49 protein-coding genes, 1 pseudogene and 1 riboswitch (2 of these 51 cut by a window edge) are annotated in these 57355 nt (G+C 64.3%); of the genes and pseudogenes, 22 read left to right on the top strand and 28 right to left on the bottom strand.

What is annotated here, in order from left to right; translation table 11 throughout:
• Positions 1-2122, top strand: partial view of a TonB-dependent receptor gene (locus tag BM186_RS12825; RefSeq protein WP_074915711.1) — the 3' portion only. It extends 482 nt beyond the left edge of the window; only the last 2122 of its 2604 coding nucleotides appear in the window; its start codon lies beyond the left edge, outside the window; the stop codon is at positions 2120-2122.
• Between the two features lie 59 nt (positions 2123-2181).
• Here the strand turns inward: BM186_RS12825 and BM186_RS12820 are convergent, their stop codons facing one another.
• Positions 2182-3051, bottom strand: a complete 870-nt coding sequence (locus tag BM186_RS12820; RefSeq protein ID WP_074915709.1) for a LysR family transcriptional regulator — start codon at positions 3049-3051, stop codon at positions 2182-2184.
• A 109-nt stretch (positions 3052-3160) separates the two neighbouring features.
• Between BM186_RS12820 and BM186_RS12815 the strand changes: the two genes are divergently transcribed.
• Positions 3161-3586, top strand: a complete 426-nt coding sequence (locus tag BM186_RS12815) for a VOC family protein (protein WP_074915707.1) — start codon at positions 3161-3163, stop codon at positions 3584-3586.
• Between the two features lie 33 nt (positions 3587-3619).
• On the opposite strand, the gene BM186_RS12810 is transcribed toward BM186_RS12815, so the two are convergent.
• Complete coding sequence (locus BM186_RS12810) at positions 3620-6502, bottom strand: GGDEF and EAL domain-containing protein (RefSeq protein WP_074915705.1); 2883 nt, start codon at positions 6500-6502, stop codon at positions 3620-3622.
• A 291-nt stretch (positions 6503-6793) separates the two neighbouring features.
• On the opposite strand from BM186_RS12810, the gene uvrD reads away from it, so the two are divergent.
• The 5 genes from uvrD (at position 6794) to BM186_RS12785 (ending at position 12976) form a co-directional block, all read left to right on the top strand.
• A complete protein-coding gene (gene uvrD, locus BM186_RS12805; protein ID WP_074915704.1) occupies positions 6794-8977 on the top strand; it encodes a DNA helicase II in 2184 nt (727 codons plus the stop codon).
• 23 nt (positions 8978-9000) lie between these two features.
• A complete protein-coding gene (locus BM186_RS12800; protein WP_074915702.1) occupies positions 9001-10095 on the top strand; it encodes a TRAP transporter substrate-binding protein in 1095 nt (364 codons plus the stop codon).
• A 49-nt stretch (positions 10096-10144) separates the two neighbouring features.
• Complete coding sequence (locus tag BM186_RS12795; RefSeq protein ID WP_074915700.1) at positions 10145-11227, top strand: TRAP transporter substrate-binding protein; 1083 nt, start codon at positions 10145-10147, stop codon at positions 11225-11227.
• A 156-nt stretch (positions 11228-11383) separates the two neighbouring features.
• Complete coding sequence (locus BM186_RS12790; RefSeq protein WP_072425230.1) at positions 11384-11965, top strand: TetR/AcrR family transcriptional regulator; 582 nt, start codon at positions 11384-11386, stop codon at positions 11963-11965.
• Positions 11966-12121: 156 nt separating this feature from the next.
• Entirely contained in the window at positions 12122-12976 is an 855-nt protein-coding gene (locus tag BM186_RS12785) for a Tim44 domain-containing protein (protein WP_074915698.1), read from the top strand.
• A 90-nt stretch (positions 12977-13066) separates the two neighbouring features.
• Here BM186_RS12785 and BM186_RS12780 read toward each other — a convergent pair.
• Positions 13067-13537: pseudogene (locus BM186_RS12780) on the bottom strand (GNAT family N-acetyltransferase).
• Positions 13538-13642: 105 nt separating this feature from the next.
• Between BM186_RS12780 and BM186_RS12775 the strand changes: the two are divergent.
• Complete coding sequence (locus tag BM186_RS12775; RefSeq protein WP_017676192.1) at positions 13643-14050, top strand: SMI1/KNR4 family protein; 408 nt, start codon at positions 13643-13645, stop codon at positions 14048-14050.
• Positions 14051-14155: 105 nt separating this feature from the next.
• Here BM186_RS12775 and BM186_RS12770 read toward each other — a convergent pair whose 3' ends face one another.
• Positions 14156-14809 carry a GntR family transcriptional regulator gene (locus BM186_RS12770; protein ID WP_072425227.1) on the bottom strand — a complete coding sequence of 218 codons (654 nt, stop codon included), beginning with the start codon at positions 14807-14809 and terminating at the stop codon, positions 14156-14158.
• A 247-nt stretch (positions 14810-15056) separates the two neighbouring features.
• On the opposite strand from BM186_RS12770, the gene BM186_RS12765 reads away from it, so the two are divergent.
• The gene (locus tag BM186_RS12765) at positions 15057-16451 is read left to right on the top strand and encodes an aspartate aminotransferase family protein (protein WP_074915696.1); all 1395 of its coding nucleotides are present in this window, start codon (positions 15057-15059) and stop codon (positions 16449-16451) included.
• Positions 16452-16542: 91 nt separating this feature from the next.
• The gene (locus BM186_RS12760; RefSeq protein WP_074915694.1) at positions 16543-17910 is read left to right on the top strand and encodes a glutamine synthetase family protein; all 1368 of its coding nucleotides are present in this window, start codon (positions 16543-16545) and stop codon (positions 17908-17910) included.
• Between the two features lie 44 nt (positions 17911-17954).
• On the opposite strand, the gene BM186_RS12755 is transcribed toward BM186_RS12760, so the two are convergent.
• Both BM186_RS12755 and BM186_RS12750 read right to left on the bottom strand, forming a co-directional pair.
• Positions 17955-19205 (bottom strand): hypothetical protein, encoded by a 1251-nt coding sequence (locus tag BM186_RS12755; RefSeq protein ID WP_074915692.1) that lies wholly within the window; start codon positions 19203-19205, stop codon positions 17955-17957.
• Positions 19202-19912, bottom strand: a complete 711-nt coding sequence (locus BM186_RS12750; RefSeq protein ID WP_074915690.1) for a tetratricopeptide repeat protein — start codon at positions 19910-19912, stop codon at positions 19202-19204. Before BM186_RS12750 ends, BM186_RS12755 begins: the two co-directional genes overlap by 4 nt.
• Positions 19913-20004: 92 nt before the next feature.
• On the opposite strand from BM186_RS12750, the gene BM186_RS12745 reads away from it, so the two are divergent.
• Positions 20005-20496, top strand: coding sequence for an acyl-CoA thioesterase (locus BM186_RS12745; protein ID WP_017676198.1), 492 nt, complete (start codon positions 20005-20007; stop codon positions 20494-20496).
• A 27-nt stretch (positions 20497-20523) separates the two neighbouring features.
• Here BM186_RS12745 and BM186_RS12740 read toward each other — a convergent pair whose 3' ends face one another.
• Positions 20524-21057: a TFIIB-type zinc ribbon-containing protein gene (locus tag BM186_RS12740; protein ID WP_072425222.1), complete on the bottom strand. Its 534-nt coding sequence runs from the start codon at positions 21055-21057 to the stop codon at positions 20524-20526.
• A 122-nt stretch (positions 21058-21179) separates the two neighbouring features.
• On the opposite strand from BM186_RS12740, the gene BM186_RS12735 reads away from it, so the two are divergent.
• Positions 21180-21575, top strand: coding sequence for a DUF3301 domain-containing protein (locus BM186_RS12735; protein WP_072425221.1), 396 nt, complete (start codon positions 21180-21182; stop codon positions 21573-21575).
• 62 nt (positions 21576-21637) lie between these two features.
• Here the strand turns inward: BM186_RS12735 and BM186_RS12730 are convergent, their stop codons facing one another.
• Together BM186_RS12730 and BM186_RS12725 are read right to left on the bottom strand one after the other, a co-directional pair.
• Entirely contained in the window at positions 21638-22516 is an 879-nt protein-coding gene (locus tag BM186_RS12730; RefSeq protein WP_074915688.1) for an alpha/beta fold hydrolase, read from the bottom strand.
• Positions 22517-22553: 37 nt separating this feature from the next.
• Positions 22554-23531 (bottom strand): CobW family GTP-binding protein, encoded by a 978-nt coding sequence (locus BM186_RS12725; protein WP_074915686.1) that lies wholly within the window; start codon positions 23529-23531, stop codon positions 22554-22556.
• Between the two features lie 95 nt (positions 23532-23626).
• Here BM186_RS12725 and BM186_RS12720 point away from each other — a divergent pair, with 95 nt between their 5' ends.
• Positions 23627-23977 carry a hypothetical protein gene (locus tag BM186_RS12720; protein WP_017676203.1) on the top strand — a complete coding sequence of 117 codons (351 nt, stop codon included), beginning with the start codon at positions 23627-23629 and terminating at the stop codon, positions 23975-23977.
• A gap of 260 nt (positions 23978-24237) precedes the next feature.
• Here the strand turns inward: BM186_RS12720 and BM186_RS12715 are convergent, their stop codons facing one another.
• From BM186_RS12715 to dksA, 3 genes are read right to left on the bottom strand one after another with little or no spacing between them, the layout of a single operon-like run.
• Positions 24238-24882 (bottom strand): DUF1826 domain-containing protein, encoded by a 645-nt coding sequence (locus tag BM186_RS12715; protein ID WP_074915684.1) that lies wholly within the window; start codon positions 24880-24882, stop codon positions 24238-24240.
• Complete coding sequence (gene zigA / locus BM186_RS12710; protein WP_074915682.1) at positions 24882-26087, bottom strand: zinc metallochaperone GTPase ZigA; 1206 nt, start codon at positions 26085-26087, stop codon at positions 24882-24884. The genes BM186_RS12715 and zigA overlap by 1 nt, the downstream gene beginning before the upstream one ends.
• A 15-nt stretch (positions 26088-26102) precedes the next feature.
• Entirely contained in the window at positions 26103-26525 is a 423-nt protein-coding gene (gene dksA / locus BM186_RS12705; RefSeq protein ID WP_074915680.1) for an RNA polymerase-binding protein DksA, read from the bottom strand.
• 71 nt (positions 26526-26596) lie between these two features.
• Between dksA and folE2 the strand changes: the two genes are divergently transcribed.
• From folE2 to BM186_RS12675, 6 genes are all read left to right on the top strand, one after another.
• On the top strand, positions 26597-27487 hold the full coding sequence (folE2, locus tag BM186_RS12700; RefSeq protein WP_074915678.1) for a GTP cyclohydrolase FolE2: 891 nt from the start codon (positions 26597-26599) through the stop codon (positions 27485-27487).
• 137 nt (positions 27488-27624) lie between these two features.
• Positions 27625-29544 carry a DUF294 nucleotidyltransferase-like domain-containing protein gene (locus BM186_RS12695; protein WP_074915676.1) on the top strand — a complete coding sequence of 640 codons (1920 nt, stop codon included), beginning with the start codon at positions 27625-27627 and terminating at the stop codon, positions 29542-29544.
• Positions 29541-30248, top strand: a complete 708-nt coding sequence (locus BM186_RS12690; protein ID WP_074915674.1) for a 3'-5' exonuclease — start codon at positions 29541-29543, stop codon at positions 30246-30248. Before BM186_RS12695 ends, BM186_RS12690 begins: the two co-directional genes overlap by 4 nt.
• Before the next feature lie 176 nt (positions 30249-30424).
• Positions 30425-30874, top strand: a complete 450-nt coding sequence (locus BM186_RS12685; RefSeq protein ID WP_074915671.1) for a hypothetical protein — start codon at positions 30425-30427, stop codon at positions 30872-30874.
• 134 nt (positions 30875-31008) lie between these two features.
• Positions 31009-31563, top strand: coding sequence for a DUF3267 domain-containing protein (locus BM186_RS12680; protein ID WP_158234272.1), 555 nt, complete (start codon positions 31009-31011; stop codon positions 31561-31563).
• A gap of 40 nt (positions 31564-31603) precedes the next feature.
• Positions 31604-31765, top strand: coding sequence for a DUF2986 domain-containing protein (locus BM186_RS12675; RefSeq protein WP_074915668.1), 162 nt, complete (start codon positions 31604-31606; stop codon positions 31763-31765).
• Between the two features lie 207 nt (positions 31766-31972).
• Here the strand turns inward: BM186_RS12675 and BM186_RS12670 are convergent, their stop codons facing one another.
• Complete coding sequence (locus BM186_RS12670) at positions 31973-32875, bottom strand: LysR family transcriptional regulator (RefSeq protein WP_074915666.1); 903 nt, start codon at positions 32873-32875, stop codon at positions 31973-31975.
• 183 nt (positions 32876-33058) lie between these two features.
• Here BM186_RS12670 and BM186_RS12665 point away from each other — a divergent pair, with 183 nt between their 5' ends.
• A complete protein-coding gene (locus tag BM186_RS12665) occupies positions 33059-34447 on the top strand; it encodes an L-serine ammonia-lyase (RefSeq protein ID WP_074915663.1) in 1389 nt (462 codons plus the stop codon).
• A 114-nt stretch (positions 34448-34561) separates the two neighbouring features.
• On the opposite strand, the gene BM186_RS12660 is transcribed toward BM186_RS12665, so the two are convergent.
• The gene (locus BM186_RS12660; RefSeq protein WP_072425209.1) at positions 34562-36229 is read right to left on the bottom strand and encodes a BCCT family transporter; all 1668 of its coding nucleotides are present in this window, start codon (positions 36227-36229) and stop codon (positions 34562-34564) included.
• Between the two features lie 285 nt (positions 36230-36514).
• On the opposite strand from BM186_RS12660, the gene cls reads away from it, so the two are divergent.
• Positions 36515-37960 (top strand): cardiolipin synthase, encoded by a 1446-nt coding sequence (gene cls, locus BM186_RS12655; protein WP_074915661.1) that lies wholly within the window; start codon positions 36515-36517, stop codon positions 37958-37960.
• A 58-nt stretch (positions 37961-38018) separates the two neighbouring features.
• Positions 38019-38744, top strand: a complete 726-nt coding sequence (locus BM186_RS12650; RefSeq protein ID WP_074915659.1) for a substrate-binding periplasmic protein — start codon at positions 38019-38021, stop codon at positions 38742-38744.
• Positions 38745-38768: 24 nt separating this feature from the next.
• On the opposite strand, the gene BM186_RS12645 is transcribed toward BM186_RS12650, so the two are convergent.
• The 14 genes from BM186_RS12645 to BM186_RS12580 all read right to left on the bottom strand — a co-directional run.
• On the bottom strand, positions 38769-40859 hold the full coding sequence (locus tag BM186_RS12645) for a TonB-dependent siderophore receptor (protein WP_074915657.1): 2091 nt from the start codon (positions 40857-40859) through the stop codon (positions 38769-38771).
• A gap of 164 nt (positions 40860-41023) precedes the next feature.
• Positions 41024-41539 (bottom strand): DUF3617 domain-containing protein, encoded by a 516-nt coding sequence (locus BM186_RS12640; protein ID WP_074915655.1) that lies wholly within the window; start codon positions 41537-41539, stop codon positions 41024-41026.
• Between the two features lie 141 nt (positions 41540-41680).
• Positions 41681-42088 (bottom strand): DUF1850 domain-containing protein, encoded by a 408-nt coding sequence (locus BM186_RS12635; protein ID WP_074915653.1) that lies wholly within the window; start codon positions 42086-42088, stop codon positions 41681-41683.
• On the bottom strand, positions 42085-44112 hold the full coding sequence (locus BM186_RS12630; protein WP_074915651.1) for a TRAP transporter permease: 2028 nt from the start codon (positions 44110-44112) through the stop codon (positions 42085-42087). Before BM186_RS12630 ends, BM186_RS12635 begins: the two co-directional genes overlap by 4 nt.
• 132 nt (positions 44113-44244) lie before the next feature.
• Complete coding sequence (locus BM186_RS12625) at positions 44245-45198, bottom strand: TAXI family TRAP transporter solute-binding subunit (protein ID WP_072425202.1); 954 nt, start codon at positions 45196-45198, stop codon at positions 44245-44247.
• Between the two features lie 582 nt (positions 45199-45780).
• Positions 45781-47121, bottom strand: coding sequence for a sigma-54-dependent transcriptional regulator (locus tag BM186_RS12620; protein ID WP_074915649.1), 1341 nt, complete (start codon positions 47119-47121; stop codon positions 45781-45783).
• A 310-nt stretch (positions 47122-47431) separates the two neighbouring features.
• Entirely contained in the window at positions 47432-49183 is a 1752-nt protein-coding gene (locus BM186_RS12615; RefSeq protein WP_074915647.1) for a sensor histidine kinase, read from the bottom strand.
• 40 nt (positions 49184-49223) lie between these two features.
• Positions 49224-50408 (bottom strand): C17 cyclopropane fatty acid synthase CfaB, encoded by a 1185-nt coding sequence (gene cfaB, locus BM186_RS12610; RefSeq protein WP_074915646.1) that lies wholly within the window; start codon positions 50406-50408, stop codon positions 49224-49226.
• A gap of 84 nt (positions 50409-50492) precedes the next feature.
• A complete protein-coding gene (locus BM186_RS12605; RefSeq protein WP_074915644.1) occupies positions 50493-51500 on the bottom strand; it encodes a FecCD family ABC transporter permease in 1008 nt (335 codons plus the stop codon).
• Positions 51497-52525, bottom strand: coding sequence for an ABC transporter substrate-binding protein (locus tag BM186_RS12600; RefSeq protein ID WP_083431597.1), 1029 nt, complete (start codon positions 52523-52525; stop codon positions 51497-51499). Before BM186_RS12600 ends, BM186_RS12605 begins: the two co-directional genes overlap by 4 nt.
• On the bottom strand, positions 52525-53295 hold the full coding sequence (locus BM186_RS12595) for an ABC transporter ATP-binding protein (protein ID WP_074915640.1): 771 nt from the start codon (positions 53293-53295) through the stop codon (positions 52525-52527). The genes BM186_RS12600 and BM186_RS12595 overlap by 1 nt, the downstream gene beginning before the upstream one ends.
• The gene (locus BM186_RS12590) at positions 53295-55403 is read right to left on the bottom strand and encodes a TonB-dependent receptor (protein WP_074915638.1); all 2109 of its coding nucleotides are present in this window, start codon (positions 55401-55403) and stop codon (positions 53295-53297) included. Before BM186_RS12590 ends, BM186_RS12595 begins: the two co-directional genes overlap by 1 nt.
• 334 nt (positions 55404-55737) lie before the next feature.
• A riboswitch (cobalamin riboswitch) is annotated at positions 55738-55931 on the bottom strand.
• Between the two features lie 102 nt (positions 55932-56033).
• The gene (locus tag BM186_RS12585; protein WP_074915635.1) at positions 56034-56732 is read right to left on the bottom strand and encodes a (2Fe-2S) ferredoxin domain-containing protein; all 699 of its coding nucleotides are present in this window, start codon (positions 56730-56732) and stop codon (positions 56034-56036) included.
• Positions 56733-56883: 151 nt separating this feature from the next.
• Positions 56884-57355, bottom strand: partial view of a cobalt-precorrin-6A reductase gene (locus BM186_RS12580; protein WP_074915633.1) — the 3' portion only. It continues 248 nt past the right edge of the window; the window shows 472 of its 720 coding nt (coding positions 249-720); its start codon lies beyond the right edge, outside the window; its stop codon occupies positions 56884-56886.

Below are 57355 nucleotides of genomic sequence, written 5' to 3'. Positions count from 1 at the left end.
GCAGAACGTCAATAGCATCAAGGATCTTGTACGCAACGAGCCCGGCGTCTCCGTCGGTGGTGCCGGCCAGCGTGCCGGCATCACTGGCTACAACATTCGTGGTATCGATGGTGACCGCGTGCTGACGCAGGTCGATGGCGTCGAGGTACCGGCCAGCTTCTTCAACGGCCCCTACGCCCAGACCCATCGCAACTATGTCGATCCAGAAATCGTCAAACGCGTGGAGATTCTTCGTGGCCCGGCTTCAGCCCTGTACGGCAGCAGTGCCATTGGCGGCGCAGTAAGCTATTTCACCCTCGATGCCGACGACATCATCAAAGACGGCAAGGATGCAGGCGCACGCCTGAAAACCGGTTACAGCTCGGCCGACGACAGCTGGCTGACCTCGGCCACCGTTGCCGGTCGCCATGAACAGTTCGACGCCCTGCTGCATCTGTCCCAGCGCAACGGCCACGAAACCGAGTCCTACGGCAGCACTGGCGGCACCGGCCTGGGTCGCACCGAGGCCAACCCCGAAGACGTACGCACCACCAACCTGCTGGCCAAGCTCGGCTGGAACTACAACGACAGTGATCGCCTGCAACTGACCTACGAGAAGTACAAGAGCGACCGCGACACCAATCAGCTCAGCGCTGTAGGCGGGCCGTTCAACGCCGGCAGCGGCTTCAACTACTACGAATCGCGCAAGGGCAATGACACCATTACCCGCGAGCGCTTCGGCCTGGAGCACAGCCTGGTTGTGGACAGTTTGCTGGCTGACAAACTGAAGTGGAGCCTGAACTACCAGGTGGCGAAAACCGACCAGAACACAGCTGAGCACTATGTGCCGAAAAGCTTCATGACCGGAGCGGCCACCCGTAACGTCATGCGCTACCGCGACACCACGTACAAAGATCGCCAATGGGTCTTCGATATGCAGCTCGACAAGGCCTTCAGCCTCGGCCAGACCGACCACCTGCTGACCTACGGCACCACCCTCAAGCGCGAAGAAGTCACCGGGCTGCGTACTGGCCAAGGCATCTGCCTGCAGGTGCTGAGCGCCAGCTGCACCAGCGTCGGCGCTATCAGTACCAACACCTCTGACACCCTGACACCGCAGAGCGACTTCCCCGATCCGACCATCAAAACCTACAGCCTCTTCGCTCAGGACGAAATCCGCTGGGACCAGTGGACCTTCCTGCCCGGCCTGCGCTACGACTACACCCGTATGAGGCCGGAGCTGACAGACGAGTTTCTCGCCACGGTCACCAGCAGCGGTGTGACCGAGTACAGCGACGATGAAAAAACCTGGCACCGCGTCTCGCCGAAGCTCGGCATCACCTATGCCTTCGACGATCATTACACCTGGTTCGGCCAGTATGCCGAGGGTTTCCGCACCCCTACGGCCAAGGCACTGTATGGGCGTTTCGAGAACGTCGCCGGCGGCTACACCGTCGAGCCTAATCCGAACCTGGAACCCGAGAAGAGTCGCGGCGTGGAGACAGGCTTGCGCGGCCAGTTCGAGGGCGGCAGCTTCGACATAGCGGTGTTCTACAACCGCTACCGCAACTTCATCGACGAAAACGCCATCACCGCCAACAGCACCGCACTAGCCTTTCAATCGCAGAACATCAGCCATGCCAGCATTCGCGGTGTGGAGGTCAAGGGCCGCTTGAACCTGGACAGCTTCGGCGCTCTTCCAGGTCTCTACACGCAAGGTTCGATTGCCTATGCCCGTGGTCGTAACGACGACACTGGCGAAGCACTCAACAGTGTCAACCCGCTGACTGGCGTATTTGGCCTGGGCTACGAGCAGGAGCGTTTCGGCGGTCTGCTGAACTGGACCCTGGTCAAGCGCAAGACGCGTATCGACGACAGCAGCTTCAACAGACCGGACGGCAGCAGCAGCCAGTTCGCCAGCCCCGGCTTCGGTATCCTCGACCTTACTGGCTACTACAAGGTGACCGACGACCTTACCGTTAACGCCGGCCTGTATAACCTGACCGACAAGAAGTATTGGCTGTGGGATGACGTGCGTGGCTACGACGCCGTTGGCGAAGCAGGTGTGACCAGCCCCGCCAACCTCGACCGCCTGACCCAGCCGGGGCGTAACTTCGCGATCAATCTGGTCTGGGACATCTGAGCCTGCAGCCGGAAGTGACCGCAACCGTCACTTCCGGCGCAGACAGCAGCGCGCCGCCCTTATCCAGGCGCCTCTCTCAACTCAAGACAGTTCAACAAGCAATCCAATGCCGGCTGTCGCTGTGCACGGCGCACCAGGGCGACCAGCTCGCGATGGAAGGTCAGCTCGCCCAGCTCGATCACCCGCAGGCGCGTCGGTCTTTGCAGCCACAGGCCCGCACGCGGTACCAGGGCGACGCCCATGCCGTTTTCCACCAGACGCACGATGGCTTCCAGTTCATCCAGCTCCAGCGCCTCGCGCACGTCCAGGCGTTGCTCACGCAGAAAGCGGGTCACCTGGCGCCCGCCGAACGAAGCGCGGTCGTAGCGCACGAAAGGCTGCTCGGCGAGCAGGCGCAATGGGTCGTCTCCATCCACATGCAGCGGTGCGATCAGCACGAAGGGCTCGCGCGCCAGCGGTACTTCCAGCAACTCCTTGGGCAAGGCAAACGGCGGCTTGATCAACAACGCCAGATCCAGCTCACCCGCATCCAGCTGGCTGAACAGCTGCAAGGACACACCCGGCACCAGCTTCAGTTCGACCCGCGGTGCCAGTTGCCGAAAGCGTGGCAGCGCCTCGGCCAGCAGGCCGGTCTGCAAGGTGGCGATGGCGCCGACGCGCAGCTCGCCCTGCCACTGATCGGCGGCCGGCGGCAGCGCCATCTGCGCGTACAGCGCGAGCATCTGCTCGGCCAGTGGCAGGGCGTGGCGGCCGGCGGCATTGAGCACGGCGGCGCGACCGCTGCGGTCGAACAGGCGCACGCCGAGGTGCTGCTCGAGTACGCGCATCTGCGCACTGACCGCCGACTGGGTCAGCCCCACCTGCTGACCCGCAGCAGCGAAGGTACCCAGGCGAGCGACGGTGATGAAGGTTTTCAGTTCACGCAGCATCGGCGCCTCGAATGATCAAAATTATTTGAGCTTGTTAGCAACAATATTCGCTTTCCCACAATTTCGCTGTTGATAGGCTGGAGCGAAAACTCGACAGAGGTATTACGTGATGGCCCTTGCTCCCTTTCACCTGGCGATTCCCGTCTACGACCTGGCTGCCGCTCGGCATTTCTACGGCGAGGTGTTCGGCTGCGCCGAAGGGCGCAGCAGCGAGCACTGGGTGGACTTCGATTTCTATGGCCATCAATTGGTCATCCACGAAGCGCCGAAGATGGCCTACCAGGAAGCAGCCGTAAGCAACCCGGTGGATGGACACGACGTGCCGGTGCCGCACTTCGGTGTGGTCCTAGGCTGGGCCGACTGGGAAGCGCTGGCCGAGCGCCTGCGCAGCCGCGAGACGCAGTTCGTCATCGAGCCCTACGTGCGCTTCAAGGGCCAAGTCGGCGAGCAGGCGACCATGTTCCTTCTCGATCCCTGTGGCAACGCTCTGGAGTTCAAGGCGTTCAAGGACATCGGCCAGCTGTTCGCCAAGTAAGCGCGCGCTGCCCGGGTAGCGAGCAAGCGCCGCTCAATCCAATGGGTTGTCGAGCTGCGCGCGCAGCAGCTCGGCGAAGGCGCTGGCCTCCACCGGGCGGCTGATCAGATAACCCTGAATCTCGTCGCAGTCCTGGCTCTTGAGAAAGTCCATCTGCGCCTGGGTTTCCACACCTTCAGCCACCACCTTCAACTCCAGGCTGTGGGCCATGGCGATGATCGCGCGGGTGATCGCCGCGTCCTCGCCACCGGGCGAGAGATCACGGATGAAAGTCTGGTCGATCTTCACGTAATGCACCGGGAAACGCTTGAGGTAGCTGAGCGAGGAATAGCCGGTGCCGAAGTCGTCGATAGCCAGTTTGACCCCCAGCTCACGCAACTGACGGAAGGTGACGATGACGCTGTCGACGTTATCCAGCAGTTGGCTTTCGGTCAGCTCCAGCTCCAGGTACTGAGGCGCCAGGCCGGTTTCTTCCAGCACCTGGCGCACCAGGCTGGTGAGGTTGCCCTGGCGCAACTGGTGCACCGAGATATTCACCGACACTCGTATCTGCGCCAGCCCTTCCTGCTGCCATTGGCGCGCCTGACGGCAGGCCTGACGCAGCACGAACTCACCAATCGGCGCGATCAACCCGGTCTCTTCGGCCAGGCCGATGAACTCGCCAGGCGCCACCATGCCTTGCTGCGGATGGCGCCAGCGCACCAGCGCCTCGGCGGCGTTGAGCTGGTCGTCGGCGAGGTTCAGCTTGGGCTGGTAGAACACTTCCAGTTGGCCTTCGTCGATGGCCTTGCGCAGCTGGTTCTCCAGTTGCAGGCGCTCCAGGGTGCAAGCCTGCAGGTTGTCGGTGAAGAACTGGAAGGTGTTACCACCCAGGTGCTTGGCATGCTGCACGGCCATGTTGGCCTGGCTGATCAATGCGCTGATCTCGCGGGCGTAGTCCGGCAGCAGACTGATACCCAGCGAGGCGCTGATCACCAGCTCGTGGCCGCCGACGGTCATCGGCACACGCAACTTGGCCAGCAGCCGACTGGCCACCCGCGCCAGACTGGAGAGGCTGCCGTAGGCGTCGAGGATGATGGCGAACTCGTCGCCCGAGAGCCGTGCGATGCAGTCGGCCTCCGGTACGGCCTGGGTCAGGCGACGACTCATCTGGCGTAGCAACTGGTCCGCCACCTCATGGCCGAGGCTGTCGTTGAGCAGCTTGAAACGGTCCAGGTCGATATGCACCAGGGCGATGCTGCGCCCGCTCTGGCGGGCGCGCTGGCTGGCATCGTGCAGACGCTCCTTGAACAGGCTGCGGTTGGCCAGGCCGGTCAGGTCGTCGTAGTGCGACAGATAGCGCAGGCGCTCCTCGGCCTCGCGCCGCGCACTGAGATCGGCGAAGAAACCGACGATATGATTGGGCCGACCCGTTGCATCGCGCACCAGGTTGAGCTGCAGCCATTGCGGGTAGAGCTCGCCGCTCTTGCGTGTCTCGATCAGCTCGCCCTGCCAGGTGCCGCTGCTGTCCAGCTCCTGGCGGATCATCTGGTATTGCCGGCGCATCTCGCGGCTGCCGATCAGGCTGGTCACCGTGCGCCCGACCACCTCTTCGCGGCTGTAACCGGTCACCGCGCTGAACGCGCGGTTTACTGCCAGCACGCGGTAGTCGGGGTCGAGAATGAAGATGCCTTCACTGGCGGCTTCGAACACCGTCGCCGCCAGGCGCTGCTGTTGCTCCTGCTGACGCCGCGCGCTGACATCGCGCCGCGTGCCGAGCATGCGCCGTACACGGCCGCTGGCATCGCGCTCGACCGCACGGCCGCGGTCCTCGACCCAGACCCAGTGACCATCGACATGGCGCACGCGGTATTCGATCTGATAATCCTCGCTGCGCCCCTTGAGATGCCGGACCAGCGCCCGGCGCAGCCCCGGCAGGTCATCCGGGTGCAGGCGCGGGGTCAGGTCACGCAGCATCACCTGCACCTGGCCCGGTTCCAGACCGAACAGCTCGCGCAGGTGCGAGTGGTGCACCTGATCACTTTCCAGATCCCAGTCCCACAGCCCCAGCTCGCTGGCCTCCAACGCCAGGGCCAGGCGCGCCTGGCTCTTGCCCAGGGCATGGGTCGCTTCGTCCAGCTCCAGGGTACGTTCGGCCACGCGCATTTCCAACTCGCCATGGGCGCCGCGCAATTCGCGCTCGGCACGACGACGCTGCTCCACCTCACGCGCCAGTTCTTCATTGAGCCCTTCGGCACGCTGCTTGGCGTGCTCCAGGTTGCTGATCAGCGCCAGGTTGTGAAACCGCTGCAGCAAGCTGCGCTGCACCAGGCGATTGACCTGCCATGCCACCACCAGCAGGGCGAGCAACAGCATTACGCTGAGCAGCCCCCAACCACGTTGCAGGCCGCTGCCGGAGAGCAGCAGGAAGCCGGCCGACGGCAGCAGGCAGGGCAAGGCGAAGGTGAGGAAGGCTGACAGACTGACGGCATAAGCCACGCTGGCCGAAAGAATCGCTGCGGCAATCAGGCCGTAGACCAGGGCCTGCTGGTAGAACACATCGGTGGGCACCAGCACGATCACGGCGAAGGCGAGGGTCAACCCGGACGCACCAGCACCAAAAAGGAAGATGCGTCGCCAGTAGGGCTCGGCCTGGCGACTCGGCAGCGCCTCGTTGAAGGCATTCACCTGGGTCAGGCGCAACAGCGCCAGCAGCACTACCCAGCCCAGCCAGGCAGCCAGCATCGGTGCGCTCTGCTGACTCCACAGCAACAGGCTGCAGGCCAGGCCGACCAGCAGCATGAGCAACGTGGGCAGGCGCGACCCCTGGAACAACAGGCGGGTACGCTCGACGGCAATATCCGTGGCGAACTGACGTTCAGCCTGATGCGGGTCCAGCGTCACCTCTTGAACTACGGCGCTAGTCGTGGCGGTCATAGGCGATTTTCTTGTAATGGTTGCCTAAGGGTATTGGACGCTTTTTGCGACGCCCCCAACCCTGACGTCGCGGGAGAATACCCGAGACAGACGCTGTGCCCAACAACGATGTGGGCAATTTCACGGCTTGGCGCCCATCTTTTGGCGGGCACCGGCAGAGCGTGATGGCCTTTGGCCGCCTGAGCACGCCCATCTACGCCCTGACCTGCCAGTCGTCGGTTGCGTCAGGCTCGTTTCACCGCGCCTGGCTGACGGTTTGCCCTCCCCTGTCCGGCCCCCTAGAATGCCGCGATGCAAAATGACCTCGATCACAGACTCACTACCCTCAATCCCGCCCAGCACCACGCGGTCACCACGCCGCCTGGTCATCAGCTGGTGCTGGCCGGCGCCGGCTCGGGCAAGACCCGTGTGCTGGTGCACCGCATTGCCTTCCTGATCCAGCGCCTGGACGTGTCGCCGCACAGCATCCTGTCGGTGACCTTCACCAACAAGGCAGCCGCCGAGATGCGCCACCGCATCGAAGACGTGCTGGGCCACGCCCCTGCCGGCATGTGGGTCGGTACCTTCCACGGCCTGGCTCACCGCCTGCTGCGTGCGCACTGGAAAGAAGCCGGACTGGCCGAGAACTTCCAGATTCTCGACTCTGACGATCAGCAACGCCTGATCAAGCGGGTAATCCGCGACCTCGGCCTCGATGAACAACGCTGGCCGGCCAAACAGGCGCAGTGGTTCATCAACGGGCAGAAGGATGAGGGCATCCGCCCGCAAGGCATCCAGGCCAGCGGCGACCTGTTCCTGGCCACCATGCGCAGCATTTATGAAGCCTACGAGGCGGCCTGCGCACGCACCGGCGTCATCGACTTCGCCGAGCTGCTGCTGCGTGCCCTCGATCTGTGGCGCGACAACGCCGGGCTGCTGGAGCACTACCAGCGCCGCTTCCGCCATATCCTAGTCGACGAGTTCCAGGACACCAACGCCGTGCAGTACGCCTGGTTGCGCTTTCTCGCCAAAGGCGGCGAGAGCCTGATGGTGGTGGGTGACGACGATCAGTCGATCTACGGCTGGCGCGGCGCGAAGATCGAGAACATCCAGCAGTTCGACAGCGACTTCGCCGATGCCGAGATCATCCGTCTGGAGCAGAACTATCGCTCCACGGCGAACATCCTCAATGCCGCCAACGCGCTGATCGCCAACAACCAGGGCCGCCTAGGGAAGGAGCTGCGCACCGAAGTCGGCGATGGCGAGCCGCTGGCTCTGTATGCCGCCTTCAACGAGCACGACGAAGCGCGCTACGTGGTGGAAACCATCGAGGACTCCTTGCGCAAGGACGGCCTCAAACGCAGCGAGATCGCCATTCTCTATCGCTCCAACGCCCAGTCGCGGGTGCTGGAAGAGGCGTTGCTGCGCGAGAAGATCCCCTATCGCATCTACGGCGGTCAACGCTTCTTCGAGCGCGCCGAGATCAAGAACGCCATGGCCTACCTGCGCCTGCTCGACGGGCGCGGCAACGATGCGGCGCTGGAGCGCATCATCAACGTGCCGGCGCGTGGCATCGGCGAGAAGACCATCGAGACCATCCGCGAATACGCCCGCGCCCATGACGTGCATATGTGGGAGGCGATTCGCCTGATGCTGACGGTCAAGGCGCTGCCCGCTCGTGCCTCGGGTGCCCTGGCCGGCTTCATCGAACTGATCGACAGCCTGGCCGAGCAGGTCCTGGCCATGCCGCTGCACCAGATGACCCAGGTGGTCATCGAAAAGAGCGGCCTGCTCGCCTATCACGAGGCGGAAAAAGGCGAGAAAGGCCAGGCCCGGGTGGAAAACCTGGAGGAACTGGTCAGTGCCGCACGCACCTTCGAGAACGATGAAGACGACGAGCTGACCCCGCTGCAGGCCTTCCTCACCCATGCCTCGCTGGAGGCCGGGGACACCCAGGCCGCCGAGAACGAAGACAGCATTCAACTGATGACCCTGCACAGTGCCAAGGGCCTGGAATTCCCCCTGGTGTTCCTGGTGGGCATGGAAGAGGGTCTGTTCCCGCACAAGATGAGCCTGGAGGAACCGGGCCGACTGGAAGAAGAACGCCGCCTGGCCTATGTCGGCATTACCCGTGCCATGCAGAAGCTGGTGATCAGCTACGCCGAAACACGGCGTCTCTACGGTAGCGAGACCTATAACAAGGTGTCGCGCTTTGTCCGCGAAATCCCCGCACCGCTGATTCAGGAAGTACGCCTGAGCAACAGCGTCAGCCGCCCGGTGAGCACCAGCTCGATGGGTGGCGGCAGCCTGTTCGCCGGCAGTGCCATACCGCAAACGCCCTTCAACCTGGGCCAGCGCGTACGTCACAGCCTGTTCGGCGAGGGCACCATCCTCAATTTCGAGGGTTCTGGTGCCCAGGCGCGGGTTCAAGTGAATTTCGAAAACGAAGGCAGTAAATGGCTGATGCTGGCGTACGCCAAGCTTGAAGCCTATTAGCACACCGTATCTGGAGATAATCGATGAATCGCCGCAATCTGTTCGGCGCCGCTGTGGCACTGATCGCCGCCATCGGCCTGGTTGGTTGTAAAGAAGAAAAGGCTGCCAGCGAGCAAGCCGCTGCCAAGCCAGCAGAAACCGTCCACTGGAAGATGGTCACTTCGTGGCCGAAAAACTTCCCGGGCCTGGGCACCGCCGCCGAGCGCCTGGCCGAACGCATCAACGCCATGAGCGCCGGACGCCTGACCGTCAAGGTCTACGCTGCCGGTGAGCTGGTGCCGGCGCTGGAAGTGTTCGATGCCGTCTCGCGCGGCACCGCCGAGATGGGTCACGGCACGCCGTATTATTGGAAAGGCAAGGTGCCGGCTGCGCAGTTCTTCAGCAGCGTGCCGTTCGGCCTGTCCACCCTGGAAATGAACGCCTGGCTGAGCAAGGGCGGCGGCCAAGCACTGTGGGACGAAACCTACGCACCGTTCGGCGTGAAGCCACTGTCGGCCGGCAACACCACCATGCAGATGGGTGGCTGGTTCAACAAGGAAATCAACAGCCTGGGCGACATCAAGGGCCTGAAGATCCGCATGCCGGGCCTCGGCGGCGAAGTCTGGAGCAAGCTCGGCGCGATCACCGTCAACCTGCCGGGCGGCGAGATCTTCACCTCCCTGCAGACCGGCGCCATCGATGCCACCGACTGGGTCGGCCCGTACAACGACCTGGCCTTCGGTCTGCACAAGGCAGCCAAGTACTACTACTTCCCAGGCTGGCAGGAGCCGCAGGCCGTGGTCGAATCCATGGTCAACCAGAAGGCCTTCGACGCGCTGCCGGCCGACCTGCAGGCCATCGTCGTCGAAGCCGCGCGCGCCGCGACCCTGGATATGATGGACGACTACGTGTTCAACAACGCCAAGGCGCTGCAAAGCCTGAAGAGCGAGGGCGTGCAGTTCAAGCGTCTGCCGGACGAGGTGCTGCAAGCCATGCGTGAGCAATCCAACGTAGTGCTCGAGTCTTTGGCTGCCGAGAACGACCTCAACGGCCGCATCTGGGCCTCGCAGAAAGCCTTCCTCGAAGAGGCCAGCGCCATGCAGGCGCTGACCGAGAAAGAGCTGTACAACTGGCGTTGAGCCAACTGAACGGGGCTGAAAAGCCCCGTTTTTCTTAGGGATTCTGCCCATGCGCCTTCGCTCTCTGCTCCTCCTACCCCTGCTCGCCCTCGGCCTGATCGGCTGCAAGGACGACTCCGCACCGGCCGACCAGGCCGCAGCCCCCGCCCAGACCTTCCACTGGAAGATGGTCACCACCTGGCCGAAGAACGCACCCGGCACCGGCACCGCAGCCGAACGCCTGGCCGAGCGCGTCAACGCCATGAGCGCCGGGCGCCTGACCATCAAGGTCTATGCCGCTGGCGAGTTGGTGCCGGCACTGGAGGTGTTCGACGCCGTGTCTCGCGGTACGGCGGAACTCGGCCATGGCACACCCTATTACTGGAAGGGCAAGGTACCGGCCGCGCAGTTCTTCGGCGCAGTACCCTTCGGCCTGTCCACCCTGGAAATGAACGCCTGGCTGAACAAGGGCGGCGGCCAGGCACTGTGGGACGAAGCCTATGCGCCGTTCGGCCTCAAGCCGCTGACGGCGGGCAACAGCACCATGCAGATGGGCGGCTGGTTCAACAAGGAAATCAACAGCCTGGCTGACATCAAAGGCCTGAAGATCCGTATGCCGGGCCTCGGCGGCGAAGTCTGGAACCGCCTGGGTGCGACCACCGTGGTGATGCCGGGTGGCGAAATCTTCACCGCCCTGCAGACCGGCGCCATCGACGCCACCGACTGGGTCAGCCCCTACAACGACCTGGCCTTCGGCCTGCAGAAGGCCGCCAGGTATTACTACTACCCGGGCTGGCAGGAGCCGCAGTCGGTGCTCGAGCTGCTGATCAACCAGAAGGCCTTCGATGCGCTACCGGCCGACCTGCAGGCCATCGTCACCGAAGCGGCGCGCGCAGCGACCCAGGACATGATGGACGACTACGTCTACCACAACGCCCTGGCGCTGGACGAGCTGAAGAAGAGCGGCACGCTGCTCAAGCGCTTCCCCGACGAGGTGCTGCAGGCCATGCAAAACGAGAGCGAACAAGTGCTTGGCGAGCTGGCCGCGCAGAGCGAGCTCAACGGCCGCATCTGGGCCTCCATGCAGGCCTTCCAGGCGCTGGCCACCTCGATGCAGGCGCTGTCGGAAAAAGAGCTGTACGACTGGCGCTGAGCACGTCGATTGGCGACGGCGGTGCGCATGGCGCACCCTACCCGTGTCAGCCTCACAACGCAGACGCCACGTAGGGTGCGCCGCGCGCACCGGCCGCTGAAGGCTACGTTTGTCGTTCCAGACGCCAGCTCATGCGCCGGCAGCCATACTTCAGGGATGAAGAAAAAGCCAACCGACCCCGCCCACATCCTCGATACCGCCCTGCAACTGGCCGACGTCTGCGGCTGGGAGCGCCTGCACCTGTTCGACGTCGCCGCCGCGCTCGACATTGGCCTGGACGATATTGCCCGTCACTACCGCGACAAGGACGACCTGGTGGAAGCCTGGTTCGACCGCGCCGACCTGGCCATGCTCGGCCACGCCAGAAATCCCGATCTGCAGGGTCTGAACGCCGAACAACGTCTGGAAAGCTGCCTGCTGGCCTGGCTCGACAGCCTGGCAGCCCATCGCGCGGTGACCGGGCAGATGCTGCTGTACAAGCTCGAACCCGGACATATCCACCTGCAGGTGCTCGGCCTGATGCGCATCAGCCGCACCGTGCAGTGGTGGCGCGAAACCGCTGGCCGGCAAAGTCTGCACCTGCGCCGCATCGCCGAGGAAACCCTGCTCACCGGCGCCTACCTGCGCAGCTTCGTACACTGGCTGCGCCATCCAGAAGAAGATGTAGCAACCTTCCGCGCCTTTCTCCGTGGCCAACTGCGCTGCGGCCCCCTGCCCCTGCTACTGCAACGCCCGTAGGGCATGCCATGCGCAACAGGGGCCGCTTCGCTAGCAAGCCGGGCGCGCACGGCACCGTCTAGCGCAGGCAAAAGCCGGAAACATTCTGTCACTGGTCATGCGCCCCCGTGGCGGGCAAGATGCCGACCAAGCTTTTCCACAAGAGAGAAAACCGTGATGCAGCGTTTCCTCAGTATCGCCATGGTGCTGTGCCTGGCACTGACCTTCAGCTTCGAAGCCCACGCCAAGCGTTTTGGCGGTGGCAAATCCTTCGGCTCTGCGCCCAGCCACCAGACCCGCCAGGCTACGCCACCGGCACAGCCGGCTGCCCAGGCACCCGGTCGTCAACAGCCTGCCGCTGCCGCCAGCGGCGCTTCGCGCTGGCTCGGCCCGCTGGCCGGTCTGGCCGCCGGTGGCCTGCTGGCCTCGATGTTCATGGGTGATGGTTTCGAAGGCCTGCAGATCATGGACATGCTGATCTTCGGCCTGATCGCCTTCCTGCTGTTCCGTTTCCTCGCCGCCCGTCGCGCTCGCCAACAGCCACAAATGGCTGCTGCCGGTGCTCCGTACCAGCGTGAAATGCCGAACGCCGACAACGCGCCGGCCGCTGGCAGCAATATCTTCGGCGGTCGTCTGGCTTCGGCCGCTCCGGTGATCAACGCCCCGGCCTGGTTCAACGAGCAGAGCTTCATTGCCGCCGGTCGTGAGCACTTCATGAACCTGCAGCAGCACTGGGACGCCGACGAGATGGACAAGATTGCCGAGTTCGTCACCCCGCAACTGCTGGAGTTCCTCAAGCGCGAACGCGCCGAGCTGGGTGACGGCTTCCAGTCCACCTACATCGAAGACCTCAACGTGCAACTCGATGGCGTCGACGACAATGCCGAGAAAACCATCGCCACCCTGACCTTCAGCGGTGTGTCGAAGACTTCGCGCTTCGATCAGGGCGAGCCGTTCAGCGAAAGCTGGCGCCTGGAGCGCGCCCAGGGCGACAACCAGCCCTGGCTGATCGCCGGCATTCGCCAGAACTGATCGCTACGACGCACAAAAAACCCGGGCTTGCCCGGGTTTTTTATTTGGGCATTTACCGGTTATCACGGCTGAAGCCGCTCCTACAGCCCATCACGATGGATCGGTAGCAGCCCGGCGCATGCCGATATGCGGGATGTCGTCCTCCAGATACACCTCGCTCACCGCCGCGAAACCGTAACGCCCTTAGTACCCCTGCAGATGCGCCTGCGCCGACAGATAGACCGGCACGCCCGGCCAACGCTGGTGACACTCGAGCAGCGCCTGCTCCATCAGCCGGTGACCCAGCCCGGTGCCGCGCGCCCGCTCGGCGATCACCACCCGACCGATCACCACCTCGCCGTCCATACGCTGCGGATCGAGCAGGCGCAGGTAGCCCACCAGCCCCGACTCGTCACGCGCCAGCAGGTGACAGGTGTCACCGACCAGGTCCTGGCCATCGGTTTCCAGATAGGGACAGTTCTGCTCGACCACGAACACCTGGGTGCGCAGCGCCAGCAGTTCATAGAGGGTGGCGGTATCGAGTTCGCTGTGGTGCAGGCAGTGCCAGGCAAGAGATGACATCAAAGGGCTCCGCAAAAGCGCCAGTATGCCGTGACGTCGACATGTTTTCATTCTGCTGGCCAGCTACTGTATAAAGCCGATCCCCCCTGATGAGGAGCCGACGCCGTGGAAGAAGTCATCGAACAGCTGCGCGAACTCAACGAGCCGGTCCCGGTACCGCTGGAGCTGCCGGAAGAAGAGACCCTGGTGGAGATTCAGGAGCAGATCCTCATTCACTTGCCCTTCGAGCTGCGCGAATACCTGCTCAAGGTCAGTGATGTGGTCTACGGCCGCCTGGAGCCGGTGACCGCCAGTGATCCGCAATCGCACACCTACCTGCCGGAAGTCGCCGCCGAAGCCTGGAGCCTCGGCCTGCCACGCGATCTGGTGCCGCTGTGCCAGGACGGCCGCGACTACTACGCCGTGGACGTGGAAGGTCAGGTCTGGCTGTGGGATGGCGACGAAGGCGAGCTGACCGACGAAAGCTGGGACTCGGTCTGGCACTGGTGCCGCGACGTCTGGCTGGAGAGCTGACGGCAAAGCCTTGTCGCCGCTAAAGCGCCTCCCACCATCTGTGCCCGAGACTCGGCACCGTGGGAGGGGCTTTAGCCACGACCCTCAGGGGAATCGGCACACCACTCACACCTCGCCCTGCTCCAGCGCCAGCAGGTTGAGCAGGAACCGCGCGAAATACAGCAGATCCTGCTCCATGGCCTGACGTGCGCCCTTGGCGTCGCCGGCCTCGATGGCGGCGAAGGCGTCTTCATGAAAGTCGTTGAGCCGTAGCGACAGGTCGGCGCCGGTAAAAAGCCGGTTGAAGAAGGGGCCGATCTGCAGCCATAGCGACTCGATCGAACGCATCAGCACCGGGTTGCCGCAGGCGCCGTACAAGTGCAGGTGAAACTGGCTGTTGGCGTTGAGGTAGTCCTGCACCTGTCGCGTCTCGATGGCCACATCCATGCGTTGCACGCAGTCCCGCAGCAGGGCCAGATCGTCGCGGGTCAGGCTCGGCGTGGCCAACTCCACTGCCAGACCTTCCAGCGCCAGACGCACCTGAAAGATGTTTTCGTAGCGTTCGCGGGTCATCGACGGGACCCGCACCGAGCGCTGCTGCTCGCCCTCCAGCACACCCTCGGCCACCAGCCGCTGCAGGGCCGCGCGAACCGGCATCGGGCTGGTACCCCATTGTGCCGCGAGGTCACGGATCTTCAGCCGCTGGCCAGGTTGAAAGCGCCCCGCCAGCAGGCCCGAGCGGATGTTCTGATACAGCTGTTCCTGCAGATTGTCAGCCATGCGCTACCTCCCTCGGTGGCGCCGGCAGTTGAGCAAGGGTCAGGCTACAGTCACGCATGAAAGGCTCCGGTGGAAAATGTGGCGAGTCTACGTCAGGAACTGATTTTGTGTGAAAAATAGCTCACCACGAAGTATTTTGTGATCACAAATACGCAATTAATGCTGAAAATCCTGACCACAATCAAACCATTTACTATTTTGTGATCACAAAATATCATGCCCGCAGCGTCCAATCGAGGTAAGACCCATGACCACCGCCAGTGGCATCAGCCCAATCGCCGTTGATCGTTTCGTCGCTGCCGAGCGCGAACTGTTCCTGTCCCGCAATCCGAAGTCCGTGGCGCTGGCCGAACGCGCCCGTCACTCGCTGTACGGCGGCGTACCGATGCACTGGATGGCCGATTGGTCGACGCCGGTGCCGCTGTTCGTCGAACGCGCCAAGGGCGCACGTTTCTTCGACGTGGACGGTCATGAGTACATCGACTTCTGCCTGGGCGACACCGGCACCATGTTCGGCCACTCCCCCGACCCGGTCGCTCGCGCCCTCGCCGAGCAGGCGAACAACGGCCTGACCACCATGCTGCCCGGCGAAGACGCCGTGGTCTGCGGCGAGCTGCTGGCCCAGCGCTTCGGCCTGCCCTACTGGCAGGTGACCGCCACCGCCACCGACTCCAACCGCTACGTGCTGCGCTGGGCGCGCGCCATCACTCAGCGCAAGACCCTGCTGGTGTTCGACGGCTGCTACCACGGCACCGTCGACGACGTGATGGTGCGCGAGCGCGATGGCCAGACCGTGCACCGCTCCGGTCTGGTCGGCCAGGCCTACGACCTGACCGAGCACAGCCGCGCCATTCCCTTCAACGACGTCGAAGCGCTGGAAGCCGCATTGGCCCAGGGCGACGTCTGCGCCCTGCTCTGCGAGCCGGCGATGACCAACATCGGCATGGTCCTGCCCGATCCAGGCTTCATGCAGAAGTGCCGCGAGCTGACGCGCCAGTACGGCAGCCTGCTGATCATCGACGAAACCCATACCATCTCCACCGACGTCGGCGGCTGCACGCGGTTGTGGGGCCTCGACCCGGACTTCTTCGTGGTCGGCAAACCCATCGCCGGTGGCGTGCCCTGCGGCATCTTCGGTTGCAGCGCAGCGATGGCCGAAGCCATGACTAAAGCCCGTCAGCGCGCCAGTGAAGAAAGCCACGGTCACGGCCACAGCGGCATGGGCACCACCCTGTCGGCCAACGCTCTGGCCATGCACTGCATGCGTGCCAACCTGGAACAGGTGATGACCCAGGCGGCCTACGACCACATGCTGCCGCTGGCGGCGCGCTTGGCCGAGGGCTTCCGCCAGTTGATCGGCAAGCACGACCTGAACTGGTCGGTGACCGAGCTGGGCGCACGCTGTGAATTCCAGTTCTGCGCCACCCCGCCGCGCACCGGTGCCGAGGCCGAAGCGGCGTTCCATGACCAGCTGCAGATGGCCCTGCACCTGTACCTGATCAACCGCGGCATCCTGATCACGCCGTTTCACAACATGACCCTGTGCTGCCCGAGCACCACCGAGGCTGATGTGGACAAACTGATCGCCATGCTCGATGCGGCCCTCACCGAGCTGCTGGCCATCCCCGGTGCCCGTGAGTGATACCCGTGGGAGGGGCTTCAGCCGCGGTTGTCGCCGCTGAAGCCCCTCCCACAGGATGCACTGCGCCCCACGACCTTCTGCGAGAACCACCATGCAATTCGCCAATCCCCAGGAAGCCCGCGATTTCCTCGCCAAGCACCCCGAGGTGCGCAGCATCGAGCTGATGCTGATCGACGCCAATGGCATCCCGCGCGGCAAGCTGCTGCATCGCGACGAGCTGCTGGCCATGTACGAGAACGGCCGGCCACTGCCCAGCTCCATCCTCTCGCTGACCATTCAGGGCGAGGACGTCGAGGAGAGCGGCCTGGTCTGGGAAGTGGCCGACGCCGACTGCTGGACCTATCCCCTGCCTGGCTCGCTGTGCCTGCAACCCTGGCGCGCAGTGCCCACCGGCCAGGTGCAGGTGAGCATGCACCCGACCCAAGGCCTGCCGGCCACCCCGGGTGATCCGCGCCACGTGCTGGCCCGTACCATCGACGCGCTCAAGGCCGACGGCTATCACCCGGTGATGGCGGTGGAGCTGGAGTTCTACCTGCTGGACAAGACCCGCGACGCCAACGGTCGCCCGCAGCCCGCCGTGCAGATGAATGGCGTACGCCCGCAGGCGCCGCAGGTCTACGGCGTGTACGAGCTGGAGCAGGTGCAGCCGTTTCTCGACGATCTCTACGCCGCCTGCGAAGCCCAGGGCCTGCCGGTACGCACGGCGATTTCCGAATACGCCCCCGGCCAGCTCGAGCTGACCCTGGAACACCGCTTCGACGCCCTGCAGGCGGTGGACGAAGGCGTGCGCTACAAGCGTCTGGTCAAGGGCGTGGCGAACAAGCACGGGCTGCAGGCCTGCTTCATGGCCAAGCCGTTCGGCGACCAGGCCGGTAGCGGCCTGCATATGCACGTGTCGCTGGCCGACGCCGACGGCAACAACTTGATGGGCAGCGAAGACCCGCATGGCACGCCGCTGCTGCGTCATGCCATTGGCGGCATGATGGCCACGCTCGACGACGCCCTGGCGATCTTCTGCCCCAACGCCAACTCCTTCCGCCGCTTCCAGGCCAACAGCTATGCGCCGCTGGCCAAGAGCTGGGGCGTGAACAACCGCACCGTATCCTTCCGCGTGCCGGGCGGGCCGGCCAACAGTCGCCACGTCGAGCACCGCATCTGCGGCGCCGACGCCAATCCCTACCTGGCCGCGGCGGCGATCCTCGCCGGCATCCACAAGGGTATCCGCGAGCAGATCGAGCCGGGCGCGGCCATCGTTGGCAACGGCTACGAGCAGGCCCGCGAAACCCTGCCCACCGACTGGCTTACCGCGCTGCGCAACCTGGAAGGTTCGAGCTGGGCAGGCGAAGCGCTGGGCGAGGATTTCCTCAAGGTGTTCCTGGCGATCAAATGGGCCGAGTACCGCCAATTCATGGGGGAAGTGGGTGAGCAGGATTGGCGCTGGTACCTGAGTCACGCCTGAGTCGGACAGGTGGATGAAAAAGCGTCATCCACCCTACGCTCAACTCACAGCAGCAGGCAGCGCGCGCCGTCATCCTCCAGCATGGGACCGGCAAAACACAGCCGGCCCTGCTCATCGAGCAGTGCTGGCTGCCCCGGATAGTAGGGGTTGTCGAAGGCGCGCAGCTGCTCGGCACTTGGCGTACCTTGAGGCAGTTGGGACAGCCCCTGCAGCAGGCGACGATAGGCTTCAAGGTCCTGTAGTCGTACCGCATAACGACGATAGTCAGGCGCCCCAATTTCAAGCAACACGTTACCCATTGGGTTGCGCCAGCTGCGTTGCCATTGGGCTGCGGGCAACTGCCGCAGCTCCCCGACAAACAATTCAGGCGGGCGCCGCGACAGCTCGGCTATCGGCTGATAGAACGTCAAGCTGGCATTGGTGCTCATCTGTGGGCGCAGGCCCCACCGCAGCATCAGCCACTCGCCCAAGCTGTTCTCCGCCTTGGGCAGCGCCTCGAAAAGTAACGCCATCCCCTGAAACTCATGCTGCAGCGGCATCAGTAGGCTGCGCTCGGCGTCATCGAAGGCAGGCACACTGCTCGGCGCCGGCATCACCCCCTCACGATAGAGCACGGCCTGCCAGCGCATGTTGCGCTCGACCATACGCGCCAGAATCATCTTCGCGATCAGCGTATCAGCGCGGCGCAATTGCCCTCGCAGCAGGTGCAGCTCCTCATCGAGACGCGCCCGAACCTGCTCACCTTCCCCCTCCTGAGCCGCCTTGAGCAGTTGCAGAGTCAGCAGCTGCTGGCCACTCACGAGGTAACGGTGCGGCGGCAACGGGGCAATGATGCTGGCCTCCAGAAGATTGCGGTAGTCATCGAGCTGGAGAAACTGCCAGTAGCGCTCGCGCAGAAGACGCTGCTCATCCGTCTCGACCCAGCCAGACACCCCACTCAGCAGCGTGGTCAGACAGCCATCTTTCTCTATCGCACAGACCAATGGTCCCTGCGGTAAAGCCAACGTGGCAACCACCGGCTCTGCAAAGCCCTCATCCATCGGGCCGTGGTTGCTGCGCCAGGCACGATAGGCCTTTAGCCGCTCGACACCCAGTGCCTCTGGCGACTGCTCAAGGTCAGCATCCAGTCCATTGAGAAACACATAGGCCCGACTCTGCCCCTCATCGACCTGAGCCTGTTCCAGCCAGGTTTGAGCGTCGGCACTCAGCGGTTCATCCCGCATCCAGGCATAGCCGACAGCGACCAGCAGCACTGGCAGGCCCAAGAGCAGCGCGACGATCCCTCTGCGCATCATCGACTCACTTTGATGTAACGACCACCGACACTGATAGCCATGCCGCCATAGTCCTGACAACCCTCGGCGAACACTTCCTGCACGCGTAGCTCGATGCCCTCACGCAGCAGTTGCACCGCACAGCCGCTGTCCAGGCTGGCATCCTCGAGGCGCATCTGCACGCCGTCGCCGACCAGCTTGCCATCCAGCTCGCCGATGGCGGCTGGACCATATTCCTCGACCCGCGCACCGGCACGCACGGGCGAGAAACTGGCGTGATAGCCGCCATTGCCGTCCTCGCTGATCAGCAGCTCGCTCCACACTGCCTGGCCGCCGTAGCGCAGGTAGCGGCCGACGGGGCTGGCGCTCAGCGCTGGATAATTAAGTGTCTCGGCCACCTTGCGCAGGTGCAGGCGGGTCGAGGAGCCGCTGAGATTGTTGTCCAGCGCCACGCCCAACCAGGCACGCGCCATGCCCGCATCGCCAGCGCGCAGATTGGCGAGGATGAGATTGTTCAGCGCCAGCTCCAACTGTGCCGTGTCACCCTCCTCGACGCGTCGTAACTGACGTTCGAACGCTTCGATGGCCTGCTCAAAGCGGCCGTCCTGATAGGCGGCGCTGCCGACCTGGTTGCACTGCACCGCTGTGGCGCATTCTTCGGTCGCCTGCACGGCACCAGCGAGCCCCAGCAGCAGCGGCAGGAGCAATAATTTCGAGTGAATCAGCATGGATGGCATCCTTGCAGTAGTGAGTGTGTATCTTGCATCCCCAGAGCCAGCAGGCCTTACTCTCATAAGCCCCACACGTACTCGGAGCAACGATGGAAGCCGGAACCGCGCAACTGACGATGACCGTACTGATGACCCCGGATATGGCCAATTTCTCCGGAAATGTCCACGGGGGCACCCTGCTCAAGTACCTCGACGAGGTCGCCTACGCCTGCGCCAGCCGTTATGCCGGTTGCTATGTGGTGACCCTGTCGGTGGACCAGGTGATGTTCCGCGAACCGGTGCATGTCGGTGAGCTGGTCACCTTCCTCGCCTCGGTCAACCACACTGGCCGCACCTCGATGGAGATCGGCATCAAGGTCATCACCGAGAACATCCGTGAGCGCTCGGTGCGCCACACCAACAGTTGCTTCTTCACCATGGTCGCGGTCGATGCCAATGGCCGCCCGGCGCCGATCCCTGAACTGCAGCCGGACACCGCCGACGGCCTGCGCCGCCAGCGCCAGGCCAAGCAGCGCCGGCAGATTCGCGACGAGTTGCAACAGCGCTACCAGGCGTTGAGCGACGAAAAGAACCAGGCATAGGGTCGTAACGGGCGGGCCATCGCCTCCTCAATCGTGACCGATATAGAACAGCAACTCGCGGCGCTGCGGATGATCCTTGAGCCAGGTACGAATCTCGTCGGCGCGAGCGATGGCTTCCTCGCCGGCGATGCGGCTGAAGCGCTCGCGTCGAGCCTGCTCGCTGGCCTGCTGACGCACTTGGCGCTGCCAGGCGTCGGTGAAGATCGCCGGCATGCGCTGGCTCAGCTCCAGGGCCTTGAGTAATTGCCATTCGCCGCTGTCCAGCCAGGCTTCGTCGCAGGTGCCGCACAGGTCGAGACGGTTGGCGCGGGTGCCGCTGATCTGAAATTTGCTCATCAGCTTGGCGCACTTGGGGCAACTCAGAGCATGACTGGTTTCGCCCACTTCGGCCTCGGCGGCCAGCTCGGTTGACGTCTCGTGTACTGGCTGGCGCTCGGCCCAGTCGCGGTAGTGCAGCAGGCTGACCAGCGTGCCTTGGCACTGTGCACAGCCATGGCCGAGCAGGCCATCTTCGAGTTTTGCTGGTTGCAGGCGAGTCGTACGGCAAGCGGGGCAATGCATGGTGACGTCCTTTTCATCTGAAGAGAGCGAACGCTAATGCAGAGCCGACGCATGGGCAAGCCACTGTGCTGAGAAGCACGTGGCAGATAAGCTAAGCTCTGTCTCCCGAAGCCGGAGTCGCCATGATCAACCTGTTCGATGTCTTCCTGCTGATGCTGTTCGCTGCCGTCTGCGCCTGGCTGTGGCGCGGCCACGGTATTCGCGAGCGTGCACTGGCGTTCGCCAAGCAACATTGCGCCAAGCTCGACGTGGAGTTGCTCGACGGTGCCGTGGCGCTGCGCCGCCTGGCCATCCAGCGCGACAGCAAGGGCCACCGGCGCCTGGCGCGACTCTATGACTTCGAGTTCACCGTCACTGGCGAGCAGCGCCTGCGCGGGCATATCAGCATGTTCGGCCCGCACCTCGGCCGCATCGAACTGCAGCCCCATCCAATACTGGAGCCGCAACCCGAGCCGGTTGCGGTGCAGCAGCCAGGCAACGTCATCCGCCTGGAAGACTGGCGGCGCAAGGCGCAGTAGAGCAGTGTGCAGCCTCAACCGCAGGAGCCGGCTTGCCGGCGCCTACATGATGTAGAAACCTATCAACTGCGCTGCAGTAGAAAGTCGGCCACGCGCTCGGCGCTGTCTGCCGGTTGCTCCTGCATGAAACAGTGCCCACCCGGCACCACCTGACTGCGCACATGGGGGTTGCTCGCGCACCAGCGCGCCACGGACTTGGCAACGAAGGGGTAGGTACGCGAGCCGTGAATCACTTCGGTTGGCGTCGTCACCTTGGCCAGCGAAGGCCACAGGCGCCGCGGGAAGGAACCGAAGATATCGGCCTCGCGGCTGGGTCGACACTTGAGCTCGACACAGCCCTCGACATCCTTCAGTGCATGCTCGATATAGGCGTCGAACGCTGCCTCGTCCCAACCACGGAACATGCCACGGCCATGCAGTGCGGCATGCGCGCTGGCACGATCCGGCCATTGCCGGCGACGCTTCTGCGCCTTTTTCGCCATACCGGTGCGCTGCGCCAGACCGACCACATCGGACAGCGCCATCACGCCGATCATCGCCGGGCTGAACAGCACCGGATCGAGCAGCACAGCACGGCGGAACAGCTCGGGATGGCGCGCCAGAATCAAGCTGGTAAGCACGCCGCCAAAGCTGTGGCCAAGGGCGAAGTGCGGTACTTCACCGAACGACCCACGCAGGGCAGCAAAGGCTTCCACCGCCAGCTCGGCGCTGCGGTTCCAGCCGTGAAAGCGGCCGCCATGGTCACTGTCACCATGGCCCTGCAAATCGCTCAGCCAGAGGTCGAAGTCCTCGGCCAGCAGCGCCAGCAGCGGCGTGTAGACACGCCCGCAATAGCCATTGCCGTGCAGGAAATGCAGCAGCGGCTTGCCCGACGGCGGCGTGTGCCAGCCGCGCAGGGTGAAGCCGGCAGAGGTGTCATGAGACCAGGACAGCAGTTGCATTGAGGTTATCCACAGCGACGAAAGCGCGGCGAGTTTATCAGTCTGTCGCAGGGATTCGGCAGGTGGCGAAGGAGGCAGTCAGCACGTCGACGTTCTGTGCCTGATCGAAGATCAACTCCAGCCGCGAATCCTTGCGCCATTCACTTGCGCCCCAGGCCTCCGGCGCTTGCCCCCGCAAGGCATTCAACGAGTGCCAGCCTTCTGCGCCGTGCAGCACGGCCTTGGCTCTGCGCCAACCCAGCTTCTGAAGCCAGCGGCGGACCTGCTCGAGGTCGAAGCATTGGCTCGGGTGCCAGCGCCAGCCAATGCTCCAGCCCTCGACCTGATCCTGCACCAGGCAGATCGGCTCGGCGGCATTGCGCCAGATCTGCGCCAGGCCAGGTGCAGCTGCGGGTAACTCGGCGCTCACCTCGATGGGCGAGGCCTGCGCCGCCAGTCCCGGCAACAGGGCCAGGTCGAGCCGACCCTGCGCGGTCCAGTGCAGCGGCATGGATGGCAGATCGGTAGCAATCCGCGCTCGCGCCTCGGCGTCCAAGCCTTCGCTCTTGTTCAACAGCAGCAAGCCGGTCTCATCCAGCGCCTGACGCTGCACGTCCGGCAGCGGCTGACCGCTAGCCAGCGCGGCAGCATCCACCACCATCAGTGCCGGTTGCACGGCCAACACACCGAGCCAGGGCGGCTGACGCAATTGCGCCAGCAACTGCGCCGGATGCCCCAGGCCGGACGGCTCGATCAACAGACGGTCGGGCCTGGCCTTGCGCAGCAGGCGCCCGAGGCCAACCTGAAACGGCGCGCCATTGACGCAGCACAGGCAACCACCTGCCACTTCGGCCATGGCGATACCGTCGTCGCCTTGCTCGAGCAAGGCGGCGTCCAGGCCTATCTGGCCGAATTCGTTGATCAGCACCGCCCAGCGCTCGCCCGCCGCTTTCTGCGCCAGCAGGTGACGGATCAACGTGGTCTTGCCGGCACCGAGCGGGCCGGCAATGAGGTGGGTAGGGATTTGACTGAGCATGAAGGTATGTTCGGTGGTTCGCCAGACAAGTGCCAGCACAGACTGCAAAGAAGCGGCATGTTAGATTCGCCGGCAGTTTTTCGGGAGTCGAAACGATGCGTGCATGGCTGTTGCTGTTTTCCCTGCTGCCGGGCCTGGCCCTGGCCGAAGCCTGCGTGGTGCATAGTCAGGCCGAGCGTCTGGATGTGAAGGTCTGCCAGGAGAACCGCAACATCCCCGCCACGCTGTTTCGTGAGGGCTTCTGCCAGCCGCAGTTGCAAGGCCAGACGGTCGAGGTGGAGTTCGTCGAGCAGTGCCCCAAGGGTGCCCACGGCGTCTGCCAGAACGCGCGCGCCGGTAGTGGTATGTACCTGCAGGACATCCACTACTACGGCGTGGCCAGCGACGCGTTGTACCTGGAGCCGGCCTGCACCAGCCAGTATCAGGGCACGTGGATCAAACCCTGAACACTCGCCCAGCGAGAAAACAGGCCACTGCTGACATCAAAGCGTCATCCAAAGAGCGCCTAATGGCTGCGGGTACCTCACGTAACCCTCATGTCGAGTCACGCGTCGACATGATCTCTTGGTGCTTAAGGCCGGGGCAGTCGCTCCGGCCTATTTTTTAGTGGTTCCCCGCTATCCGTAGGGTGCGCTGTGCGCACCAGCAAACGCCTCGGTGTTCACGGTGCGCACAGCGCACCCTACGCAACGCGGCTTCGCGCGACTCAGGCCAACCAGTCCAAGGTCAACAGCAAGCGTCGCTGCCCGGCAGGTGGTTGCGGCGAACGGTGAATCAACCCACGCCCCTCGTTACCCCGCCACTTCTCGCCCTTGGCCAGCGCTACATGGCCGGCGTCGAGACGCTGGATCAACGCCTCGTCCTGCGGCTCTTCATCCGGCTGACCGAGCTTGCTGCGCGGCATAGCGCCCTCCTCCAGCCAGTCGCTGCCGACACCGGCATAGCTGGTGATCAGCCGCACTGGCACATGGTCGACGTGAAAACGCGGGCACATGGCCTTGTCCAGCGCGCGCAAGCGCAGGCCGATGCGCTCGGCATCGAGCAGACAGGCGTAGGCCCGCACCAGCCAGGCCACGTCGGCGAGAAAGGCCGCCTGGCCCGGCAGATCGGCGTACTGCGCCACCAGACCATCGAGGTTCGGCTCGCTGTCCGCGCGCGGCAGCTCCAGGGTCATGGACTGCGCCAGCGGTTCACCTTGCGCCAGTAGCCCGTCGGCGAAGTCGGCGATCTGCGCCGGCAGGCGGCGCTGCCAGACGGCCAGATTGACGCCGTCATGCAGCACCTCGCTGAGCACCTGAATATCCTCGCCCAGCACCTGCCGGGACACTTTCGGCAACTGCAGGGCGAACATCAGGCGGCCTCCTGCTGCCAGGCCCCGAAGGGGTCAGCGAGCAGGCGCCAGGCTTCCGGGCCACCGGCCATTTCCTCGTCGCTGAGCAGGCAGGCGTCCAGCTCGGCGGTCAGCCGCGCGAAGTCGATGTTCTGGCCAATGAACACCAGCTCCTGACGGCAGTCGCCGACCTCGGCACTCCAGTGCTTCATGATCGTCTGCAGACCTTCCTCGTCCTGCGGCCAGTGCTGCTTGGGCACGAAGCGCCACCAGCGCCCGGCCAGACCATGGCGCATCAGCCCGCCGGCCTGCGACCAGCTGCCAGCCTCCTGATATTTGCTGGCCAGCCAGAAAAAGCCCTTGGAGCGCAGCAGGCGGCCATTGCGCCATTCCTGAGAGAGGAAGTCGAAGAAACGTTGCGGATGGAACGGCCGGCGCGCACGGTAAGCGCTGGAGGCGATGCCATATTCCTCGGTTTCCGGCACGTGCTCGCCACGCAGTTCCTTGAGCCAACCCGGTGCCTGCGAGGCGCGGTCGAAGTCGAAGCGGCCGGTGTCGAGGATCTTGTCCAGGGCGATCTGCCCCATGCTCATGGCCTGGATGTCGGCGTGGGTGTTGAGCCCGCGCAGGATGGCCATCAACTCCTCGCGCTCGGCCTGGCTGATCAGGTCGATCTTGCTGATGAGGATGACGTCGGCGAACTCCACCTGCTCGATCAGCAGGTCGGTGATCGAGCGTTCGTCCTCCTCGTCCAGGGTTTCGCCACGGCTGGCCAGGCTGTCTGCCTCATGGAAATCGCGCAGGAAGTTCACCCCGTCGACCACCGTGACCATGGTGTCCAGCCGCGCCAGGTCGGACAGGCTGCGCCCCTGCTCGTCGCGGAAGGTGAAGGTCTCGGCCACCGGCAGCGGCTCGCTGATGCCGGTGGACTCGATCAGCAGGTAGTCGAAGCGGCCTTCGCTGGCCAGGCGGCTGACCTCGTCGAGCAGGTCTTCGCGCAGGGTGCAGCAGATGCAGCCGTTGCTCATTTCAACCAGCTTCTCTTCGGCACGGTTGAGGCTGACGTCCTGCTGGACGGTGGCACCGTCGATGTTGATTTCGCTCATGTCGTTGACGATCACCGCGACCTTGCGGCCTTCGCGATTCTTCAGCACATGGTTGAGCAGGGTGCTCTTGCCGGCGCCGAGAAAGCCGGACAGCACGGTAACGGGTAGACGCTGATTCATGGGGGTGTTCCTCGTTCAGTCACGGTCACGCTGATGTTTTTCGCGCTGCTCCTGGCGCTCCTTGGCTTCGATGCACAGGGTCGCGGTGGGGCGCAGCAGCAAGCGCTTCAGGCCGATGGGTTCGCCGGTCTCGGCGCACCAGCCGTATTCGCCACGCGCCAGGCGTTCGAGCGCCTGGTCGATCTTGTCCAGCAGCTTCTTTTCCCGCTCCAGCAGGCGCAGCTGCCACTGGCGCTGTTCCTCGGCGGCGCCGATATCGGCGACGTCGCTGCTGATCTCGGGTTGGCGCAGCTCGGTGAATTCCTCGTCGATGCGCGCCTGCAACTCGGCACGCTGGGTCAGCAGCAGCTCGCGGAAGAACTGCTGTTGGGCATCGTTCATGTAGTCATTGGCTGGCTGGGCCAGCAGTTCGGCTTCGGTGGTCGCGGTCAGGGTCATGGCAAATCGGCTAGCTTGTTTTAATTGTTATAACATAACATTTATTTCTGAAAGCAACCCACGGATTTGCGATGAACGAACAGCCTCTGCCGGATATTGCCGCCCAAGCCACCCACCATGAGCTGCCGCTGGACTGGGTCGGCATGGCCGGCATCGCCCTGCCCATTCGTCTGGCGGACGCCGCCGTGACCGCCAGCGTCGATATCGGCGTGAGCCTCGACGATGCCGGCGCGCGCGGCATCCACATGTCGCGCCTATACCTGGCGGCGCAGCGGCTGGTGCATCAGCCATTGAACGTGCCGGCGGTGTTGCAGGTGCTGGACGACTGCCTGAGCAGTCACCAGGAGCTGTCCGACAGCGCCACCCTGACTCTGCGCGGCGAGGTACCACTCAAGCGTCCGGCGCTGGTCAGCCCATTGAACGGTTGGAAGGGCTACCCCTTCGAGGTACGTGCTCGTCAGGACGGTCGCGGCGTGAACATCGAATTACAGGTCGAGGTCGGTTACTCCTCCACCTGCCCTTGCTCGGCGGCGCTGGCACGGCAGCTGATCCAGCAACGCTTCGCCTGGGACTTTCCCGACCAGCAGGTGGATTACTCCAGCGTGCTCGACTGGCTCGGCTCGACCCAGGGTATCGTCGCCACCCCGCACAGCCAGCGCAGCACGGCGACCCTGCAACTGCGCCTGGCGCCCGACTGCATCGAACTGCCCGTGCTGGCACTGATCGATAGCGCCGAACACGCCCTCGGCACACCGGTACAAACGGCTGTAAAACGCGCCGACGAACAGGCCTTTGCCCTTGCCAACGGACAGAACCTGATGTTCTGCGAAGACGCCGCACGCCGTTTGCACCGCGCCCTGCGCCAGTTGCCGCAGGCCAGCGCCTTCCGCCTCAAGGTCGTCCACGCGGAAAGCCTGCACGCCCACGACGCGGTGGCCGAAAGCAGCTGGAATTGGTGTTGAACAGGCATGCGGTGGGCGCTGTGGCTATCCTGAGCGGGTAACGGCCATTCCCGGAGCGGCTGCTTGATCGGCCTGGAACCGGGCAAAGCCGGCGGCGTCTGTGCTTAGATAGACGCCCACGCTGTAAAGGACACCGCATGCAGATCGAACTGATCGAGATCCGCGACCACCTGAATCGCTACGCCCCCTTCGACAACCTGCCGGAACAAACTCTCGACGAGATCGCCCGCCAGGTGCAGGTGGGCTACTTCAAGGCCGGTAGCGAAATCCTCGCCGTCGGTGCGCCGATCCACGAGCTGCATTACGTGCGCAGCGGCGCGGTGGAAATCCACCGGCGTGGCGGCGAACTGCACAACCGCCTCACCGAGGGCGACATCTTCGGCCAGGCCGGCCTGCTGCGCGGCAACAAGGTACGCCTGGGTGCCACCGCGATCGAAGACAGCCTGATCTACTTCATCCCCGGCGCGCTGTTCCATCAGCTCTGCGAGCAGTTCGACAGCTTCGCCGACTTCGTCGAAGCCGAAGGCCAGTCGCGTCTGAAATCCGCCCTGGAAGACAGCCACGGCAAGGCCAGCGAGCTGATGAAGATCAAGGTGCGCAAGCTGATCTCGCGCAGTGCGATCAGCGTGCCGCTGGATACGCCGATCCAGCAGGTAGCGCAGGTGATGACCGAACACAGCGTATCCTCGGTGATCGTCGTCGACCCCGGCACGCGCTGGCCCGACCCGAGTCAGGTGGAGGTGGCCGACCAGCAGAGCCAGGTCATGGCCGGCATCCTCACCGACCGCGACCTGCGCACCCGCGTGGTCGCCGCCGGCCTGCCCAGCGATACCCCGGTCAGCCAGATCATGACGCCCAACCCCATCACCCTGCAGGCCGACGACTCGGTGTTCGAGGCCATGCTGTGCATGCTGCGCAACAACATCCACCATCTGCCGGTGCTGCATCGCCGCCGCCCGGTGGGCGTGGTGGCGCTGGCCGACATCATCCGCTACGAGTCACGCAGCAGCCTGTATCTGGTCAACGGCATCTTCAACAAGACCTCGGTGGACGGCCTCAAGAGCCTGCTGCCGGACCTGCGCGCCACCTTCGTACGCATGGTCGCCGACGACGCCAGCGCGCACATGGTCGGCAGCGCCATGAGCGGTATCGGCCGCGCCTTCAGCCAGCGCCTGCTGGAGCTGGCCGAACAGAAGCTCGGTCCGCCCCCGGTGCCCTACTGCTTCATGGCTGCCGGCTCCATGGCCCGCGACGAGCAACTGCTGCTCACCGACCAGGATAACGCCCTGGTGCTCGACGACCGCTTCGATGCAGATGAGCACGACGCCTACTTCGCCGAACTGGCGCAGTTCGTCAGCGACGGTCTGGCCGCCTGCGGCTACAGCTACTGCAAGGGCGGCATCATGGCCACCAATCCCAGATGGCGGCAGCCGCTGAAGGTGTGGCGGCAGTACTTCAGCGAGTGGATCGAGCGGCCCAACCCGGAAACCCTGCTCAACGCCAGCATCTTCTTCGACCTCGACGGCCTCTCCGGCGAAACCGAGCTGGTGGAAAACCTCAAGGACCTGCTGGCACAGAAGGCCAGCGCCAGTCCCGCTTTCCTCGCCGCGCTGGCACGTAATGCGCTCAACCGCACGCCGCCGCTGGGCTTCTTCCGCACCTTCGTGATGGAAACCGACGGCCGCCACCGCAACATCATCAACCTCAAGGGCCGCGGTACTGCGCCGCTTACCGACCTGATCCGCGTACACGCCCTGGCTTGTGGTTCCAAGGCACAGAACTCGCTGGATCGCCTCGACGCCATCGCCGCCACCAAACTGTTGCCCAAGGAAGCGCTGGAGCACCTGCGCTACGCCTTCGAGTTCCTCAGCCTGGTGCGCGTGCGCCACCAGGCCCGTGAAGTAGAGGCCGGCAACGCGCCAAGCAACTACATCGAGCCGGAACAGTTCAGCGCCAGCGAACGCCAGCACCTCAAGGAAGCCTTCCAGGTGATCAGCAACGCGCAGAAGTTCCTGCGCTTTCGCTACCCGGCGCAACCGGCGAGCCGTCCACGATGAGTGAGCGCGCGGCCCAAGACTGGCCGCAACTGTTCGCCAGCCTCGCCGACAGCAGCCGCGACCCGCGCCTGCGCGCCTACTACGGCGCCGGCTGCGTCGCGGCCGATACGCCGCTGCAGGATGTCCCGCTGGTGGCACTGGACGTGGAAACCACCGGCCTCGACCCGCGTGAGCACGCCATCGTCAGCCTTGGCCTGGTACCGCTGAGCCTGCAACGCATACGCTGCAGCGAGGCGCGCTATTGGGTGGTCAAGCCCACCGGCGAGTTGAACGCCGAATCGGTCACCTTCCACCACATTACCCACAGCGACATCCGCCACGCCCCACGCCTGGCCAGTGTGCTCGACGAACTGCTCGAAGCCCTGGCCGGCAAGGTGGTGGTGGCGCACTACCGTAATATCGAGCGCAGCTTCCTTGACCAGGCCGTGCGCCAGCACCTGGGCGAAGGGCTGATCTTCCCCATCATCGACACCATGGAGCTGGAAGCCCGCCTGCATCCCAAACGCACCGTAAGCTGGTGGGATCGCCTGCGCGGTCGTGAGCCCACCTCCATCCGCCTGGCCGACAGCCGCCTGCGCTATGGCCTTCCGCTCTACTCCGCACACCATGCGCTGACCGACGCGCTGGCCTGTGGAGAACTGCTGCAAGCGCAGGTGGCGAGGCACTGCCCGGCGCATACGCCGGTTGGGGAGCTCTGGAGCTGATTGCCCCGGCGCGGCGCTTCTATTCGCGTATTCGCGCATGCCGGGCGCTGCTGGCGCACGGGCCGATCTCATCGCATGGACACGTCAGGGCAAATGCTCTAGCGTCTGTCCCGGCTGAAGCGCAGCTCGAGTGCTGCGCCAAGCACTGCCACAGGACTGCTCATCAAAGGGACTTCATGAAAAAAACCTTGCCCGTCATCATCCTCGCGTCTTTTCTCCTGGCCGCCTGCGCATCGCTCTCCAACCTGCCAAAGCCGGAACAAAGCGAATATTTCACGACCCTCGGCGGTGGGTTCGTGATCACGCTGGGCAATCCGCCCACCTATCGCTACGGGGTAAACCTGGTCATCACCAAGACCCTGCCGGAAAGTGCCTACGCGGTGGTCGAGTTCCAGAACCCAGCCGACAGCTTGCAGCCGTTTGTCCTGGCGGGCCCCCTCGAAGACCTGAAGAAAATAACGCCATCGCCCTACCCCAACGTGTGGGTGCTGACCTCACCCGCCGTACAGAGCATCTCTGCACACACGAATTACGCCGTGATCGCCAGCATCTATTCCGATAGCAACCGGCAAACGCTGACCGCGAGGCACACGCAGTTGGTCAACTCCGAATACATCGAGAACTGACGGAAGGCATTGAGTGCCCGAAGACGGCGGCCGATGCAGTTTCCCTGTCGTCGTCAGCCCGGGCAGCACTGCGCCCCGCGTTCATTTCGTTGCAGGCACGCGTCATGGTGAGACTCAGAATTGGCTCGATACCGGTGAACGAGAACTTCGATCCTCTCGCCGGCAACTGGACCCCGTGCAAGGAACCCAAGCCGTGGGTATCAACCTGGCTCATTGCGGTTCCCCTGAGCCTTCTGCTGGCGGTCAGCTTTGCCGTGATGCTATTCAGGCTCACCCCCATCGATCTTCAGGGCCTGACGTTTTACAAGCTGCTGTTGCTCTATACAGGGCTTGTCATCACTCACGAGGCGATACACGCCATAATGCAACCCGACCGGGGTACATCTGCGCTAACCACGCTGGGCTTCTGGCCGTCTCATCTGGTCTTCTACGCCCATTATGACGGTGAACGAAGCCGCGCCAATTTCCTGTTCGGCCTGGTCAGCCCTTTCCTGCTGCTTTCGGTAGTTCCCATGCTCCTGGCAATCGCCTTCCAGACGAATGCATGGTGGGTGGGAGCGCTGATCTTGGGGAATGCGGTCGCGTCCAGCGTCGATCTGTTCGGTTTTTTCGCGGTGCTGCTGGGAACCCCGAAGAACAGCCAGGTCATCAATAACGGTTGGTACACCTATTGGCGCTTGCGCAGCTAGAGTGAGCGCCATTCATTCACGGCAGCACAGGCACACGCCCATGAATCGCCGCAAGAAGATCAAACAACTGCTCGAAGCTCACGCCAAGAAGGCCAATGCCAAGCTCGCACCCAAAAGCAACAAACCCAAGTACGTCAGCAAAGCTGACAGGGCGAAGTTGGAGGCTGAAGCGGCTCAAGAGCCTGTCACTCCCGCTGAGTAGAAGTCGGCAAACGGACAGTTTGATCGTTCCCACGCAGAGCGTGGGTACCATCACAAGCACCCTCTCCCCCGGCCCCTCGGCGTGGGCATCCTGCGTTGCTCTATCTCCTGCATCCATGCAGTCGTCTCCCATGAATGGGAGAGGCTAGCAAAAGCCTTGCGGCTAAAGCGGACTGCCGCCCAGCCGGTCCTGCCCGGCGGGATGGCGTTAGCCGAGGACCTTGTCGGCGGTGTACACCGCCTCGTCGAGAAACACGTTCACCGCCGGGTGATCACGCTCGCCCTTGCGGTAGGCGAGAAATACGCCGCGCTGGATATCCGGCAGCAGCGGAACGGCGGTGACGCCAGGTAGCGTTCGTACCAGGCGCAGGCCGGAGACGATGGAGATGGAGTTGCCCGAAGCGACCATGGCCGCGACCATCTCGAAGCCGGCGCAGTGCGCGTTGATGCGCGGCGCGTAGCCCGAGCGGCGGCACAGGTTGGTGATGAATTCGCCGAAGGAGCTGCCGGTGGAGTCCAGCGCCCAGGCTTCGTCGCGCAGCTCGGCGATGGTCAGGCTGTCGCGCCGGGCCAGTGCATGGTCGATGGGCAGCAGCACGTGCAGTTGATCCTGGGTCAGGGGAATCAGTGCGTAGTTCTCGCGGTTCTCGTCGGGCTGCACGGCCAGGTCATCGATCACCGCCACGTCGATCTGCCAGGCGCCGAGGGCGCTGAGGCTTTCCTGCGGTTCCAGCTCCAGCACCACCACGTTCAGCCGAGGATAGGCGCTACGCAACGCGCGCACGGTTTCCGCGATCACCGCCACGGCGATCGAAGGGAAGGCTGCCACGCGCAGTTCACCGGCGATTTCGCCGCGCAGCAGCGCCAGCTCCGAGCGCGCTTCGTCGAGCACCATGAGGATGCGCTCGGCATGCGCCACCAACCGTTCGCCAGCCGGGGTCAGGACCACGCCGCGCCCGCGTCGCTCGATCAGCTCCATATCCGCCTCGCGTTCGAGCTGGGCAACCTGCTGTGATACGGCCGAAGGCGTCAGGTGCAGCGACTCGGCGGCGGCCGCCATGGTGCGGCAGCGGGCCAGTTCACGCAGGGTGCGCAGGCGGGTGATGTCCATGGCGCGATCTCAATAGTTAAGGGTCGCTAACGAATAGGTTAAAAATAAATCAGTATACATAATGATATGGCCGGCCTTAGATAGAGATATCCACACGCGCTGAACCGGGCGCGTGGTTCACCCACATGAAGGCATCGCTGAAAACCCGGTTTTCAGCCGTGCCCACAGAAGAAGAATCTCGCCATGGCTATCAGCGTTTTCGACCTGTTCAAAGTCGGTATCGGCCCCTCCAGTTCCCACACCGTCGGCCCGATGCGGGCGGCCGCGCTGTTCACCCACGCCCTGGAAAACCACGGCCACATGCCGCAGGTGACCCGTGTCGCCGCCGAGCTGTATGGCTCTCTGGGCGCCACCGGCAAGGGCCACGGCAGTGACAAGGCGGTGCTGCTCGGCCTCAGCGGCTACGAGCCGGACACCGTCGACGTGGATCAGGTGCCCGGCTACATCGAGGCCATTCGCCGCGACAAGCGCATCCTCCTGGCCGGCAAGCACTCCGTCGCCTTCGACGAGAAGGCTGACCTGAAGATGTTCCGCAAGGCGCTGCCGCTCCACGCCAACGGCCTGCGCTTCGCCGCCTTCGATGCCACTGGCATTCAGGTGCACGAGGCCACCTATTACTCGGTGGGCGGCGGCTTCGTGGTCAGCGAGGCAATTCTCGCCGACGGCTCCAAGCACAAGGTCATCGCCCCGGATGCCACCAGCCTGCCGCTGCCGTTCAGCAGTGGTGCCGACCTGCTGCGCCTGGCGCGCGAGAACGGCATCGGCATCGCCGAGGTGATGCGCCGCAACGAACGCCACTGGCGCAGCGACGAAGAGACCGATGCCGGCCTGCTGGAAATCTGGAAGGTGATGCAGGCCTGCGTCGACCGTGGCTGCCGCACCGAGGGCATCCTGCCGGGCGGCTTCAAGGTGCGCCGCCGTGCCGCAATCCTGGCGCGCAAGCTGGGCGGTTTCCAGCGCAGCTACCTGGAAGACCCGCTGCGCATGCTCGACTGGGTGAACCTCTGGGCCCTCGCGGTGAACGAGGAGAACGCCGCCGGTGGTCGCGTGGTCACCGCGCCAACCAACGGCGCCGCCGGCATCATCCCGGCAGTGCTGCACTACTACGCCAACGCCATTTCCGGCGCCAGCGAGCGCGGCATCATCGATTTCCTGCTCACCGCCGGCGCCATCGGCATCCTGTACAAGGAAAACGCCTCGATCAGCGGCGCCGAGGTCGGCTGCCAGGGTGAAGTCGGCGTGGCCTGTTCGATGGCGGCCGGCGCGCTGTGCGCGGTACTTGGCGGCACCCCGGAGCAGGTCGAGAACGCCGCAGAAATCGGCATGGAGCACCACCTGGGCCTGACCTGCGACCCGGTCGGCGGCCTGGTGCAGATCCCCTGCATCGAGCGCAACGCCATCGCTTCGGTCAAAGCCATCAACGCCGCGCGCATGGCGCTGTACGGCGATGGCTCGCACTACGTAAGCCTGGACAAGGTGATCAAGACCATGCGCGAGACCGGCGCAGACATGCTGACCAAGTACAAGGAAACCGCCCGTGGCGGCCTGGCGGTGAATATCATCGAGTGCTGATGCACGACCGCCAGATACGAAAACGCCGCGGACCCTGACAGGTTCGCGGCGTTTTTTGTTTGTGGCTCGCTCCCTTCTCCCATCAATGAAAGAGGGGGGCAGACCGCGTCGCGTCTATCGAGGCTCGCTCATCAGGCCTTTGACGATCGAGATACAGCCCACCAGCAACACGATGGTGAACGGCAGGCCCGTCGACACGGCCATGGCCTGCAGCGCAACCAGACCGCCGCCGAGCAGCAGGGCGATGGCGATCACGCCCTCTATGCTGGCCCAGAACACGCGCTGCGGTACCGGCGCGTTGACCTTGCCGCCCGCGGTGATGGTGTCGATCACCAGCGAGCCGGAGTCCGACGAGGTGATGAAGAACACCACCACCAGCACGATGCCGATGAACGAGGTGATACCGGTCAGCGGCATTTCACCGAGCATGCTGAACAGCTTCAGCTCGAGGCCGGCTTCCTGCGCGCCAGTGAAACCATCGACCAGCAGTTGGTTGATGGCGGTGCCACCGAAGGCGGTCATCCACAGCACCGAGACCAGCGACGGCACCAGCAGCACGGCAACGAGGAATTCACGCACGCTGCGACCACGGCTGACGCGGGCGATGAACATGCCCACGAACGGCGACCAGCTGATCCACCAGGCCCAGTAGAAGGCGGTCCAGCCCTGGCTGAAGTTGGCGTCTTCACGGCCGACCGGGTTGGACAACGCCGGCAGGTACTGCAGGTAGGCGCCGAGGTTCTTGAAGAAGTCGGTGAAGATCACCAGGGTCGGCCCGGCGATGATGATGAACAGCAGCAGGGCCATGGCCAGGCCCATGTTGATCTCCGACAGGCGCTTGACCCCCTTGTCGAGGCCGGCAACCACCGAGGCCAGGGCAATCAGGGTGATGGCGACGATCAGCAGTACCTTGGTGGTGTCCGTGGCCGGGATGCCGAACAGGTACTCCACACCCGCAGCCGCCTGCTCCGCGCCCAAACCCAGCGAAGTGACCAGACCGAACAGGGTGGCGAACACCGCGAGAATGTCGACGATATGCCCTGGCCAGCCCCAGACGCGCTCGCCGAGGATCGGGTAGAAGATCGAGCGGATCGACAGCGGCAGGCCCTTGTTGAAAGAGAACAGCGCCAGCGCCAGCGCGACAATGGCGTATATCGCCCAGGGGTGCAGGCCCCAGTGGAAGATGGTCGCGGCCATGCCCAGGCGCACGGCTTCCTCGGCGTTGCCGGCGGCGCCACCAAGTGGTGCCCAGTCGGTGCGCACACCGTCCTCACCCACGGTGATGCCGCCCATCGCCGAGCTGTAGTGCGACATGGGTTCGGACACACCGTAGAACATCAGACCGATACCCATACCGGCAGCGAACAGCATGGAGAACCAGCCCATGTAGGTGTAGTCGGGAGTCGCGTCCTTGCCGCCGATACGCACCTTGCCCAGTGGCGAAAGGATCAGACCTATACAGAGGATGACGAAGATGTTGGCGGCGCCGATGAAGAACCAGGCCATGTGGTGGGTGAGCCAGTCGCGCAGCCCGCTGAACAGCGGCTCGATCTGGTTCTGTAGGGCCAGGGCGAGGATCACGAAAATCACCGCGACGATCGCGGAGATGGTGAAAACCTTGCCATGAATGTCGAGGGCGAAGACGAACTGCCCTTTGATGTTGTCCTGACCGATGACGTAATCGGTGTCGATCAGATTGGCTTCACCGGTCGGTGCCGGGATGCCTTCGTGGGTTTCCGCTGCGGATGGCGGGGTCGTGTCATGCGAAGGGACGTTTCCCATACGAGGCGTACTCCTTGATGTGTTTTGGGCTCGCTAAGCCGAACGTGAACAGGACGGATGCCCTCCTCCAATTAAAGACGACCTGCAAACGGGTCGAACCGGAAAGGGTAACACATGAATTCCGCTCACTCAGACTCACAGACACATGAGAGTCCTGAATAATTCCTCGAAAGGTGGCAATTTGCCCGACACTGCCATTCGCCAGGTAGCCATGGCAGGATGCTCGCGAACGCTGCATAACCCCCGTGGTCAGCTGCACACAGCCTGTGCAAAGGAAGACCCTGCATGCCTGCGGATTTCGGCATTCCCCATCTGTTCGCCTACCTGATCGCCACCATTCACGCCCTTGGCGTATTGGCCGCGATCCACGCCGTGCTGACCGTGCGCACCGCCCAAGGCGCGCTGGCCTGGGGTCTGTCGCTGTTCTTCATGCCCTACCTGACGCTGCTGCCGTACCTGGTGTTCGGCCGCAGCCGCTTCGATGCCTACGTCAAGGCGCGGCGCCAGGCCGACAAGGAAATGCACCACGCCATGGCCGAACAGGACTGGCGCCCCTGGGTCGAGGAAGCCAAGGCGGCGCACCTGTCGCCGGCCTACGACCGACTGCGCGCGCTGCCGCGCCTGTCGCATCTGCCCGGCCTGATCGGCAACCGCGTCGAACTGCTGATCGACGGCGAAGCCACCTTCGCCGCCATCTTCGCAGCCCTGGCCAGCGCCCAGCAGGTGATCCTGCTGCAATTCTTCATCATCCGCGATGACCGCCTCGGCCGGCGCCTGCAAGACGTACTGCTGGAGCGCGCCGCCGCAGGCGTACAGGTGCATGTGCTGTATGACGGCGTCGGCAGCCATTCGTTGTCCGCCGCCTTCATTGATCGCCTGCGCCGCGGCGGCGTGCAGATACACGCCTTCCCCACGCGCTCCGGACTGTTCAATCGCTTTCAGCTGAATTTCCGCAACCACCGCAAGATCGTCGTGGTCGACGGCGAGATCGGCTTTCTCGGCGGACTCAACGTCGGCATCGAATACCTCGGGCAGAAACCACCGCTGGCCCCCTGGCGCGATACCCACGTCGAAGTGCGCGGGCCCGTGGTGGCCAGCCTGCAGGAAGCCTTCGCCGAGGACTGGTACTGGGCCTGCCAGAAGCTGCCACCGCTGCTGATGCCGAGCAAGCAGGACGAGCCCGGCCTGCTCTGCCAGGTGATCGCCAGTGGCCCGGCCGATCCGCAGGAAACCTGCTCGCTGCTGTTCGTCGAAGCGATTCATGCAGCGCGCGAGCGGGTGTGGCTGAGCAGCCCCTACTTCGTGCCCGACGAGGCGCTGTTCGCCGCACTGCGCCTGGCGGTGATGCGCGGCGTGGACGTGCGCCTGCTGCTGCCGTCACGCCCCGATCACCGCATTGTCTATGCCGCCTCCAGCCTGTATGCCTTCGAGGCGCTGCGCGCCGGCGTGCGCATCTTCCGTTACCAACCGGGGTTCCTGCACCAGAAGGCGCTGCTGATCGACCACGATGTCAGCATGCTGGGCAGCGCCAACCTGGACAACCGCTCCTTCCGCCTGAATTTCGAGGCCAGCCTGCTGACCTTCGACGAGGGCTTCAACGCCCTGGTAGCGAACATGCTGGAGGAAGACTTCAGCCTCTCACGCGAGCTGGTCAACGCCGACCGGCGCAACCTGCACCGCCTGCAGCAACTGGGCATGCGCGTAGCGCGGCTGATCTCGCCGATTCTCTGAGGCACGGCTATGGTTAGGGTGCCAACCGCTGTTAGCTGTCAGCGAGAACCTGCACGCCATGACCAAGTGCTTTGCCCTGCTGCTCTGCCTGTTCGTCCTGCCCGCTCTGGCGCAGGAGGAGATTCACGTCGGTGTCGAACTGCAGCCCTATCAGCCTTACTCGGATGTGGAGAACGGCGAATACCGTGGCTATGCGCGCGATCTGCTGGACGCCTTCGCCGCCGAGCATGGCTATCGCTTCGTCTACATGCCGCTGCCGGTCAGGCGCCTGCTCGGTGACTTTCTGTCCGGCCGGGTCGACCTCAAGTTCCCCGATCACCCGCAATGGAACGCCGACCAGAAGGCCGGCCATGACATTCACTACAGCGCCCCGGCAGCGCCCTATGTAGATGGCATCCTGGTCAAGCCGCAGCACCTCGGTCAGGGCCAGCAACGTATCGAACTGCTCGGCACGCAGAACGGCTTCACGCCCTGGCCCTATCTGCCGGACATCCGCGCCGGGCACATACGCCTGATCCAGGCCAACCAGATCGACTCGTTGCTGCGCATGGCAAGCAGTGACCGCGTCGACGCTGTCTACCTCAACCCCAGGGTAGTGGCTCACCAACTCAGGCAGATGCGCATGGCAGCCGACAGCCTGGTGTTCGACCCGCAACTGCCGCACGTGGAAGATCACTACTACCTGTCGAGCATCCACCATCCGCAACTGATCGAGGCGTTCAACCGTTTTCTCGAAGAACGGGCAGAGCTGGTGGGGGAAATTCGCCGCCGCCACGGGCTGTGAGTCGGCCCGTGGCGTGGCGGCGGCTCAGTACTTCCAGCTGACGCTCACGCTGGCATTACGCGGTGCGCCGTAGTAGGCCTGAGTCCAGTACAGGCTGCTCAGGTACTTCTCGTCGGTGAGGTTGTTGAGGTTGGCCGACACGCTCCAGTTCGGGTCGATATCGTAGCTGGCCATCAGGTCGACCACGGCGTAGGCATCCTGCTCGGCAATACCGTTGTGAGTGTCGTCCTGCCAACGCACAGCAGCGCCAACCTTGAGTTTGTCCATCGCTGGAACACGATAGGTGGCAGCGGTCTTGACCATGTGCTTGGGCGAGTAGGTGACCCCGTGCGAGCCATCGGCATTGGTGATGTCGACGAAGGTGTAGCCCGCATTCAGCTCCAGCCCCTGAATGGGCTGGCCGGAAATCTCGATCTCGTAGCCTTCGCTGGTCAGCCCCTCGACCGCGCGGTAATAGGCGCGGCCACCGATGGTGCCCGCCTGTTGGGCGAAGTTGTCCTGCTCGGTGCGGAATACGGCCAGCGCCACGTTGACCTTATCGTCGAACAGCTCGCCCTTGATGCCCACCTCGTAGTTCACACCCTCTACCGGCGCCAGGCGCGAGCCTGCAGCATTGGTTTTGGTCTGCGGATCGAAGATCTCGGTATAGCTGGCATAGACCGAATACTGATCGGTGATGTCGTAGACCACGCCCGCGTAGGGCACCACCTTGCCGCTGTTCTTCGAGTTTTTCTCTACACCGTAGTTGGTACCGTTACTTTTCACGTCGACGACACGGGTACCGGTGATCAAGCTCAAGTTATCGGTCAGGCTCCAACGCGCGGCACCGTACATGCTCGTCATGCGGTCGGTGAAGTCACTGCCATTGGTGGGCAGATCATTCAGCGGCCTGCCAATGTCGCCATTCCACTCCTCCAGTGGCGGCAGAGCTGTACCTCTCGTGGAGTCATAGTAGGAAATATCGCTCAATTCCGAACGCGACCAGCTGGCGCCCAAGGCGGCCTCATGCTGGCGGCCAGCCAGGTTGAATGGTCCACTGGCCTGCACATCGACGATCAGCTGCTTGTTCTCGTCCTTATACTCGGACGGATAGCTGAACAGGCCGAGGCCGGTATTCCGATCCGGCGTACCGTACATGTAGAACAACGAGCCATCGCCCTTCTTTTCCACTCGCGTCAGTACGGTCTTGGCTTGCCAACCGTTGTCGAAGGTGTGCGCCAGCTCGGCAAAGGTGCGGTTTTCCTTGACGTCCCAATAGGCCCAATCGGAGGACGTGCTGGTCGAACGGGAATAGTCGGTCTTCGAACCATCGCTGTAGTTCAGCGGCAAAGCCCCCCACATCGGCGAGTTGGCATCGCTGGTCTGTAGGGTATGACCGAGGGTGAAGACGGTGCGGTTGTCCAGGTCGAACTCCAGTACGCCATGGAACACGTTCTTCTCACGCGAGTAACGGTCGAGGTAGGAGTTCTTGTTTTCGTTGGCGTACACCACGCGCCCACGCACTGTACCGGCATCGTTGAGCGCGCCGGATACGTCGGTATCGATACGTCGCTTGTCCCAGGAGCCGGCGGTCAGGTCCACGCGCGCCTGCGGCACGGCGGTCGGTCGCTTGCGCACGAAGTTGACCGTTGCCGACGGGTTGCCGGTGCCAGAAATCAGGCCGTTGGCACCGCGGATCACTTCCACGCGCTCGTACATCGAGGTGTCCAGATCGCCCTCGACGTTGCCGTAGACGAAGGGCACGGAGATGCCGTCGTACTGGAAGTTGGTGATGTCGAAGCCGCGGGCGGTGTAGTAGGTGCGATCCGTTTCGACTTCCTGTACCTGCACGCCCGGCACGGCCTTGAGCGCATCGTTGACACTGGTGAGCTTGAAGTCGCGCAGCTGGGCGCCGCTCAGGGTGGAAATCGACTGCGGCGTCTGCCGCGGAGTCAGGTCGAGCTTGGTCGCAGCGCTGCTGGGGGTGGATTTGTAGCTATCGACCTCGGCCACCGTACTGCTGCTGCCAACCACGGTCTGGGCATCGAGCTCGATCTGCTCCTGCTCGGCCAGGGCTTGATTGAAACTGCAGGCGGCCGCAACCGCCACGGCCAGGTGGGTTTTTCTGCTGAACAAGGGACGATCTCCTGATGCGCTGTCGATAGCCGCAGATAGTCCCTTCGCAGCCGAGTGCCTCCCTGGCAGGCATTTGCCAATCGCAAATGCAAACAATTAGCGACAAAATTCTCGCAGCAGGCACCCCCTTAGTCAATACGAATAATTTACATCTACAGCTGCATTTATTTGCTTTTGAGGGTGCCGCAATCCGCCCCGACCCAACGTGCTCGACTTTCCATGCTGCTCGGCTGGCCGTTGTAGGTGCCTTTGACCTGGGTGGTGAATTCCTTGTCGCTGACGAAACGCGTCTCCCCTTCACCCTGAGCATCCGGGCAGTTGAAGCGGAATTTCCATAGCGTCGCGCTGCGTTCGAGAATCTCGTTGCTGCAGCCGGAGTCAGGGTCGTGCAGGGGGATTTCCTGAGCCTTGATCTGCTCGGCGGTGAGGCACATCTGCACGCCACCGGCACCGAGTTTGATGCCCTGCTCGGCCATCATGTTCTCCATCATCTGCCGCTGTTCGGCCGGCAGGTTCTGCATCTGCGCCAGCATTTCCTCCATGCCGGGCATGGCCTGGCCACCCACCTGCATGTTGTGCGAGCTGACTTCCCAGACACCGGGCTGGAGATCCAGGGCGCTGGCCATGACGGGCGACAGGCAGAGAGCAAGCGGGAGGGCGAAGCGAAACAGAGGGCGCATGGCAGGTCTCCTGGGCAGGTGGTTAGCTAAGCCTAGCAGGCCCTAGATGAACAAAACCCCCACAGGCTCGCGCCGCATGGGGGTTTCCTTCTTTTGATCCGGCACTTGTGGCGCCGGAAGCCTGAGTCCGCTCTGGCGAACCTAGCCCGCGTCAGCCGCAGGGGAGCTCAGCTCACAGCTCCAGAGTTCCAACGTCGGCTGGCTCGCTTGTGGCGGGCCGAGCCAATCGCTCATCGGGCGACAACGCTGGTTGAAACACAGTTGGTAATCCCCGGCTTCAGGCGTACGCCCGACTCGCAGGGGTTGCAAAGGCGGTAGCTGACGCTGGTAGTGCCAGCTGCCATTGCGCAGTTCGGCGCCGTCGGGAATTTCCATTCCGGCGCCGGAACCCTTGACCCGTGCCTCGCCGAGGACCAGGCCCTCGGCGGTGACACGGTAATCCTCTTCCCAGCGCACCTTCTCGATGGTGTGGGTCCAGGCCAGGGTGAAGGACGGCGTGGGCAACTCTGCCCATACCGCGCCGGCCAACCCCAGGCAGAGGCCGATCACGCCGTCGCCGCCTCGGCACGACGAGCGCGCCACAGGTGCTGAGCGATGAAGATGGCACTGAGGGCAAAGCCGATTTCGTCACTGATCGGGGTGGCGAGAATCAGGCTGGCACCAGCGGCCAGGCCCAGGATGCGCTCCCACCAGGTCAGCTTGGCCTGCAGGAAGCCGGTGAACACCACACCCCAGATACCGATGGCCAGTGCCGCCTTGAACAGCACGTAGAAAGTCGCCAGGAGGCTGTCGCCCTGCAACATCAGCGCTGGCGAGTAGACCGCCATGAACGGCACGACGAAGCCAGCGATGGCGATACGCACTGCCCAGAAGCTGATCTTCAGACCACGCTCCTTGGCAATCGGCGCGGCGGCGAAGCAGGCCAGCGCCACCGGCGGCGTGAGGTCGGCCATGATGCCGAAGTAGAAGACGAACATGTGCGAGACGATCAGCGGCACGCCCAGTTCCAGCAGGGCCGGCGCGGCAATCGAGCTGGTGATGATGTAGTTGGGGATGGTCGGGATACCCATGCCCAGCACCAGGCAGGTGAGCATGGTCAGCACCAGCGACAGGAACAGGTTGTCCTGGCCGATGGCGAGGATGTAGCCGGCGAAGGTGGACGCCACCCCGGTCAGCGACACCACACCGATGATCACGCCGACCAGGGCACAGGCGATACCCACCGGTACGGCATGGCGCGCACCTTCGACCAGCGCGTGCAGACACAGGGTCAGGGTTTCACGGCCGCCCTTGACGAACCAGCAAACCGCCACCAGCGCCGCGATGACGCCGAACACCACACCGATACCAAGCTGGAAGAAGCCGGCGCAGAGCACGCCCAGGGCAATCCAGAAGGCGAAGCGCATGACCTTGGACGAGACCCGCAGGATGATCGCCGAGCCGAGGATGACCATGGCGGTCAACGCCAGGCCAACGGTGCCGGAGAACAGCGGGGTACGCCCGGAGAACAGCAGGTAGATGAGGATGAACAACGGGATCAGCAGGAACCAGCGTTCACGCACGGCCTTCCACGGGTTCGGGCATTCTTCCTTGGGCAGGCCGCGCAGGTTGGCGCGTTTGGCCTCCAGATGGACCATCCAGAACACCGAACCGAAGTACAGCAACGCCGGGATCAGTGCGGCCTTGGCCACTTCGAAGAACGGCACGTTGATGGTCTCGGCCATGATGAAGGCCACGGCGCCCATGATTGGCGGCATGATCTGGCTGCCCATCGACGAGGTGGCCTCGACCCCGCCGGCGAAAGCCGGGCGATAACCGAAGCGCTTCATCAGCGGAATGGTGAACTGGCCGGTGGTGACCACGTTGGCCACGCCGGAACCGGTGATGGTGCCCATCAGCGCCGAGGACACCACCGACACCTTGGCCGGGCCGCCGACCTTGTGGCCGAACAGGCCCATGGCGAAATCGGTGAACAGCTTGATCATCCCGGCCTGCTCGAGGAAGGCGCCAAACAGGATGAACAGGAAGATGTAGGTAGCCGACACGTAGGTCGGCGTGCCGTACAGGCCCTCGGTACCGAAGGCCAGCTGGTTGACGATCTGGTCGAAGCCGTAGCCGCGATGCATCAGGTCGCCCGGCAGGTACTGGCCGAGCATGCCATAGGCAAGAAACAGCGCGCAGATGATCGGCAGGGCGATGCCCATGACCCGGCGCGCGGCCTCGAACACCAGCACGATGAGGGTTATGCCGATGATCATGTCGCTGGTGGTCATGTCACCGGAACGCAGGATCAGGTCCGCCTCGAAATACCACTGGTAGACCGCCGTGGCCATACCGGCCAGGCCGAGCAGCCAGGCCAGCGGCTGCCAGGGGCGCTTGGCGCCGAAAGCCGGGATGCTGATGAACACCACCAGCAACAGGAAGCCGACGTGCACCGCACGCAGCACCTGGGTAGATACCGGGTGGAAAGCCGCGGTGACGATCTGGAAGATGGAAAACAGCAGCGCGACGGCGAACAACGCCTTCGGCCAGTCGGACGGGCTGGCGCCCATACCCTGATTCTGCTCACTCATGGAGTGCAAACCTCATGACTACTTCGATACGGGACAGAGTCGCCAACAAAACCTACCGTCCATGAACGCCGGTTTTATTCGCGATTCTGTGAAGACCGGACCGCGGCGCAAGCGCCACGGTCCGAGCCGTCATTACAGCGCGCCGGCTTCCTTGTAGAAGCGCTCGGCACCCGGGTGCAGCGGGATCGGCAGGTTCTGGGTGGCGGTCTCCAGCTTGATGTCCTGAGCGGCGGAGTGAGCGGTGCCCAGGCGGCCGAGGTTGTCGAACATCAGTTTGGTCATCTGGTAGGCCACTTCGTCGGACACGCCTTCGTGAGTGACCAGGATGTTGGTGATGGCAACGGTGGGCACGTCAGCGTCCTGACCGTCGTAGGTGCCAGCCGGGATGGTGGCTGCCTCGTAGGCGGCGTTGTCGATCTTCGCGGTCACTTCGGCCGGGATGGCGACGAAGCTGATCTTCATGGTCGAAGCCAGGTCACGAATGGCGGCCATACCCAGACCGGAGGACTGCAGGGTGGCGTCCAGCTGACGGTTCTTGATCAGCTCGACCGACTCGGCGTAGGGCAGGAACTCGACCTTGCCCATGTCCTTGTACGTCAGGCCAGCGGCTTCGAAGATGGCGCGAGCGTTGAGCTCGGTGCCGGACTTCGGCGCGCCGACGGAGATGCGCTTGCCCTTGAGGTCTTCCAGGGTCTTGATGCCGGATTCGGCGTTGGCAACGATCTGGATGTAGTTCGGGTAGGTACCGGCGATAGCGCGGATTTTCTTCAGCGGCGCCTTGAAGCCAGCGTCTTCGACGCCGTTCCAGGCATCGGCCACCGAGTCACCGAGGGCGAAGGCCAGCTCACCGCGACCGGCTTCGAGCAGGTTGAGGTTTTCCACCGACGCCTTGGTCGCCTGGACCGAGGTCTTGGAGCCCTCGATGCCGTTGCTGTAGAGCTGCGAAAGAGCCACGCCAATCGGGTAGTAGACACCGCTGGTACCGCCGGTGAGCACGTTGATGAAAGTCGGGGCAGCGAGCACTGCGGTGCTGGCAGTGATGGCCGCGGCAGCGGCGAACAGGCTGAGTTTCTTGGTCAGTCGCATGGAAGTATCTCCGTCGTTGTTATTGGCTGTATGCAGAGTTTCACTCTAGACGACGCCACGCAGGCGGCGTCGACGTTGCGCGATCAGCAGCGCAGGGTGCAACGTTGGACAAGAGCCGCGGCGGGCGCGGTAGGAAGGCGGCCCATGCACGGCAGCGAGTGCGGCATGGCGCGAGGGGCATGGCAGTTCATGGGCTGACCTCTTGTCGTTGTTATGGTCGCCACGTCGGCAAGATGCTGCGCGGCTGTAACTGTCATAGCAGATGCCGTGCCAGGGCCTGAAAAGCCCGAGATAGAGGGGTTACATCTAAAGACCGATGGGTCATTGAGCGGGAAATCGCCTACATCTGTGACAGGGTCGGCAAAATTCCGCTTATCGCGTCACGCGCTCAGTAGGAGCCGCGCCCCGCGGCGAATGACGGCCATCGCGCAATACCAAGCTCATACCCAAAAGCTTCGCCCTGGGGCGGAGCCCCACAGGTCAAGGCGATCAGACTTGCTTACCCGTAGGGTGCGCCGTAAGCACCGAGAGTACCGCGGTCCAAAAATTTGCTGCGCACGACCTAAGCGGCCCTGCGACGCCCTACTCTTCGCCCCCCGGCAGGTAATCACCGCGCGCCAGGCCATGGCGCTGCATCTTCTCGTTGAGAGTGCGGCGCGGCAGCTGCAGCATTTCCATCACTGCGGTGATATTGCCCTGGCATTGCAGCAAGGCGTTGTGCAGGCACTGCGCCTCGAAGGCTTCCATCTGCTGCGCCAGCGCCTGGCCGGCAAAGCGTTCGGCCGGCGGCGGGCTGGAAAGCCCCAGGGCATGGCGCTCGGCGGCGTTGATCAGCTCACGGACGTTGCCCGGCCAGTCATGGCCGAGCAACCGAGCCAGTTCGCTCGGCGCCAGTGGCGGCGCTTCGCGCCCATGACGCAGCGCCGCCTCATGGGCGAAATGTTCGAACAGCAGCGGAATGTCCTCGCGGCGCTCGCGCAGCGGCGGAATATGCAGGGTAGCGACGTTCAGGCGGTATACCAAGTCCTCGCGGAAACGCCCGGCCTTGACCTCGTCGAGCAGATCCGGCTTGGCCGCGCTGATCACTCGCAGGTCGACCTGGATGCTCTTGTTCGAGCCGAGGCGTTCCAGGGTCTTTTCCTGCAGCACGCGCAGCAGTTTGACCTGTTGCGCCAGCGGCAGACTCTCAACCTCGTCGAGGAACAGGGTACCGCCATCGGCATGCTCGATACGGCCGATGCGCCGTGCCTGGGCGCCAGTGAAGGCGCCACTCTCGTGACCGAACAACTCGCTTTCGAAGATGGTCTCGGGAATCGCCGCACAGTTCAGCGCGGCGAAGGCCTTGCTAGCTCGTGGGCTGAAATCGTGCAGGCTGCGCGCCACGCGCTCCTTGCCGCTGCCGGTCTCGCCGCGGATCAGCACATTGACCGAGGTGCCGGCCAGTTCGAGGATCTGCCGCCGCAGGTTTTCCATCGGCCGCGAAATGCCGATCAGTTGGCTCTCGATACGGCCCTTGTCGGCCACCTGCCGACGCAGTTGGCGGTTCTCGCAAACCAGCCGGCGCTTGTCCAACGCACGGCGCACGCTGTCGAGCAGACGCTCGGGGGTGAAGGGTTTCTCGATGAAGTCATAGGCACCCTGACGCAGTGCCTGCACCGCCATGGGTACATCGCCATGACCGGTGACCAGGATCACCGGCAGGTCGGTGTCCACCTGCAGCAGCTTATCCAGCAATTGCAGGCCATCGCTGCCGGGCATACGCACATCGCTGACGACGATGCCGGGGAAGTCGCGGTCGACCAGAGCCAAGGCTTCGGCCGCACTGGCGCAGGTACGCACCTCGAAACCGGACAGTTCCAGCCACTGCTGCACCGCCTCGCGAATCGCCGCTTCGTCGTCGACCACTATGACCTGAGCGCTCATGGTACCTCCTCTTGAGAACGGCCGCAGTGTAGGGTGGGTTAGCGCCGCGAACCACTCCCTTCAACACACCTCCGCCAGTGCTGCGACGCGTAACCCACCGGACGATCGTCCCGCGAGACACCAATGGTGGGTTACGGCGCGGCATAAAGTTGCGAAGTCATCGTGATATCGGTGACACGCCTAACCCACCCTAGACTGCGACGAGCGCCAGTTTCTGGCGAAACCCGGTGCGCGCGGCGCACCCTACGGCCGGCCGCGCAGTTCGTAGGGTGCGCCATGCGCACCAGCCGCGACACCACTGTGAAGGGAGCTACGGCGCAGCCGGCAGCCTCAGGGTAAACACCGCGCCCAGCTCACCGTTATGCGCCTCCAACGTGCCGCCGAGATCGCGCACGATACCGTAGGACACCGCCAGCCCGAGCCCCAAACCCTGCCCCACCGGCTTTGTGGTGAAGAAGGGTTCGAATACGCGACCGAGGGTTTCCTCGGCGATGCCGCCGCCACTGTCCTCGACGCTGAGCAGGCAGCCATCGTCTTCACGGGCGATGCGCACCAGCAGGATGCGTGATTCGCTCTCGGCCATGGCGTCGAGGGCGTTGTGCAGCAGGTTGAGGATCACCTGTTCGATGCGGATGGCATCGCCAAGCACTTCGGCCTCGTCGTCGATCTGCGTGCGCAGCTCCACCTGCTCGCTGCGCATGCGCGGTGCCAACAGCTGCAGGGCCTGCTCCAGCACATCACCGAGGCACAGGCGCTCGCTGAGGCCGGCCGGGGTCTTGCGGGCAAAGGTCTTGAGGTGGCCGGTCAGCGCCGCCATGCGCTGCAGCAGACCATCGATGCGCTGCAGACCGTCGCGCACCGCTTCCGGCCGACCACTGTCGAGCAGCAGGCGCAGACTGCCGAGCTGCATCTGCAGGGCGGTCAGCGGCTGGTTGATCTCGTGCGCCAGCGCCGCCGACATCTGCCCCAGCGCGGCCATCTTGGCGGCATGCACCAGGCCGTCCTGGGCTTCGCGCAGCTCGGCGGTGCGCAGCGCCACCTCGCGCTCCAGGCGCTCGCGGATGCCGGCCTGCAGACGCTGGTTCTTGCGGCGCTGGGCGAGGAACAACAGCAGGAAGGCGAAGGTCATCCAAACCCCGGCAGCAGCCAGGCGATAGCTGCGTACGCTATCCGCCAGACCGACCGGCTCGCTGAGCAGATGCAGGGTCCAGCCCTCTTCGGGCATGTGCAGACGCTGCCAGAGATAGTCGCGATTACCGTCGGGGCCATCGACGCGCGCCCAGTCAGCATCGTCGTCGATATGCCGATGCACCTGATGCGCCAGCGGCTGCAGCGCCTGCTCGGCGTAGCGGCGCACCTCCACCAGTTCGGCGCGCGCCTGTTCGTCGAGTGGCTGCAAGGCGCGGAAGCGCCAGATCGGCTTGTTGCTGAGGATCACCACCTGATAGCTGTCGGCGACCAGCAGCACGCCGGGCTGACCGACCCATTCGCGCTGCAGGTCTTCCAGCTCCAGCTTGACCACCAGTACGCCGAGCAGCTCGCCCTGGGCATCGCGCACCACGTGGGAGAGGAAATAGCCGGGAATACCGGTGGTCACGCCCACCGCGAAATAGCGTGCACCGCCATCGCGCAGGGCGTTCTGGAAATAGGGACGGAAGGCGTAGTTGTTGCCGACAAAACTGCTCCAGTCGCGCCAGTTGCTGGCCACCAGAGTTTCGCCCTGGGCATCGAGCAGGTACAGCACGGTGGAGCCGGCGGCCGCGTTGAGCCGCTCCAGGCGCTGGTTCAGCGCCAGGCGTAGCTGACGATCATGCGGCGCGCGCAGCAGGCTGCGGATATCGCTGTCCAGCGCCAGCACTTCCGGTACCGAGCTGAAGCGCTCGACCAGGGTGCGAATCGACTGGGCATAGAGCTGCAACTGCCCGCGCGCCTCGACGCTACGCTCGTCCCAGGCGCGCTGCTCGGCATGCCGTCCACCGAGCCAGAGGCTCAGCAGCAGACCGGCGAGAATCGCCAGAACGGTGAACAGTACGCGGTAACGATGCTGTTGCGGCAAGGGCATGGGCGGCTCGCGGGATCAGTACGAGCCGCATGTTACTCCATCACGAATACAGGTCGGCACGGGTCCACGGCAGATCATGAGCGCCGTCATCGCGCGGCTTTACCGCCAGGATCTGATGCAGGTTCATCCAGCCATGCTGGAAGCCGTACGCGCAGCCGGCCAGGTATAGGCGCCAGATACGCAGGGACTTTTCCGGTACCCACTGCGCGGCCTTCTGCAGCTGCCGCTCCAGGCCCTGACTCCATAGCTGCAAGGTGCGTGCGTAGTGCAGGCGCAAGCTCTCGACATCGACGATCTCCAGCCCGGCCTCGCTGATTGCCTTGCTGATGGTCACCAGGTGCGGCAGCTCACCCTGCGGGAAAACGTAGCGGTCGATGAACTCACCGGCGCCACGACCGACCGGACGGCCGTCGGTGAAGCGCGAGGTGATGCCATGGTTCATCACCAGGCCGCCGGCCTTGACCGCGCCGAACAGACGCTGGCAGTACAGCGGCAGGTTGGCGTGGCCAACGTGCTCTAACATGCCGACGCTGACCACCTTGTCGAAGCGGCCGTCCTGCGGCAGGTCACGGTAATCCAGCAGCTCCAGGGTCACGCGCCCTTCCAGGCCCTCCTCGGCTACGCGCTGCAGGCCCAGCTCCAGTTGCGCCTGGCTGAGGGTGATACCGTAGACCTCGACGTCGAACTCGCGCGCGGCAAAACGCGCCAGGCCGCCCCAGCCGCAGCCGACGTCGAGCAGCTTGTCACCCGGCTGCAGGCGCAGCTTGCGACACAGGTGGCGCAGCTTGGCCTGCTGGGCCTGGTTCAGGTCTTCCTGACCGGTTTCGAAGTAGGCGCAGGAGTAGACCATGTCGCGGTCCAGCCACAGGCGGTAGAACTCGTTGGACAGGTCGTAGTGATAGCTGATGGCCTCGGCGTCGCTGCGTTTGTCGTGGGCGACGTAATGCTCAGTTGGTGTGGACTCATCCCCGAGTAGAGCCGTACTCAGGGCATCGCCAACCTCGATGGCCTCTTCGATGGGGCCTTCCAGATCCACCCGTCCCTCGACATAGGCAGCGCCCAGGGCATCCAGGCTGGGATGGGCCAGCTGCGTGACCAGGCTGGGGTCCTTCACCACCAGCGTCACCCTGGGTTTGGGCCCAAGGTCGATCTGCTTGCCGTCCCACAGTTTCAGGCGCAGCGGCAGTCGTAGATCACGAAGTGCGGTGGGCAGTTGCGCGAGCATGGGCATTCCTCCTGGCCAGGAGTCTGTGTTACAGAGACTAGCTTAGATGACCTTTGCGCCCTTGCAGCAGTTCGATCCTGGCGACTAGCGGCGCCTGAGCAGGGCCACGAAGAACGCTCCGCCGATGGCGGCGGTGACGATGCCGATGGGCAGATCCTGCGGCGCCAGCCAGGTGCGCGCGGCGACATCGACCCAGACCAGGAACAGCGCCCCCAGCAGCGCCGCCACCGGCAGCACGCGACGGTGCTCGGCACCGACCAGAAAGCGCGCCACGTGCGGCAGCATCAGCCCAACGAAACCGATGGCGCCGGACAGCGATACCAGCACCCCGGTGAGCAAGGACGCCACCACGAACACCAGTAGGCGCACCCGCCGTGGCTCCAGGCCCAGGCTCACCGCGCTCTGCTCACCGGCCATCAGTGCGTTCAGCGCGCGGCCCATGCCCAGCAGCACCGCCAGCGCCAACGCCAGGCACAGCACCGGCAACCAGAGCAGTTCCCAGCGCGCCAGGCCGAGGCCACCGAGCATCCAGAACAGCACCGAGCTGGCCGCATGGGGGTTGCCCAGGTACAGCAACAGGTTGCTCGCCGCCATCATCACGAAGGATACCGCCACGCCGGCCAGCAGCAGGCGCTCGCTGTGCAGCCGACCACCGCGGCTGGCGATGGCCAGCACCAGCAGCATGCTCGCCATGGCGCCGACGAAGGCCGCCAGCGGCAGGCTGAGCATCCCGGCGAACTCGCCCAGGTAAAGCACCACGAGCACCGCACCGAAGGCTGCGCCAGAGCTGACGCCGAGCAGGTGCGGGTCGGCCAGCGGGTTGCGCGTTACCGCCTGCAGCGCCGTACCCACCAGGGCCAACCCGGCGCCGACCAGCGCACCGAGCAACACCCGTGGCGCGCGCAGCTGCCAGACGATGCTGTCCTGGCCGACGCTCACCGCCACTGCGGGCTCGATGCCGAACAACTGCCGAGCGAGTATTGCCAGCACACGCTCCAGCGGCACCTGAGCCGCACCGAAGACCAGCGACAGCGCACAGGACAGCGCCAGCAATACCGCCAGGCCGAGCAGCAGCAAGCGAAAACGCGTCACTGCGCGAAGGCCTCGGGATGCAGCGCGGCCGCCAGGGTTTCGATGGCGGCGACGTTGTCCAGGCTCGGCGTGACGGCGAGATAGGACAGCACCACGAAGCGCTGCTGGCGAATCGCCGTGACGCCCTGCAGCGCCGGGTGCTGCAGGAGAAAGTCGCGCTTCTGCGCCGCCGTACGTTCGCCATAATCGACGATCAGGATCAGCTCCGGGTCCTGCTCGACCACGGCTTCCCAGCCCACCTGCATCCAGTTGGCCGCTACGCCGTCCATCACGTTGCGCCCACCGGCCGCGGCGATCAGCGACTGCGGCATGCCCAGGCGGCCGGCACTGAAGGGCAGGTCCTCGCCACTGTCGTAGACGAACACCCGCGGTCGCGTCGGTTGCTCACCGAGCTGCGCACTTACCGCCGCTACCCGCGCCTGCATGCCCTGTACCAGGGTCTCGGCACGAGCCTCGACGGCGAAGATGCGACCGAGATTGCGCAGGTCGGTATAGACATCGTCCAGACTGGCGACGCGCTTGGGCATAACGTGCGCACAGGACTCGCTCAGCTCGTACACCGGGATGCCGAAGCGCGCCAGGCTGGCCGGGGTGACCTCGCCGCCGATGCGCATGCCGTAGTTCCAGCCGGCGAAGAAGAAGTCGGCGTCGGCATCGAGCAGATTCTCCAGCGACGGATAGCGCGCGGCCAGCTCGGGCAGCCCATCGAGCTGCGCCTGCATGGCCGGCTCGACGGTCTTCCAGCCGCTGATGCCGCTGTAGCCGACCATGCGCTGCCTCAGGCCGAGGTCAAGGAGCATGGCGGTCAGGGTGATGTCGTGGCTGACCGCACGCTGCGGCGGTCGCTCGATGGTGAGTTGGCGATCGCAGCTGGTGACGGTGACGGCCCAGGCGGGGCTGATCAGCGCCAGCAGGATCGCACCGACCACTGTAGGAGCGAGCTTTGCTCGCGAAGCTTTTGCCTTTTTCCACGATTCGCGAGCAGAGCTCGCTCCTACAGGTTCAGCCGTGCATGAACGCTTCATCAAACAATCCAGGTAATGCGCGGATGACCCGCCAGTGGATGGGTATCGACCAACGCCTGCAGGCCGAACACCTGCTGCAGCAGCTCGGCGGTCAGCACTTCGGCGGGCGTACCGATGGCCACCAGACGGCCCTGGTCGAGCACACAGAGGCGGTCGCAGAAGGCCGCCGCCAGGTTGAGGTCATGGAAGCTGGCCAGCGTCGCCAGGCCCAGCGCCTTGATCTGGCCCAGCAGTTCGAGCTGGTAGCGCGGATCGAGGTGGTTGGTCGGCTCGTCGAGGATCAGCACTTGCGGTTGCTGCACCAGGGCACGGGCGAGCAGAGCGCGCTGCTTCTCGCCACCCGAGAGGCAGGCGAAGGGCTGCTGCGCCAGACCGCTCAAACCGACACAGGCCAGCGCCTCATCCACCAGGCGCAGATCCTCGGCGTCGTCGCCATCGAACAGGCCCTTGTGCGGCGTACGGCCCATGGCCGCCACCTCGTGCACGCGCAGGCCGAAGTCCTGCGGAAATTCCTGCAGCACCACGGCCACGCGCTGCGCACTCCAGCGCGGCGGGCGCTGCCACAGCGTCTCGCCGTCCAGCTTGACCTGGCCGGCGCTGGGCCGCTGGAAGCGATAGGCGCAGCGCAGCAGGCTGGTCTTGCCGCTGCCGTTGGGGCCGATCAGCCCCAGCAGTTCGCCGTCGCCGACGTCCAGGTCGATGCCGTCGAGCAACGGACGCTGGCCGTCGGGCGACCAGGCCAGTGCCTGAATACGCAAACGCGGAGTCATCAGAAGCTGTAATCCGCGGTGACGAAGAACGAACGTGGCGCCCCCAGGTACCACTGCTCGCCATCGCTGCTGGCGCTGGTGGCGTACTGGCGGTCGAACAGGTTGTTCAGTTCCAGACCCAGGCGCACGTCCGGCAACGCCTGCCAGGCGATGTTGGCGTCGACCACGGTGTAGCCAGGCACCTTGGCGGTGTTGGCCGTATCGGCATAACGCGCATCGACATAACGCGCGCCGATGCCGGCATCCACACCGCCACCAAGCGCCTTGTTTAGCCACAGGTTGGCGGTGCGCTTGGGCACGTTGGTCGGGCGATTGCCGCTACGGTCGCCACCACCTTCGATGAAGTCATCGTACTCGGCACGCACGAAAGCGGCGTTGGCTGACACCTGCCAGCCCCGACCCAGCGCCAATTCCAGGGTGGCCTCCAGACCATCGGAAGACTGCTGGCCGATCTGCTCGGTGGGCGAGGTCGGGGCTGCGCGGCTGAGCAGCTTCTTCTTGACGATATGGTAGGCGGCCAGCGTCCACTCGCCCTGCCCGCCCCAGAACATCTGCTTGAGGCCGATTTCGCTCTGCCTGGCTTCGCTAAGGTCGAACTGCTGCTGAGTCGGGTTGAGGGTCAGCAGGTTGCTCACCCCCTCGGTGCTGGTGGCGTACTGACCGTACAGCGACAGCTCGGGGGTCAGGGCGAAGACCAGCCCGGCGCGCCAATTGTCGCCACTCAGGCTGCGGTCGGCGCTGCTGCCATCGATCAGGTTGTCGCGCTGAATATGCACCTGATCACGGCGCACACCGGTGACCAGCGACAGGCGCTCGGTCAGCTGGGTGCGGTTCTCGGCGAACAGCGAGAACTGCCGCGCCAGGTTGCGCTCGCGCGGGCCGTAGCCGAGCGGATCGGTGCTCTGGTACTGCCCGCCGCCGGAGCCGGCCAGCGGCACGCTGTCGCTGAAACTGCTGGCGAAATCGTGCTGGCGGGCGAAGTGGATGCGGTTGTAATCCACCCCGACTACCGTGCGGCTATCGAGGCCGAACAGGGTGTGATCCAGGGTGAAGGTCTGGCGGTCGCCGACCTGTTCCTGGGTGTGCTTGATCTCGTAGAACTCGCCACGCTCGACCCTATCGCCCGGCTGCCAGCGATAGGCCTCGGCATTGCGCCAGTAGCGCTGAGTCTTGATGTAGTAGAGCTGGTTGCTGGCGCTGAGCACGTCGTTGATGCGCCAGTCGCTCACCAGGCGGGTGATCTGGTCGTTGTAGCGAATGTCGGCATTGGCGACGTTGTAGTTACGTTCGCGGATGCTCTCGCGGTACTTACCAGCCACCAGCGGCGTGCCGAGATAGCGCTCGGGGCTCTGATCGCCATGATCGTGGGACAGGGTGAAGCTCAGATCATCATTGGCGTCCCAGCGCAGGGCGGCGCTGAGCGCCAGGCTATCCGAATCACCCCGGTCGACCCAGCCATTGCTGGCCTGCTGATTGATGTTGAAGCGGTAGCTCAGTTCGTCACTCAGCGAACCGCCGCTGTCCAGGGCGGCCTGGCGGCGGTCATCGCTGCCATAGCCGAGGCGCAGCTGGTTGCGGATCTCGCCGGCGAAGGGCTTCTTCGGCACCACATTGATCACCGCACCGGTGGCACCCTCGCCGTAGAGGACCGAGGCCGGGCCGCGCAGCACGTCGATACGTGCCACCGACCAGGCGTCCACCGGGAAGGTCACGGTGCCGGCGCCGACGTACTGGCGGGTGCCATCGTACAGCTGCATGGTCGCCGAATGGCCGGTGAAGCCGCGCGCCGACAGCGCGGTGCCGCCATTGCCGGGCGAGCCGATGCTGCTGATACCCGGCGTGCGGGTCACGGCGTCCTGCACCGTGAGGTTGTTGCGCCCGCGTACATCGGCGCCGCTCAGGCTGCTGGTGCTGGCCGGCGTTTGCAGGGCCGAAAGCTCCAGGCGCGAGCCGGACGCGGTGGGCGTATGCAGATCGCTCTCGCCTTCCTCGGCAGCGTACGCCTGGACGGTGACGTCAGGGAGATCGACAGGAGATTCGCTGGCCATGGCCACACCGCCGACCAGCAGCGCGAATGGCAGGGAGCAGAGGCGTAGAAGGTGCTGCACGTGAGTGATTCCGGAGCTTCCAGGAGAGTCGTCAGGACGCTCCAGGCTCCGGGTGTGCGAGTTGAAGGCGGTCAGCCTTGACGCTTCGCAGCCAGTGCCTGAGGCAATAATGTTATTGTTATAACATAACATTATCGTTTTTCGCAGGTAGCCGGAAACGGGCTCACGCCCTTCGTTCAGGCATGCAGAAGAGAGGTTCTTGTAGCGGAAATGGCGCGCCATATTGCTTCCATCGCAAAGAGAAAAGGCACGGCAATCCGATGGAAATGCGCAACAGCAGACAGGGGCACGGCGGCGCCCTACTGGAGTCAACGCCCGCCCACCGCGGGTTGCCAGACACAAACGACTCCAGGCCGGTCTCCGGGCTTGCGAGGGTCATGATCGCATCGCCTTCCCATGCGCGTGGCGCACAGTGGCGTATCGATGCGGTCGCTCGCTTACCGTTGCGGGGGCAGCGTCGGACTTCAACCGACTTCCCGTTTCACCTCACGCGCGGCGGCGTGAGACACCTGAAGCGGGGCGGATATGACCACCCACACCCGCTCAAGTCAAGGCGCGGTGGCAATTGCGGGAGGCGCTTTAGCGGCGATTGCTCGTAGCCTGGATTGGCCGCAGGCGTAATCCGAGTTGCTAATTGTTGCCCTGCTCATCGATACGCAAATCCGGCAACGCCCTGCCCGCTACCAGGCGCTCGTCGACCAGGCGAATCACCGCCGACTCGTCCTTGAGGCCGTACCACTCACCCTGTGGATAAAGGCTCGCAGTCGGGCCCAGATCGCAGGGGAACTGGCACTGGCTGCGGGTGATATGCACACCGCCCTCGCACTCAAGCTTGCCGGCGGCCTTGAGCCGCTGGCGCAGGGTTTTCCACAGGCCCAGCGCGCCCTTGCGCGTGCAGCGCGGGCCGTTGCACAGCAGCAGGCGCTGCGCATGCGGCGGGATCTGCGACCAGGCGTGATGTGCCGGCACCGGCGGCACGTCGCTGCAGGGAATATGTGCCTCGCGGCTTTCGAGCAACGCGCCGAGGCCATCGAGCCAGGTGTCCTCCAGCGCCGTGCAGACCACGAACACTCCTGCCCCGTCGCTCCGCTCGGCGATACGTTCGCGCAGCCAGTCGCGGTGCGCGGCATCGGCGCGCGGCTCCAGATCGACCACCAGCAGTGGTCGCGGCGCCTCATCGATGGCCTGCCAGAAACCGTCCTGTTCGCTGTCATGCAGATGCGCCTCGCCAAGCAGCATTTCGATGCGCTGTTGCAGACGCTCGGCCGAGGCACCACGACCCAGGCCGGGGCCGATAAACAGAACGCGGGCGTAGGGGGCTTGGCTCATGACGGTCTCCAGAACGGGCCGGCAGTCTAGCAGCGCGTCGTGGTCCGGAGGCAATCCGGCGGGTAATAGAAGGCCCGGTGCGCGCGGCGCACCCTACGGAATCAGCGCAGGCGTAAGGCCGCCAGGCCGGCGTTGGCGGGTTTCACCTGCCCTACAGGGACAGCGCCTCGTAGAGAGCGTCCAACTCCGCGAACTCATGCGTTACCGCCGGCAACTGCGGGCGACGCAACAGCAAAACCGGCAATCCAAGCTCACGCGCGACCTGCAACTTCGGCTCGGTGGAGGCGCTGCCGCTGTTCTTGCTTACCAGCACGTCGCAGCGCAGGCGCGCGAACAGCGCGCGTTCCTCCTCCAGGGAGAACGGCCCGCGGGCACCGATGATCTCGGCGCGGGTTGGTGCCGGCTCGGCCTGCAGGCAGCGCACCGTCCAGTGCTGGTGCGCGGGAATCTCGTGCAAATGCGCCAGCGGCTCGCGCCCGGAGGTGAAGAATGGCCGCTCGAAAGGCGCCAGCGCACGGGTCAGTTCATCCCAGCCGTCCACCTCGCGCCAGTCGTCACCCGGGCCCGGTTGCCAGCCGGAGCGACGCAGGGCCCAGCAGGGCACGCCTACCATTTCGGCGGCG

It is taken from the genome of Ectopseudomonas toyotomiensis, assembly GCF_900115695.1.
GTDB classification, from domain to species: Bacteria; Pseudomonadota; Gammaproteobacteria; order Pseudomonadales; family Pseudomonadaceae; genus Aquipseudomonas; species Aquipseudomonas toyotomiensis.
This window is presented reverse-complemented; position numbering and strand designations above follow the sequence as displayed.

Excerpts from the sequence above, each read along its gene's own strand:
- BM186_RS12810 (WP_074915705.1), bottom strand. The coding sequence starts at position 6,502 with ATGACCGCCACGACTAGCGCCGTAGTTCAAGAGGTGACGCTGGACCCG.
- BM186_RS12650 (WP_074915659.1), top strand. The coding sequence starts at position 38,019 with ATGACCAAGTGCTTTGCCCTGCTGCTCTGCCTGTTCGTCCTGCCCGCT.
- BM186_RS12715 (WP_074915684.1), bottom strand. The coding sequence starts at position 24,882 with ATGTTCGCCCTGCAGTTGCCGAAAGTGTCCCGGCAGGTGCTGGGCGAG.
- BM186_RS12750 (WP_074915690.1), bottom strand. The coding sequence starts at position 19,912 with ATGCTGATTCACTCGAAATTATTGCTCCTGCCGCTGCTGCTGGGGCTC.
- dksA (WP_074915680.1), bottom strand. The coding sequence starts at position 26,525 with ATGACCCTGACCGCGACCACCGAAGCCGAACTGCTGGCCCAGCCAGCC.
- BM186_RS12770 (WP_072425227.1), bottom strand. The coding sequence starts at position 14,809 with ATGGCTGACAATCTGCAGGAACAGCTGTATCAGAACATCCGCTCGGGC.
- BM186_RS12585 (WP_074915635.1), bottom strand. The coding sequence starts at position 56,732 with ATGAGCCAAGCCCCCTACGCCCGCGTTCTGTTTATCGGCCCCGGCCTG.
- BM186_RS12620 (WP_074915649.1), bottom strand. The coding sequence starts at position 47,121 with ATGAGCGCTCAGGTCATAGTGGTCGACGACGAAGCGGCGATTCGCGAG.
- BM186_RS12755 (WP_074915692.1), bottom strand. The coding sequence starts at position 19,205 with ATGATGCGCAGAGGGATCGTCGCGCTGCTCTTGGGCCTGCCAGTGCTG.
- BM186_RS12725 (WP_074915686.1), bottom strand. The coding sequence starts at position 23,531 with ATGCTCAGTCAAATCCCTACCCACCTCATTGCCGGCCCGCTCGGTGCC.
- BM186_RS12820 (WP_074915709.1), bottom strand. The coding sequence starts at position 3,051 with ATGCTGCGTGAACTGAAAACCTTCATCACCGTCGCTCGCCTGGGTACC.
- BM186_RS12735 (WP_072425221.1), top strand. The coding sequence starts at position 21,180 with ATGATCAACCTGTTCGATGTCTTCCTGCTGATGCTGTTCGCTGCCGTC.
- folE2 (WP_074915678.1), top strand. The coding sequence starts at position 26,597 with ATGAACGAACAGCCTCTGCCGGATATTGCCGCCCAAGCCACCCACCAT.
- BM186_RS12720 (WP_017676203.1), top strand. The coding sequence starts at position 23,627 with ATGCGTGCATGGCTGTTGCTGTTTTCCCTGCTGCCGGGCCTGGCCCTG.
- BM186_RS12790 (WP_072425230.1), top strand. The coding sequence starts at position 11,384 with ATGAAGAAAAAGCCAACCGACCCCGCCCACATCCTCGATACCGCCCTG.
- BM186_RS12625 (WP_072425202.1), bottom strand. The coding sequence starts at position 45,198 with ATGCGACTGACCAAGAAACTCAGCCTGTTCGCCGCTGCCGCGGCCATC.
- BM186_RS12795 (WP_074915700.1), top strand. The coding sequence starts at position 10,145 with ATGCGCCTTCGCTCTCTGCTCCTCCTACCCCTGCTCGCCCTCGGCCTG.
- BM186_RS12765 (WP_074915696.1), top strand. The coding sequence starts at position 15,057 with ATGACCACCGCCAGTGGCATCAGCCCAATCGCCGTTGATCGTTTCGTC.
- BM186_RS12740 (WP_072425222.1), bottom strand. The coding sequence starts at position 21,057 with ATGCATTGCCCCGCTTGCCGTACGACTCGCCTGCAACCAGCAAAACTC.
- cls (WP_074915661.1), top strand. The coding sequence starts at position 36,515 with ATGCCTGCGGATTTCGGCATTCCCCATCTGTTCGCCTACCTGATCGCC.
- BM186_RS12670 (WP_074915666.1), bottom strand. The coding sequence starts at position 32,875 with ATGGACATCACCCGCCTGCGCACCCTGCGTGAACTGGCCCGCTGCCGC.
- BM186_RS12800 (WP_074915702.1), top strand. The coding sequence starts at position 9,001 with ATGAATCGCCGCAATCTGTTCGGCGCCGCTGTGGCACTGATCGCCGCC.
- BM186_RS12615 (WP_074915647.1), bottom strand. The coding sequence starts at position 49,183 with ATGCCCTTGCCGCAACAGCATCGTTACCGCGTACTGTTCACCGTTCTG.
- zigA (WP_074915682.1), bottom strand. The coding sequence starts at position 26,087 with ATGAATCAGCGTCTACCCGTTACCGTGCTGTCCGGCTTTCTCGGCGCC.
- BM186_RS12600 (WP_083431597.1), bottom strand. The coding sequence starts at position 52,525 with ATGAAGCGTTCATGCACGGCTGAACCTGTAGGAGCGAGCTCTGCTCGC.
- BM186_RS12760 (WP_074915694.1), top strand. The coding sequence starts at position 16,543 with ATGCAATTCGCCAATCCCCAGGAAGCCCGCGATTTCCTCGCCAAGCAC.
- cfaB (WP_074915646.1), bottom strand. The coding sequence starts at position 50,408 with ATGCTCGCGCAACTGCCCACCGCACTTCGTGATCTACGACTGCCGCTG.
- BM186_RS12730 (WP_074915688.1), bottom strand. The coding sequence starts at position 22,516 with ATGCAACTGCTGTCCTGGTCTCATGACACCTCTGCCGGCTTCACCCTG.
- BM186_RS12815 (WP_074915707.1), top strand. The coding sequence starts at position 3,161 with ATGGCCCTTGCTCCCTTTCACCTGGCGATTCCCGTCTACGACCTGGCT.
- uvrD (WP_074915704.1), top strand. The coding sequence starts at position 6,794 with ATGCAAAATGACCTCGATCACAGACTCACTACCCTCAATCCCGCCCAG.
- BM186_RS12695 (WP_074915676.1), top strand. The coding sequence starts at position 27,625 with ATGCAGATCGAACTGATCGAGATCCGCGACCACCTGAATCGCTACGCC.
- BM186_RS12660 (WP_072425209.1), bottom strand. The coding sequence starts at position 36,229 with ATGGGAAACGTCCCTTCGCATGACACGACCCCGCCATCCGCAGCGGAA.
- BM186_RS12685 (WP_074915671.1), top strand. The coding sequence starts at position 30,425 with ATGAAAAAAACCTTGCCCGTCATCATCCTCGCGTCTTTTCTCCTGGCC.
- BM186_RS12630 (WP_074915651.1), bottom strand. The coding sequence starts at position 44,112 with ATGAGTGAGCAGAATCAGGGTATGGGCGCCAGCCCGTCCGACTGGCCG.
- BM186_RS12665 (WP_074915663.1), top strand. The coding sequence starts at position 33,059 with ATGGCTATCAGCGTTTTCGACCTGTTCAAAGTCGGTATCGGCCCCTCC.
- BM186_RS12595 (WP_074915640.1), bottom strand. The coding sequence starts at position 53,295 with ATGACTCCGCGTTTGCGTATTCAGGCACTGGCCTGGTCGCCCGACGGC.
- BM186_RS12690 (WP_074915674.1), top strand. The coding sequence starts at position 29,541 with ATGAGTGAGCGCGCGGCCCAAGACTGGCCGCAACTGTTCGCCAGCCTC.
- BM186_RS12785 (WP_074915698.1), top strand. The coding sequence starts at position 12,122 with ATGCAGCGTTTCCTCAGTATCGCCATGGTGCTGTGCCTGGCACTGACC.
- BM186_RS12675 (WP_074915668.1), top strand. The coding sequence starts at position 31,604 with ATGAATCGCCGCAAGAAGATCAAACAACTGCTCGAAGCTCACGCCAAG.
- BM186_RS12640 (WP_074915655.1), bottom strand. The coding sequence starts at position 41,539 with ATGCGCCCTCTGTTTCGCTTCGCCCTCCCGCTTGCTCTCTGCCTGTCG.
- BM186_RS12745 (WP_017676198.1), top strand. The coding sequence starts at position 20,005 with ATGGAAGCCGGAACCGCGCAACTGACGATGACCGTACTGATGACCCCG.